53 protein-coding genes, 1 tRNA gene and 3 pseudogenes (1 of these 57 only partly in view) are annotated in these 56,649 nt (G+C 60.3%); 28 read left to right on the top strand and 29 right to left on the bottom strand.

Annotation, left to right across the window (positions count from 1 at the left end; translation table 11 throughout):
* Positions 1-104 carry the 5' portion of an efflux RND transporter periplasmic adaptor subunit gene (locus O7A60_RS22825; RefSeq protein ID WP_337108100.1) on the bottom strand. 1,009 nt of this gene lie to the left of the window's left edge, so the window shows 104 of its 1,113 coding nt (coding positions 1-104); its start codon is at positions 102-104; its stop codon lies beyond the left edge, outside the window.
* Positions 105-188: 84 nt separating this feature from the next.
* On the opposite strand from O7A60_RS22825, the gene O7A60_RS22820 reads away from it, so the two are divergent.
* Both O7A60_RS22820 and fabF read left to right on the top strand, forming a co-directional pair.
* Positions 189-764 carry a TetR family transcriptional regulator gene (locus O7A60_RS22820; RefSeq protein ID WP_337108099.1) on the top strand — a complete coding sequence of 192 codons (576 nt, stop codon included), beginning with the start codon at positions 189-191 and terminating at the stop codon, positions 762-764.
* A gap of 72 nt (positions 765-836) precedes the next feature.
* Positions 837-2,108 carry a beta-ketoacyl-ACP synthase II gene (gene fabF, locus O7A60_RS22815; RefSeq protein ID WP_337108098.1) on the top strand — a complete coding sequence of 424 codons (1,272 nt, stop codon included), beginning with the start codon at positions 837-839 and terminating at the stop codon, positions 2,106-2,108.
* Between the two features lie 31 nt (positions 2,109-2,139).
* On the opposite strand, the gene O7A60_RS22810 is transcribed toward fabF, so the two are convergent.
* On the bottom strand, positions 2,140-2,733 hold the full coding sequence (locus O7A60_RS22810) for a TetR/AcrR family transcriptional regulator (RefSeq protein ID WP_337108097.1): 594 nt from the start codon (positions 2,731-2,733) through the stop codon (positions 2,140-2,142).
* A 66-nt stretch (positions 2,734-2,799) separates the two neighbouring features.
* Between O7A60_RS22810 and O7A60_RS22805 the strand changes: the two genes are divergently transcribed.
* Positions 2,800-3,225 carry a VOC family protein gene (locus tag O7A60_RS22805; RefSeq protein ID WP_337108096.1) on the top strand — a complete coding sequence of 142 codons (426 nt, stop codon included), beginning with the start codon at positions 2,800-2,802 and terminating at the stop codon, positions 3,223-3,225.
* 9 nt (positions 3,226-3,234) lie between these two features.
* On the opposite strand, the gene O7A60_RS22800 is transcribed toward O7A60_RS22805, so the two are convergent.
* Entirely contained in the window at positions 3,235-4,185 is a 951-nt protein-coding gene (locus O7A60_RS22800; protein WP_337108095.1) for a S1C family serine protease, read from the bottom strand.
* A 225-nt stretch (positions 4,186-4,410) separates the two neighbouring features.
* Between O7A60_RS22800 and O7A60_RS22795 the strand changes: the two genes are divergently transcribed.
* The 3 genes from O7A60_RS22795 (at position 4,411) to O7A60_RS22785 (ending at position 6,923) form a co-directional block, all read left to right on the top strand.
* A complete protein-coding gene (locus tag O7A60_RS22795) occupies positions 4,411-5,283 on the top strand; it encodes a S1C family serine protease (RefSeq protein WP_337108094.1) in 873 nt (290 codons plus the stop codon).
* Positions 5,284-5,291: 8 nt separating this feature from the next.
* On the top strand, positions 5,292-5,930 hold the full coding sequence (locus tag O7A60_RS22790; protein WP_337108093.1) for a helix-turn-helix transcriptional regulator: 639 nt from the start codon (positions 5,292-5,294) through the stop codon (positions 5,928-5,930).
* A 126-nt stretch (positions 5,931-6,056) separates the two neighbouring features.
* Positions 6,057-6,923 (top strand): SDR family oxidoreductase, encoded by an 867-nt coding sequence (locus tag O7A60_RS22785; RefSeq protein WP_337108092.1) that lies wholly within the window; start codon positions 6,057-6,059, stop codon positions 6,921-6,923.
* Here O7A60_RS22785 and O7A60_RS22780 read toward each other — a convergent pair.
* From O7A60_RS22780 to O7A60_RS22765, 4 genes are all read right to left on the bottom strand, one after another.
* The gene (locus O7A60_RS22780) at positions 6,920-7,213 is read right to left on the bottom strand and encodes a type II toxin-antitoxin system RelE/ParE family toxin (protein WP_027145794.1); all 294 of its coding nucleotides are present in this window, start codon (positions 7,211-7,213) and stop codon (positions 6,920-6,922) included. The two genes, O7A60_RS22785 and O7A60_RS22780, sit on opposite strands and share 4 nt — an antisense overlap.
* A complete protein-coding gene (locus tag O7A60_RS22775; RefSeq protein ID WP_027145795.1) occupies positions 7,213-7,446 on the bottom strand; it encodes a type II toxin-antitoxin system ParD family antitoxin in 234 nt (77 codons plus the stop codon). Before O7A60_RS22775 ends, O7A60_RS22780 begins: the two co-directional genes overlap by 1 nt.
* A 1-nt stretch (position 7,447) precedes the next feature.
* Positions 7,448-7,612, bottom strand: coding sequence for a hypothetical protein (locus tag O7A60_RS22770; protein ID WP_337108091.1), 165 nt, complete (start codon positions 7,610-7,612; stop codon positions 7,448-7,450).
* 290 nt (positions 7,613-7,902) lie between these two features.
* On the bottom strand, positions 7,903-10,161 hold the full coding sequence (locus O7A60_RS22765; RefSeq protein ID WP_337108090.1) for an OmpA family protein: 2,259 nt from the start codon (positions 10,159-10,161) through the stop codon (positions 7,903-7,905).
* 196 nt (positions 10,162-10,357) lie between these two features.
* Here O7A60_RS22765 and O7A60_RS22760 point away from each other — a divergent pair, with 196 nt between their 5' ends.
* Complete coding sequence (locus O7A60_RS22760) at positions 10,358-10,804, top strand: YcgN family cysteine cluster protein (RefSeq protein ID WP_027146015.1); 447 nt, start codon at positions 10,358-10,360, stop codon at positions 10,802-10,804.
* 148 nt (positions 10,805-10,952) lie between these two features.
* Positions 10,953-11,342: a hypothetical protein gene (locus O7A60_RS22755; RefSeq protein ID WP_337108089.1), complete on the top strand. Its 390-nt coding sequence runs from the start codon at positions 10,953-10,955 to the stop codon at positions 11,340-11,342.
* A gap of 319 nt (positions 11,343-11,661) precedes the next feature.
* Here the strand turns inward: O7A60_RS22755 and O7A60_RS22750 are convergent, their stop codons facing one another.
* Positions 11,662-12,372 (bottom strand): SIMPL domain-containing protein, encoded by a 711-nt coding sequence (locus O7A60_RS22750; RefSeq protein WP_337108088.1) that lies wholly within the window; start codon positions 12,370-12,372, stop codon positions 11,662-11,664.
* A 134-nt stretch (positions 12,373-12,506) separates the two neighbouring features.
* On the opposite strand from O7A60_RS22750, the gene O7A60_RS22745 reads away from it, so the two are divergent.
* A tRNA-Ile gene (locus O7A60_RS22745) sits at positions 12,507-12,582 on the top strand.
* A gap of 191 nt (positions 12,583-12,773) precedes the next feature.
* Here O7A60_RS22745 and O7A60_RS22740 read toward each other — a convergent pair.
* Positions 12,774-13,157: pseudogene (locus O7A60_RS22740) on the bottom strand (tyrosine-type recombinase/integrase); the annotation flags it as partial.
* Here O7A60_RS22740 and O7A60_RS22735 point away from each other — a divergent pair.
* Positions 13,059-13,460, top strand: coding sequence for a hypothetical protein (locus O7A60_RS22735; RefSeq protein WP_027146012.1), 402 nt, complete (start codon positions 13,059-13,061; stop codon positions 13,458-13,460). The pseudogene O7A60_RS22740 and the gene O7A60_RS22735 overlap by 99 nt on opposite strands.
* A 318-nt stretch (positions 13,461-13,778) precedes the next feature.
* Here the strand turns inward: O7A60_RS22735 and O7A60_RS22730 are convergent, their stop codons facing one another.
* Positions 13,779-14,027, bottom strand: coding sequence for a hypothetical protein (locus tag O7A60_RS22730; protein WP_084636889.1), 249 nt, complete (start codon positions 14,025-14,027; stop codon positions 13,779-13,781).
* 484 nt (positions 14,028-14,511) lie between these two features.
* Here O7A60_RS22730 and hemN point away from each other — a divergent pair, with 484 nt between their 5' ends.
* Positions 14,512-15,846, top strand: coding sequence for an oxygen-independent coproporphyrinogen III oxidase (gene hemN / locus O7A60_RS22725; protein WP_337108087.1), 1,335 nt, complete (start codon positions 14,512-14,514; stop codon positions 15,844-15,846).
* 510 nt (positions 15,847-16,356) lie between these two features.
* Here hemN and O7A60_RS22720 read toward each other — a convergent pair.
* The 5 genes and pseudogenes from O7A60_RS22720 to O7A60_RS22700 all read right to left on the bottom strand — a co-directional run bounded on the left by O7A60_RS22720 (position 16,357) and on the right by O7A60_RS22700 (position 21,212).
* Entirely contained in the window at positions 16,357-17,046 is a 690-nt protein-coding gene (locus O7A60_RS22720) for a winged helix-turn-helix domain-containing protein (RefSeq protein WP_027146008.1), read from the bottom strand.
* 461 nt (positions 17,047-17,507) lie between these two features.
* Entirely contained in the window at positions 17,508-17,768 is a 261-nt protein-coding gene (locus O7A60_RS22715; RefSeq protein WP_245262363.1) for an exopolysaccharide production repressor protein, read from the bottom strand.
* A gap of 52 nt (positions 17,769-17,820) precedes the next feature.
* A pseudogene (locus O7A60_RS22710) lies at positions 17,821-18,129 on the bottom strand (ferredoxin family protein).
* A gap of 573 nt (positions 18,130-18,702) precedes the next feature.
* The gene (locus O7A60_RS22705; protein ID WP_337108086.1) at positions 18,703-19,170 is read right to left on the bottom strand and encodes a hypothetical protein; all 468 of its coding nucleotides are present in this window, start codon (positions 19,168-19,170) and stop codon (positions 18,703-18,705) included.
* Between the two features lie 77 nt (positions 19,171-19,247).
* Complete coding sequence (locus O7A60_RS22700; RefSeq protein ID WP_084636887.1) at positions 19,248-21,212, bottom strand: acyltransferase family protein; 1,965 nt, start codon at positions 21,210-21,212, stop codon at positions 19,248-19,250.
* A 277-nt stretch (positions 21,213-21,489) separates the two neighbouring features.
* Here O7A60_RS22700 and O7A60_RS22695 point away from each other — a divergent pair, with 277 nt between their 5' ends.
* Complete coding sequence (locus O7A60_RS22695; RefSeq protein ID WP_027146005.1) at positions 21,490-21,960, top strand: transposase; 471 nt, start codon at positions 21,490-21,492, stop codon at positions 21,958-21,960.
* Between the two features lie 319 nt (positions 21,961-22,279).
* Here O7A60_RS22695 and O7A60_RS22690 read toward each other — a convergent pair whose 3' ends face one another.
* From O7A60_RS22690 to O7A60_RS22640, 11 genes are all read right to left on the bottom strand, one after another.
* A complete protein-coding gene (locus O7A60_RS22690) occupies positions 22,280-22,876 on the bottom strand; it encodes a sugar O-acetyltransferase (protein WP_245262362.1) in 597 nt (198 codons plus the stop codon).
* Between the two features lie 343 nt (positions 22,877-23,219).
* On the bottom strand, positions 23,220-24,203 hold the full coding sequence (locus O7A60_RS22685; RefSeq protein ID WP_027146004.1) for a beta-ketoacyl-ACP synthase III: 984 nt from the start codon (positions 24,201-24,203) through the stop codon (positions 23,220-23,222).
* Positions 24,200-25,459: an adenosylmethionine--8-amino-7-oxononanoate transaminase gene (locus O7A60_RS22680; RefSeq protein WP_027146003.1), complete on the bottom strand. Its 1,260-nt coding sequence runs from the start codon at positions 25,457-25,459 to the stop codon at positions 24,200-24,202. The genes O7A60_RS22685 and O7A60_RS22680 overlap by 4 nt, the downstream gene beginning before the upstream one ends.
* Positions 25,456-26,094, bottom strand: a complete 639-nt coding sequence (bioD, locus tag O7A60_RS22675) for a dethiobiotin synthase (protein WP_027146002.1) — start codon at positions 26,092-26,094, stop codon at positions 25,456-25,458. The genes O7A60_RS22680 and bioD overlap by 4 nt, the downstream gene beginning before the upstream one ends.
* On the bottom strand, positions 26,091-27,236 hold the full coding sequence (locus O7A60_RS22670; RefSeq protein WP_337108085.1) for an 8-amino-7-oxononanoate synthase: 1,146 nt from the start codon (positions 27,234-27,236) through the stop codon (positions 26,091-26,093). Before O7A60_RS22670 ends, bioD begins: the two co-directional genes overlap by 4 nt.
* On the bottom strand, positions 27,233-28,231 hold the full coding sequence (gene bioB / locus O7A60_RS22665; RefSeq protein WP_027146000.1) for a biotin synthase BioB: 999 nt from the start codon (positions 28,229-28,231) through the stop codon (positions 27,233-27,235). Before bioB ends, O7A60_RS22670 begins: the two co-directional genes overlap by 4 nt.
* A gap of 80 nt (positions 28,232-28,311) precedes the next feature.
* Positions 28,312-28,764 carry an aspartate 1-decarboxylase gene (panD, locus tag O7A60_RS22660; RefSeq protein WP_337108084.1) on the bottom strand — a complete coding sequence of 151 codons (453 nt, stop codon included), beginning with the start codon at positions 28,762-28,764 and terminating at the stop codon, positions 28,312-28,314.
* A 57-nt stretch (positions 28,765-28,821) separates the two neighbouring features.
* Positions 28,822-29,703 carry a carboxylating nicotinate-nucleotide diphosphorylase gene (nadC, locus tag O7A60_RS22655; protein ID WP_032936148.1) on the bottom strand — a complete coding sequence of 294 codons (882 nt, stop codon included), beginning with the start codon at positions 29,701-29,703 and terminating at the stop codon, positions 28,822-28,824.
* A 1-nt stretch (position 29,704) separates the two neighbouring features.
* A complete protein-coding gene (locus tag O7A60_RS22650) occupies positions 29,705-31,246 on the bottom strand; it encodes an L-aspartate oxidase (RefSeq protein ID WP_337108083.1) in 1,542 nt (513 codons plus the stop codon).
* Positions 31,243-32,217 (bottom strand): quinolinate synthase NadA, encoded by a 975-nt coding sequence (gene nadA, locus O7A60_RS22645; RefSeq protein ID WP_027145997.1) that lies wholly within the window; start codon positions 32,215-32,217, stop codon positions 31,243-31,245. Before nadA ends, O7A60_RS22650 begins: the two co-directional genes overlap by 4 nt.
* 67 nt (positions 32,218-32,284) lie before the next feature.
* Complete coding sequence (locus O7A60_RS22640; RefSeq protein WP_027145996.1) at positions 32,285-33,244, bottom strand: NUDIX hydrolase; 960 nt, start codon at positions 33,242-33,244, stop codon at positions 32,285-32,287.
* A 976-nt stretch (positions 33,245-34,220) separates the two neighbouring features.
* Here O7A60_RS22640 and O7A60_RS22635 point away from each other — a divergent pair.
* Positions 34,221-34,325, top strand: coding sequence for a DUF982 domain-containing protein (locus O7A60_RS22635; protein WP_337108082.1), 105 nt, complete (start codon positions 34,221-34,223; stop codon positions 34,323-34,325).
* 132 nt (positions 34,326-34,457) lie between these two features.
* Here O7A60_RS22635 and O7A60_RS22630 read toward each other — a convergent pair whose 3' ends face one another.
* Positions 34,458-36,110 (bottom strand): MFS transporter, encoded by a 1,653-nt coding sequence (locus O7A60_RS22630; RefSeq protein WP_337108167.1) that lies wholly within the window; start codon positions 36,108-36,110, stop codon positions 34,458-34,460.
* A gap of 355 nt (positions 36,111-36,465) precedes the next feature.
* Positions 36,466-36,597, bottom strand: a pseudogene (locus O7A60_RS31990) (hypothetical protein); the annotation flags it as partial.
* Between the two features lie 405 nt (positions 36,598-37,002).
* On the opposite strand from O7A60_RS31990, the gene O7A60_RS22625 reads away from it, so the two are divergent.
* From O7A60_RS22625 to O7A60_RS22615, 3 genes are all read left to right on the top strand, one after another.
* A complete protein-coding gene (locus O7A60_RS22625) occupies positions 37,003-37,692 on the top strand; it encodes an OmpW/AlkL family protein (protein ID WP_337108081.1) in 690 nt (229 codons plus the stop codon).
* A 339-nt stretch (positions 37,693-38,031) separates the two neighbouring features.
* Positions 38,032-39,063, top strand: coding sequence for a LacI family DNA-binding transcriptional regulator (locus tag O7A60_RS22620; protein WP_337108080.1), 1,032 nt, complete (start codon positions 38,032-38,034; stop codon positions 39,061-39,063).
* Positions 39,064-39,413: 350 nt separating this feature from the next.
* Entirely contained in the window at positions 39,414-39,770 is a 357-nt protein-coding gene (locus O7A60_RS22615; protein ID WP_337108079.1) for a hypothetical protein, read from the top strand.
* A 253-nt stretch (positions 39,771-40,023) separates the two neighbouring features.
* Here O7A60_RS22615 and O7A60_RS22610 read toward each other — a convergent pair whose 3' ends face one another.
* The gene (locus O7A60_RS22610) at positions 40,024-40,320 is read right to left on the bottom strand and encodes a hypothetical protein (protein ID WP_156938273.1); all 297 of its coding nucleotides are present in this window, start codon (positions 40,318-40,320) and stop codon (positions 40,024-40,026) included.
* A 297-nt stretch (positions 40,321-40,617) separates the two neighbouring features.
* On the opposite strand from O7A60_RS22610, the gene O7A60_RS22605 reads away from it, so the two are divergent.
* The 12 genes from O7A60_RS22605 to O7A60_RS22550 all read left to right on the top strand — a co-directional run bounded on the left by O7A60_RS22605 (position 40,618) and on the right by O7A60_RS22550 (position 56,109).
* A complete protein-coding gene (locus O7A60_RS22605) occupies positions 40,618-40,929 on the top strand; it encodes a TrbC/VirB2 family protein (protein WP_051442809.1) in 312 nt (103 codons plus the stop codon).
* A 31-nt stretch (positions 40,930-40,960) separates the two neighbouring features.
* Complete coding sequence (locus O7A60_RS22600) at positions 40,961-41,284, top strand: VirB3 family type IV secretion system protein (RefSeq protein WP_337108166.1); 324 nt, start codon at positions 40,961-40,963, stop codon at positions 41,282-41,284.
* Positions 41,277-43,625, top strand: coding sequence for a VirB4 family type IV secretion/conjugal transfer ATPase (locus O7A60_RS22595; RefSeq protein ID WP_245262360.1), 2,349 nt, complete (start codon positions 41,277-41,279; stop codon positions 43,623-43,625). The genes O7A60_RS22600 and O7A60_RS22595 overlap by 8 nt, the downstream gene beginning before the upstream one ends.
* A 130-nt stretch (positions 43,626-43,755) precedes the next feature.
* Positions 43,756-44,574, top strand: a complete 819-nt coding sequence (locus O7A60_RS22590) for a type IV secretion system protein (protein ID WP_337108078.1) — start codon at positions 43,756-43,758, stop codon at positions 44,572-44,574.
* Between the two features lie 5 nt (positions 44,575-44,579).
* The gene (locus tag O7A60_RS22585; protein WP_051442808.1) at positions 44,580-45,755 is read left to right on the top strand and encodes a type IV secretion system protein; all 1,176 of its coding nucleotides are present in this window, start codon (positions 44,580-44,582) and stop codon (positions 45,753-45,755) included.
* A gap of 30 nt (positions 45,756-45,785) precedes the next feature.
* A complete protein-coding gene (locus tag O7A60_RS22580) occupies positions 45,786-46,460 on the top strand; it encodes a VirB8 family type IV secretion system protein (RefSeq protein ID WP_337108077.1) in 675 nt (224 codons plus the stop codon).
* 80 nt (positions 46,461-46,540) lie between these two features.
* The gene (locus O7A60_RS22575; protein ID WP_245262359.1) at positions 46,541-47,218 is read left to right on the top strand and encodes a TrbG/VirB9 family P-type conjugative transfer protein; all 678 of its coding nucleotides are present in this window, start codon (positions 46,541-46,543) and stop codon (positions 47,216-47,218) included.
* 15 nt (positions 47,219-47,233) lie between these two features.
* The gene (locus tag O7A60_RS22570; RefSeq protein ID WP_337108076.1) at positions 47,234-48,658 is read left to right on the top strand and encodes a TraB/TrbI/VirB10 family type IV secretion system protein; all 1,425 of its coding nucleotides are present in this window, start codon (positions 47,234-47,236) and stop codon (positions 48,656-48,658) included.
* The gene (virB11, locus tag O7A60_RS22565) at positions 48,655-49,650 is read left to right on the top strand and encodes a P-type DNA transfer ATPase VirB11 (RefSeq protein WP_027145983.1); all 996 of its coding nucleotides are present in this window, start codon (positions 48,655-48,657) and stop codon (positions 49,648-49,650) included. Before O7A60_RS22570 ends, virB11 begins: the two co-directional genes overlap by 4 nt.
* Before the next feature lie 1,018 nt (positions 49,651-50,668).
* Positions 50,669-52,717 (top strand): hydantoinase/oxoprolinase family protein, encoded by a 2,049-nt coding sequence (locus O7A60_RS22560; RefSeq protein WP_337108075.1) that lies wholly within the window; start codon positions 50,669-50,671, stop codon positions 52,715-52,717.
* Complete coding sequence (locus O7A60_RS22555; RefSeq protein ID WP_337108074.1) at positions 52,714-54,849, top strand: hydantoinase B/oxoprolinase family protein; 2,136 nt, start codon at positions 52,714-52,716, stop codon at positions 54,847-54,849. Before O7A60_RS22560 ends, O7A60_RS22555 begins: the two co-directional genes overlap by 4 nt.
* A gap of 645 nt (positions 54,850-55,494) precedes the next feature.
* The gene (locus O7A60_RS22550) at positions 55,495-56,109 is read left to right on the top strand and encodes a hypothetical protein (protein ID WP_337108073.1); all 615 of its coding nucleotides are present in this window, start codon (positions 55,495-55,497) and stop codon (positions 56,107-56,109) included.
* The last annotated feature ends 540 nt before the right edge of the window (positions 56,110-56,649 follow it).

Here is a 56,649-nt window from a genome sequence, read left to right as displayed (position 1 = left end):
GCTGCGGAAGCTGCCTGCGTGCGAATGGAAAGTGTGACGAAGGCCGCCACACCCAATCCCGCGACCAAAACGCTCCCCAGCCCAATAACGTGTTTCATTTTCATGCCCGTCGCCTCCTGTTAAATAGATTGCATTCACACTCTATATCTGCTATTGATTACGAATGCAATCTAAAAAAGGAGATGACGATGCGCGTAAGTCGCAGTCAGGCTGAGCAGAACCGGCAAACCGTGATCGATGTGGCAAGTCGTCTATTTCGAGAGCACGGCTTTGACGGCATCGGGCTGAAGGATCTGATGAAGGGTGCCGGGCTGACCCAAGGCGCCTTCTACAAGCAATTCGAATCCAAGGACGACTTGGCAGCGCAGGCATCGAGACGAGCGATGGAACACGCGACCCGCAGATGGTCGGCTGTTGCTGCCGGGAGCCCTGACCCCCTTGAAGCCGTTATAGGGCTCTACCTTTCAACAGGACATCGCGAAGAGAAGATGGAAGGCTGCCCATTGGCCGCGCTTGGTTCGGACGCGGCGCGTCAGAGCGAAAAGGTCAGAGGTCCATTCCAGGATGGCATTGCCGCTCACCTTGAGATTCTCGACGAGTTGATGCCTAGGGCGGAAAGCCCGGGAACCCAGCGCAAGGCGATGGCGATGCTGTCGCTCATGGTGGGTGCCGTGACGATCTCCCGTATCGTTAGAGATGAAGAGATGTCGCGGGACTTTCTCGACGCCGCCGCCGGCGAAGCCAGGCGCATCGCGACCTCGTAGGGACCCGTGGTCGCGATCGAGCGTCGGCACGGCGCCGCCGCGCGAACGGATCAAACAGAAGCTGGAGTAGACATGCGTCGTATCGTCATTACAGGCATGGGAGCAGTTAGCCCCCTCGGAGCCAACGCGGCGACTTCCTGGTCGCGGCTTCTGGCTGGCCGCTCGGGCATTCGGAGCCTGCCGGATGAAATGGTGGGAGACCTGCCGGCGAAAGTCGGCGGAATTGTTCCCTCCTTGCAGGAGGACCCCGAAGCCGGCTTCAATCCAGACACCGTCCTGGTTCCGAAGGAACAGCGCAGGGCGGACCGCTTCATTCTCTTCGCATTGGCAGCGGCGGAAGAGGCGCTGGCCCAGGCGAGGTGGAAGCCGGTCTCGGACGACGACAGGGCCCGCACCGCGACGATCATCGCTTCGGGTGTCGGAGGATTTCCCGCGATAACCGAAGCCGTGCGAACCGTCGATCAGCGCGGTGTTCGGCGTCTCTCACCGTTCACGGTGCCATCGTTCCTGGTGAACATGGCGGCGGGACAGACTTCGATCCGATATGGGTTCAAAGGCCCGCTCGGCGCTCCGGTGACGGCGTGCGCGGCCGGCATCCAGGCGATCGGCGATGCGGCGCGTCTCATCCGCTCCAATGAAGCCGACATCGCGGTATGCGGTGGAACGGAAGCCTGCATGAATGCGGTCAGCCTCGGCGGCTTTGCCGCCGCACGCTCCCTTTCGACCTCCTTCAATCACCGTCCCGATCAGGCCTCCCGTCCCTTCGACATGCTGCGTGACGGCTTCGTCATGGGCGAAGGAGCCGGAATCCTGGTCATCGAGGCATTGAGCCACGCGCTTGCGCGCGGCGCCAAGCCGCTCGCCGAGCTCGTCGGCTACGGCACGACGGCGGACGCTTATCACATCACCTCCGGCCCCGAGGATGGCGACGGTGCGCGGCGGGCCATGGAGATCGCGATCACCCAAGCCGGTATTTCGCCGCGTGAGGTCCGCCACCTCAATGCGCATGCGACCTCCACGCCGGTCGGCGACGCGGGGGAAATAGAGGCGATCAAAAGGGTCTTTGGCGCGGATTTCAGCATCGCCGTCAGCGGAACGAAGTCGGCGACCGGGCACCTGCTCGGAGCCGCCGGTGGGCTTGCGGCGATCTTCACGATCCTGGCGCTCAGGGACCAGGTCGCACCGCCGACCCTGAATTTGAGCGCCCCCGATCCGACCGGCGACGGGATCGACTTCGTCGCAAACCACGCCCGGCCAATGGAGATGGACTACGCGATTTCCAATGGCTTCGGCTTTGGAGGCGTAAACGCCAGTGCGTTGTTCCGGCGCTGGACGGACAGTTGAGTAGCGTGGGGCCACCTTTGGGCGACCTGCATCAGGCGCGGGACAGTCCGTCTATCAGCGCCGTCAGGACGGCGCGGTAGTCCTCGGCTGATGCGCCCGCCTCGATGGCGAGCGCAGCGCGGTCGAAAGCAGAACCGAGCAGCGCCGTCAGCGCCGCCGCCGGCAGCTTTGTCATCGATCGCGCCCGCATGGCCGCGACAAGGCCTTCACGCAGCGAGCGGTTGCCGTGGCGGTTATCGATGGCGTCCATGGCGGTGCGGCCGAGCACGGCCGGGCCGTCGAGCAGCAAGAGCCGCGTGCGACCGGGCGCGCGCATGGCCGTGAGATAGGCATCGGAACCGGCAATCAACGCATCGCGGGCGCTGAGCGAAGGCGGGGAGGCGCGGTCGATCTCCCGCGCCACAGCCGCCGCTTCCTGTTCAACCACGGCGGCGAAAAGTGCCTGCTTGTCGGCAAAGTGGTGATAGAGCGCGCCGCGCGTCACGCCTGCGGCGGCAACGATCTCCGGCGTGCCGGTCTCGGCATAAGATCTTTCCGTAAACAGTTTGCGCGCCGCCGCGATCAGGTCGGCGCGTGTCGCCTCGGTGCGGTCGCGGTTCGAGCGGCGCCCGGATTCCTGTTGCATACATGCAGCCTGTATGTTAATTCGATTTACATGCAAACTGTATGTTAATTGACGGAAGAAGGAAAGATGAAGACGACGAGCTACTACCCGGTGCTGATGACCGGCGAGGTCGCCGGCACGGCCGCCTTCTATGTCGAGCATTTCGGCTTCCAGCCGCTGTTTACGAGCGACTGGTACGTGCACCTCCAATCGGTGGACAACCGCAGGGTCAACCTAGGCATCGTCCAGGGCGACCACGAGACGATCCCTGAGGAGGGGCGGGGGCGGACCTCGAGCCTGCTGATCAATTTCGAGGTCCCCGATCCTGACGCAGTCTACGAACGGATCACCGCCGCCGGTTTGCCGATCCTGCGCACGCTGCGCGACGAGCCCTTCGGCCAGCGCCACTTCATCACCAAGGATCCCAACGGCGTGCTGATCGACGTCATCAAGCCGATCCCGCCCAGCGAGGAGTTCCTGGCACAGTATGCCGACGGCGCGGCGGGAGTGTGAGCGGCGGGCTCAGCTCGCCCTTGCCACCGGCGTCACCGCCACCTGGCTGACGCCGGTGCGGCGTACCACGGTGCACAGCGTCTCGCGGCCGATGCGCTCGGCGTCGAGCATGCGCACGAGATCGTCGACGCCCGTCACCGGGCGCCCGTCGATGGCGGCGATGATGTCGCCTTCCTTGAGACCTGCCTTGGCCGCCGGGCCGTCCTTCTCGACGCTGCGCAGGCGTACCGCCGTGCTGGTCGACACCTGCGACAACAGCGCCGCGCGGCGCGGCAGGTTTACGGTGTCGGCGGAGACGCCGATGAAGGCGCGGCGCACGCGGCCGAAGCGGATGATCTCGGAGATGACGAACCTGGCGGTGTTGGAGGCGACGGCGAAGGCAATGCCTTGCGCGCCGTGGATCATGGCGGTGTTGACGCCGATCACTTCACCCGCCGACGACACCAGCGGCCCACCGGAATTGCCGGGGTTGAGCGCGGCGTCGGTCTGGATGACGTCGTCGATCAGCCTGCCGGTCGAGGCGCGCATCGAGCGGCCGAGCGCCGAGACCACGCCCGAGGTGACCGTCCATTCGAAGCCCAGCGGATTGCCGATGGCAATCGCGATCTGGCCGCGCCGCAGCCGCTTGGAATCGCCGAGCGGCGCCACATCGGCGAAGCTGCCATCGGCGCGCACCAAGGCGATGTCGGTGTCGGGATCGCGGCCGAGCACGCGGCCCTCGCTGGAGGCGCCGTCCGGCATCGAGACGCGCACGGTTCTGGCGTCACCCACGACATGGAAATTGGTGACGACCAGCCCATCCGGCGCGATGACGAAGCCCGACCCATGGCCGCCCGGGCCGCCGATGCGCTCGATGCGGCAGACGGCCGGGCCGATGCGGTCGACAGCGTCCGCTACTGTTTCGGAATAGGCGTCGAGCAAGGTGTCATCGGATTGGATTTTGGGGGCGGCGAGGGCCATGAGCGGGCTCCGTGTTTTCAGGCACAACGATGCGTCTGTTACATGCGTGTCGTTGTCCCAAACCGGTGAGCACTTTTGCGCGACACGCACTATATGTGCGGAGCGGCCCGAACCGCCGCGACCTGACCAGATGGCCAGTCAAACCCGTAACTAGCCGTCAGGCGAGTACCCGCAAACGCGCCGTCGAGCGATATCTGGGACATGCAAGAAACCCAGGAGACCCTTATGAGCGACTTCAATTTGAGCGCGTTTTCAGACGCCATCGCCGATCTGGCAGCGGAAGCCGCGCCGGCGACGGCGAGCTTCGCCACCCATCACCACCGCACGGCCAGCGCCTTCCATTGGCGCGACGGCTATTTCGTCACCGCCGAGGAAGCCGTCGAGGCCGGCGAGGAAATCGAGCTGACGCTGGCCTCCGGCGCGACGGTGAAGACCGAACTCATCGGCCCCGATCCTTCGACGGGCGTCGCCCTGCTGAAGCCCGCCGATGCGGCGAACGCGCCTGTCCTTGCCAGGGCCGATGCCGTTCGGCCGGGCAACATCGCCATTGCCATCGGCAGCAGCCAGGGTTCAGCACTGGCCGTGTCCGGCTCGGTCGGCGAAGTCGGGCCGGCCTGGCGCTCGATGCGCGGCGGCACCATCGACCGGCGCATCAACCTGGCCGTCGGCGCCGGCGGCCGCTTCGAGGGCGGGCCGGTGCTCGACGCCAAGGGCGCCCTGATCGGCATGCTGTTGTTCGGGCCGCGGGGCCGTGCGCTGGTCATGCCCCACGAGACGATCGAACGCGCGGTGGCCACGCTGCGCGAAAAGGGCCATGTCGCACGCGGCTATCTCGGCGCTGGCCTGCATCCGGTGCGTGATCGCGACGCATATGGCGCAATGGTGATGAGCCTCGACGACAATGGCCCGGCCAAGGCCGCCGGCCTCTCGCTCGGCGACATCATCGTGGCGTGGAACGGCGAGGCCGTGCATGGTCCGCGCGACCTGATCCGCCGGCTCGGGCCTGACAGTGCCGGTGCTTCGGTGACGTTGGGTGTCGTGCGGGGCGGCGAACAGCGCGACGTCGTGCTGACCATCGGCGAAAAGCCGCTGAGCTGAGAGGAATGATGGAAACACTCGCCAGCGACCGGATCGGGACCGACCGTGCGGCTTCGCGGCGGCTGGTGGTGCTGATCGCGCTTGGCGATGCCGGGCGCGCCGAGCGCCTGGCCGCCTCGCTTGCCGCCAGCGACGACCTGTTGCCGGTGGTCGTTGGCGGCGGCAGGGCCGATGTCGCGATCGTCGACGACAGGAGCGGTGATGCCGTGCCGGCCTCGGTGCCACGGGTGCTGCTCTCGGTGCGCGCCGGCGGCGAGCGGCCTGCCGGCGAAGTGTCTGCCGTCATGCCCGCCGGCGCGGACGACCTGCTGATCGCCGCGGCGGCGCGGTTGGCCGCCGCTGGCTACAGCATATCGGGCAATGGCCGCGCGCCCGGACGCCGTGAGGATTTCCACGCCGGCGATGGCGAGCCGTTCGAGGATGAAGTTCTGGACGAGCACGCCGCCCGGCCGGCGCTGTCGCCACGCGAGGCGGAAGTGCTGGCGCTGCTCGCCGAAGGCGCGCCCAACAAGGTGATCGCGCGGCGGCTCAACATTTCCGTGCATACGGCGAAGTTCCACGTCGCCGCGATCCTGATCAAGCTCGGCGCCGCCAATCGTACCGACGCCATCGCCATTGCCATGCGACAGGGGCTGGTGCTGGTCTAAGCTCTGTTCCTATCGTCCCACCCCTGGCCTACGTTGCGTAAGCCTTATCCAGATGTGTCGGGTCTTGCGCTACGGTCTCGCGCCGCGCAAGGATTGCGCCGGTCACGTACGAGGGAGGCGCGGAAAATGTCGCTCAAGGGAAAGACGCTGTTCATCTCCGGCGGGTCGCGCGGCATCGGGCTGGCGATCGCGCTGCGCGCCGCGCGTGACGGCGCCAATGTGACGATCGCGGCCAAGACCGCAGAGCCGCATCCCAAGCTGCCGGGCACGATCTACAGCGCGGCGCAAGAGATCGAGCAGGCGGGCGGCAAGGCGCTGCCGGTGCTGTGCGACATCCGCGAGGAAGGGCAGGTCGCCGAGGCGGTCGCCAGAACCGTCGAAAAATTCGGCGGCATCGATATCTGCGTCAACAATGCCAGCGCCATCCAGCTCACCGGCACGCTGGAAACCGACATGAAGCGCTACGACCTGATGCATCAGATCAACACGCGCGGCACCTTCCTCGTCTCCAAAATGTGCATCCCGCACCTGAAGTTGGCTAAAAACCCTCACATCCTGAATCTGGCGCCGCCGCTCGACATGAAGGCCAAATGGTTCAAGAACCACGTCGCCTACACCATGGCCAAGTTCGGCATGTCGATGTGCACGCTGGGCATGAGCGCGGAATTCGCCAAGGACGGCATCGCCGTCAATTCGCTGTGGCCGATCTCGACCATCGACACGGCGGCGGTGCGCAATCTACTGGGTGGGGCGACGGTGGCGGCGATGAGCCGGTCGCCAGACATCATGGCCAATGCCGCGCATGCGATCTTCATGCGGCCGTCGCGCGAGGCGACGGGCAATTTCTACATCGACGAGGAGGTGCTGCGCGCCGAGGGTGTCAGCGATTTCTCGGTCTTTGCGCCAGGCGCGACCGGGCCGTTGGCGGGAGATTTCTTTGTGCCGGATGAGGTGTTTGCGAATTCGGGCACCAAGATCAGGACAGCTTTCTAAAGATGTCTTGGGTAGTCCATGCGTTGATGCAATATGCGCACGACGGTGATGGATTCGTGGCCGATCCGAAAAAACACAACATGAGACCCGGCGGCATATTTCAGTAAGCCTAGACGGACCGTCGAGGCGCTTCTCGCGATCGTCGGAAACTGGTCAACCAGATCAATCACAGCGTGAATGGTACGGACGTAGGCTTCCGCTCGCTCTGCTCCCCATTCGTTCAACGAATGGTCCCATATGTCATCCAGATCTCCCTTCGCTTTTGGCGAAAATCGGATGGTTCGCTTCATCAGCGTTTCTTAGACTCGATAAAAGCCTCAATGTCGAATGGCTCGGGATCGCCTGACATGTCTCCGTCATCGATAGCGGCTCGAAGCTGCTCGAGTTTCAACTCTTGTTCTTCCAGAAGGCGCAGCCCCGCGCGAACGGCTTCACTTGCGGAGCCGAAGCGACCGTTTACGATCTGCCTCTGGATAAACGCGTCATACTGATCGCCTAGCACGATAGACGTATTCTTTGGCATATCACTCTCCGATACCAATAGATGGTATCAATTTCCCGGAAACCTGACAAGCATCGGGAACGTTTAGAATCTCGTCTTTCTTGCCTTTGCTCAGGCCCATCAGCCGGTCCATATAGGCCGGCACCAGCGCTGAGACGACGAAGGCGAGATGGGTGGCTAGTCGCATCAACTGGTCCGTCGAACAGACCCATAGCAAGATGGATCTGAAGCAAAAAACCCCGCCGGTGAGGGCCGGCGGGGCTCATTGCGTCCCGCTGGAGTCGGGACGGGGCAGGGAACGCCCAAACAAGAATCTGGGGTGGGAAGCCCAGTGATTCAATGAGTTGGCTCTAACGGCTGTACAATTCTTGTTGACCCGGTCCTGCTGCCCAGGTTCCAGCCCATCCCGGTTGACCGGGATGGGACCTTGTTGCCGGCCTGATTCCAGAAATTACTGCAAGCCGCTGGAAAGGCCGGTCAATTGTTGCTCGCCACCGGCGCCACCAGAGGGGTGATGCGGCGGATGGCGACACGCCGATTCTCGCGGTTGGGCGCCGAGGTGTCGACCTTCAGATACTCCTCGCCATAGCCCTGTGTCGTCAGGTTCTCGGCCGGGATGCCGAAGGCATTGGTCAGCGCTTCCGCAACCGCTTCGGCACGGCGATCCGACAAGGCAAGGTTCGCCTCCGGCGTTCCGACGGCATCGGTATGGCCTTCGATCAGGAAGGTCTCCGCCGGGTTCTTCTTCAACAGCTTCTCCATGGCGTCGGCGACACCCTGGAGCTTCTGCACCTCGGTGTCGGAGATCGAAGAGGAGCCGAATTCGAAGTTCAGCGTGTCGAGGTCGATGCGCCGGGCAATGTCACGCACGCGGGCCGAACGTTTGACCTCGTTGATCGAATAGAGGCGCTGCACCTTCTCCACCGGCGGCTGTTCGAGGAAGGTATAGTAGTCGTCGTCGCTTTCGACATCCTCGGAATCGAGAATGTAATCCCGGCGCGGGATGGTCAGCCGCATGGGCGGCAGGTCATCGCCGGGATCGCGCCAGTCCTCTTCGTCCTGGTAGCTGCGCTCGTCGACATAGCTCAGCACATATTCGCGACCGTCGGGCGCGATGCGCGACCGCTGCAGGATGTCGCCGTAGCGGTTGCGGATGGTGACGATCCGGAAGCCATTGTCGCGCTCGACCGTCTCGCGCGTGCGGCCCTGCGGCAGGTCCTCGTAGTAGACATCCTTGGCGCCGCGGGTCAGGCGCGGGCGGTCATTGCTCTGGACGAACGTCTGGTTGTTGAACTGGACGATGACCCGGTCACCGATCTCCTTGAGCACGTCGACGCCCTTGGGCCGGCGGCGCTCACGGATGTCCTCGTCAGGCGCGCGCTCGAGGCGCTTGCCCTGCTCTTGCGTCACCGGCACGATCTTTTCGGGCTTGATCGCCTCCTGGGCGGCCCTGTCGTCGGTTGGGGGCGGACCCTGATCCACCGGCGCCACTACCGGCTTGCGGCCCTGGTCACCGCCCTGCTGGGCATTTTGGCCACCATTTTGCTGCCCACCATTCTGTTCTTCGCCATTCTGGTTGGCGGGCTGGTTGGCGGGCGTCCGGCCACCCTGGCCATTCTCGACGCGACCCTTGCGCCTGGCATCCTTCTGGCTGTCGAGGATAGGGGCGGCGTTCTTGTCGGCGGGTGCTTCGCCCTGAACCGGGTTTTCGCCCTGGACAGGCGCGGCTTGTCGACCGGTAGCGGGCTGCTCTCCGGTCGCCGGCTGTTCGCCGGTGGCGGGCTGTTTGCCGGTCTGCGGCTGTTCGCCGTTCGCAGGCTGCTCGCCGGTCGCAGGCTGTTCGCCAGCCGGTTTCCTGCCGTGCTTCTTCGTCTTGTCCTGGGACTGTTCGCCCTGGGCGGGAGGCTGCTCGCCGGCCGGGGCCGGTTCAACCTTCGGCGTCGCTTCGCCGGCAGGAGCCTGCTTCGGTGTCGGGGCGGTCTCCGGCACGGCGGCCGGTGCCTCTTTCTGCTGATCCTGCTTGGGTTTCCTGCCGGGCTTGGTCGGCTGGTTGTCGTTGGCAGGGGCCGCCTCGCCGGCGGGAGCCTGCTCGGTCTGCTGCTGCTGGTCGCGCTTTTTCCTGCGCGGCTGCTGCTCGTCGGTGGCGGGCGCTGCCTGGCCAGCCGGAGCCTGCTCGGTCTGCTGCTGCTGGCCGCGCTTTTTCCTGCGCGGCTGCTGCTCGTCGGTGGCGGGTGCAGCCTGGCCAGCCGGAGCCTGCTCGGTCTGCTGCTGCTGCTGGTCGCGCTTTTTCCTGCGCGGCTGCTGCTCGTCGGTGGCGGGTGCAGCCTGGCCGGCGGGAGCCTGCTCGGTCTGCTGCTGCTGCTGGTCGCGCTTCTTCCTGCGCGGCTGCTGCTCGTCGGTGGCGGGCGCCGCCTCGCCGGCGGGAGCCTGCTCGGTCTGCTGCTGGTCGCGCTTCTTCCTGCGTGGCTGCTGATCCTCGGCCGCGGGAGCGGACTGCTGGGCGGCCGGGGCGGATTCCGTCTGCTGTTTCTGCTCGCGCTTCTTCTTGCGGAGCTGTTCCTCGTCGCTCTGCCCCTGGTCAGTGGGCGTGTCCTGCGCCAGGATGATCAGCGGTGTCCCCCCGCTTTGCATGGGGCCGAACGCGGCTGTCCCCTGAAGCGGGGACGCGCCTAACGGCGCGGATGCCATCAACAGGCCAAGGGCTGTGCCTGCCAGAATCCGTGGTTGGCGTTTCATCGAAATTCTCCTTGTGGGGTCCCATCCTTGCCGAAACCGCTTTTGACGAAATTGGTTCCAGTTGCCCATGGTTAGGGGGCGTACAGGGCTATTGGCCGGCCTTTTAAAGGCAACTTCATGTCATTCGGCCGGGTTCCGCCCTATTCCGGCTGTTGTCGCGCTTGACCTTGGCAGCGGCTGGGGCCACATGCCGGAAATGGAAACGCCGTTCTGGAAGACCAAGACGCTGGAAGCGATGAGCCCCACGGAGTGGGAATCGCTCTGCGACGGCTGCGGCAAGTGCTGTCTGTCGAAGCTCGAGGACGAGGACACCGGCGAAATCTACTGGACCAGCGTCGGCTGCCGGCTGTTCGACGCAGAAAGCTGCCGCTGTGCCGACTATGCCAACCGGCTGGCGCGTGTTCCCGATTGCGTCGGCCTGACGCCGCAGAATGTGCGCACCATCAGTTGGCTGCCGAGCACCTGCGCCTACCGGTTGGTGGCCGAGGGCCACGACCTTTACTGGTGGCACCGGTTGGTCTCGGGCAGTGCCGAAACCGTGCATGAGGCCGGCATCTCGATGCGCGGCCGGGTCAAGGCGAGCGAGACCGACCTTGCCGAACCGGAAGACTATTTCGACTACATGCTCGACGACGAACCCTGACGCGCGCAGAGGGGCCGGCGCTTTGCCCGCCGCATCACATGAACCGCGGATGAACAGCGAGTTCGTAAATAGTTCAGACAGGCCAGTGCATTCTCCCGCCATCGGTTTCACGAGGCCGGGCGCGAGCCCGCAACAAGGAGAGAGAACCATGTACACCACCATCAAGACGGCAGCGCTTTCGGCTCTGGTCGGCCTCGGCACGCTGGCGGCCATCCCCGCCCACGCCGACAGCCTCTATCTCGGTTTCGGCAACAACAACGACCCGCGCTTCGGCGTCTATACCGGCGATGATGACGGCTATCGCCACCGCCGGGACGAGCGCCGCGACGACGAGCGCCGTGATGATTGGCGCCGCGACGATTGGCGCCGCGGCTGCTCGCCGGACCGCGCCCTCGACAAGGCCGAGCGCATGGGGCTGCATCGTGTCCGCATCGTCGATGTCAACCGCCGCGTGGTCAAGGTGATGGGCCGTCAGTACGGCGACCGCATCGTCGTCGTGTTCGCCAACGAACGTGGCTGCCCGGTCATCTATCGCTGAAGACATGATCTTCCGCAGATTGGTAGCGGCATAATCCTCTGCGAGGATTAGCAGCGGCATAATCCTCTGCGAGGATTAGCCGGGAGACCCTCTAGATGGTCGGTCTGGACACGCCATCTGCGATGGTCGGTCTGGACACGCCATCTGCGATGGTCGGTCTGGGGTATGATCTTCTGCGAAGATCAGCCTGGAGTAGCAGGTCCCCTGTCTATCGGACGGGTGCGGCTCGACAAAACCTCGCGGGAGCGATCCCGCGGGGTTTTTCGTGCGTGCCAAGGGGTGACCGATGGCCGGCAGGACCGGCCATCGACTCAGCCGGTTACTTCAGTTCGAAGGTAACGGTGACCTGGACATTGTAGGAATTCTCGCCGGTCTGCACCGGCGTCGCGCCGGCCGCCGCGTCGAACGCCTTGGCGTTGATCGGCATCGGCGCCGGCCTGATGTTCTGATCCGTGATCTCAAGCACCCGGCCGAGACTGACACCCGCCGCCTGGGCCAGCGTCTTGGCCTTGGCCTCGGCGTCGGCGACCGCCTTCTTGCGCGCCTCGGTGACGGTGGCCACCGGATTGTCATTGGTGAAGGCAATGCCGCCGCCCTGGTTGACGCCGAGCGACACCGCCTTGTCGAGGATCTCGCCTGTCTTGTCGACGTCTCGCACCCGCACCGAGAGCGTGTTGGTCACCTGGTAGGCGACGAGTTCGGCGTCCTGGTTGCCGTCCGGCTTGTTGGTGTAGTTGTAGCGGGGGTTAATCTGGATGCCCGCTGTCTGCAGGTCGCGATCCTTGATGCCGGCGGCCTTCATCGCGGCGATCACGGCGGCCATGGCGTCATTGTTGGCGTCGAGTGCGGCGCGCGCCGTCTTGGCTTCGCGCATGACGCTGAGCGTCAGGATCGCCAGATCGGGCGCCACGGTTGCTTCGCCTTCGCCGGACACGATGATGCGGGGCGGCGTCGGCAGATCGGTGGCTCCAGCCATCGCCGGAAAAGCGATTGCAGCGGCGAGCGCGAAGGGCAAAAGATGTCTGGTCATGAAAATCTCCTTGGTCTGCGATCAGGTCGCAGGGGTCGCGTAGAGCGCGATTATGGGTTGATTTGGGCGATCTGCGAAAGCCCGCCGGTAAAGCCTTGTGCCGCGATGCGAAAAACATTAATCCAGCCCGCGTGGGGCCTGTAGCTCAATGGTTAGAGCCGGCGGCTCATAACCGCTTGGTTGGGGGTTCGAGTCCCTCCGGGCCCACCATTATCGTTATTTATCAATGACTTACAGGTAGGTTCGCCAACAGGTTCGCCAAAAGGTTCGCCAAGTAGTGGTTTGCGGGTCACGAGACGCACGACTCGATCCATCCCCTGGACCGCCAGCCGTACCTGCGATGCCTCGCGCGAATAGAGCTCCGCATGATCGATATCGTCGTGCCCTAGTACGTCCATGAGCTGTCTGGTTGAGGCCTCGGCCTCCGCCAGATAAACACCGAGCGACTTCCTCAGACCATGTAGGGTCAGACCCTTCGGAAGACCGGCAAGCTTGCACCAATGCGCCATCATCCCAGTCAGTGATTTGGCGGAGAAGGGCTCACCATAGCCGTTGACCAGAACGGTCTCGCCGCGCCTGTCGGCTGCATCAAGGATCTCAGACAGCATCGGTGTGATCGGCACGAAAAGCCGTTTGCCACCTGTTCGTCCCTTGTTCTTGGCCTGAACGATATCAAACCCGTCGAGATGACGCTCGACACCATCGATCAAGACACTGCGGGTGACCCGCTGATCCCAGCGCAGGCCCGCGACGTCGCCGCGGCGGTTGCCGAGCCAAAGCGCCAAACCGTAGCAAGTGCGTGCTGCGGTGCCGAGCTGCCAACGGTTTTCGAATTGCGCCATCGCTTCGCGCGACCAGGCTTTCCAACCGGCATAGGCGGGCCGCCATTCGACCGCCGCAGTCGGATCGATTTCGATCCAATCTTGCCGCAGGGCGACATAGACCAGCTTGCGTATGCCCACCAGCAGGTGCTTGGCCTTATGGGGCGTGGCGATGAAGCGGCCAAGAAGCTCTTCAATATGGATACGTCTAAGGTTCTTAACCGCTACATCCCGCCACATGAGCGGGTGATCAGGGACCACTCGTAGTTCTAGAAATTCTTCGATCAGCCGCGTGTTCTTGCCCTTGCTGGCTTCGTCAAGCGCCAACCACTTGACTGAGATCTTCAACCGTTGAAAGGCCGCTCCGAATGTGTAGGGCAGGGCCGCTCCGGGCAGAAGGACGACAGGAGCCTTGGGAATCTTCCGGCCTTCGACCGCTGCTTGGTAGGCCTCCTTGAATCCCGGCTGATTGGGAGCTGGCAGACTAACCACACGCTCCTTCGTGCGATAGCGCCAGCGAACTTTGCCATGTCGGTCGGTGTAGGAGGAGAGGCCGGGATATTTGTCGGTCATGGTAGAATGAATCTATTCCCTGCGATGATTCCCTTGCAACAGGAAGTCGACGATATTCTCTTCATCGTCTCCCGGCAGATCGCCAAAGGCCGCTTCGAGTTTGAGCCGATCCCAAATCACGCGGCCGTCAACTTTCTTCGGCTTCGGCATGCGGCGATCAGCAACCATTTGGTCGAATTTGGTTATGCCCACGCCAACATATCGGGCGGCTTCTTCGCGTGAGAGACCGCGAGGAGGATAGGAGAGGGTGTCGCTTTTCATGACCTCTGCCCCGGTATGTGTCCACCTGTGGGCGGATTTCCGTTCCGAGATCAGGATCTAGATTGTATTAATCACCGTCGAAAGGGTGCCGATCAAGCTGTGCGGTAAATTGCGGTCAGGACGTATAAATAGGATGGTCGTGTGAGTTCGGGGGTTCGAGTCGAGAGAGCGCTACCGCCTTTCCCCCCATCCAACGACTTGCCAGTTCAGGATTCGTTGCTGCGGTTGAGCAGAGCCGTCTGCTGGTAATCAGTCCCGGCTCGCTCAATTGGCTCCGTTGTGACTGGCTGAGGTCTTGTCGACTAAGGCTTCACCTCGGCTTCGGCCAAGGCAGCAAACGGCGGTTTGCGGCCTGCGAAGAGGACTGCCACGGAGGCACCGAGATCGCCTTCAGTCCGGCTAAGCCAAACCCATTGACATAGCGCAAAGACGTCGGAGGGCCCAGCTGCCACGATAATGCTATCTGAGGAAGGAACAGCGACCGTTGCAGAGCTCAATTGTGGCAAAATACGCCGAGGCTGGCCCGCCCTGGTACACCATCTATCCCGCTGCTCCGCATTTCTCAGCATCGGTCGGCGCCAAGGCTTGTGAGGAATGGCTGAGGCGCCTGCCGGCTAAAGAGCCCGTGTCGCTCTATCTCCATATTCCGTTCTGCCGATCGCTTTGCTGGTATTGCGGCTTCCCTACCACGGCCACTCGCCGGGATGCGCCGATCCTCGACTATCTGACGGTTTTGCGGGAAGAGATCCGTTTGGTCGCGGAGCAAGCGCCACAGGCGCTACCCGTCAGCGACGTGCACTTCGGCGGCGGAACGCCGACCCTGATCGGACCTGCGGGATTCCTGGCCCTGATGGAACTCCTGCGCCATCGTTTCGCGTTCAGGAAAACGGCTACGATCGCCATCGAGATCGACCCGCGCACATTCACGGGGGAAATGGCGGAAGCCTTAGGGACAGCCGGCGTGACCCGGGCGAGCCTCGGCGTGCAGAGCTTCGATCCCCTTGTTCAAAATGCGATTAATCGGGTCCAAACTGAAGCGCAGACGAAAGCTACGCTAGAGAGCCTGCGCCAGCACGGCATAAACTGCGTTAATGTCGACCTTGTCTATGGTCTCCCCAATCAGACCGTGCAGTCCTGTGTGCAGACCGCAGCCGCGGCGGTCGCCCTGCGCCCCGACCGACTTGCGGTGTTCGGCTACGCGCATGTCCCGATCTCCAGAAAAAACCAGCGCCTGATCGAAGAGGCCGCGCTGCCGGACATCGCTGCGCGCGCCGAACAAGCCGCGGCTGTGGCCGAGACATTGGTTACAGCCGGCTACCGCCAGATCGGACTTGACCACTTCGCCTTGCCGGACGACCAGCTCACGCTGGTGCAGCAAGCCGGTCGCTTGCGGCGTAACTCGCTGGGTTACTCAGCCGACACCCCCGAAACCGTGATCGGCTTCGGTGCGTCGGCCATTGGCCGTCTCGGAGATGGTTATGTCCAGAATGAAGTTGCAACCCGAACCTATAGCCGCAACATCAGAGCTGGCAGCCTGGCGACAGCAAAGGGCTGCCGACTCACCGGCGAAGACCGTGTCCGGGCCGCCATCATCGAGAGGCTGATGTGTGATCTGGAGGCCGATGTGCCAGCAATCTGTGCCGCCCACGGGTTTGACCCGATCCCTCTTCTCAATTCAGCTGAAGGGCTGGCCATGCTCGCCAAGGACGGAATAGTGGATATCAAAAGGGGGTGCATCCGCGTCAGGCAGGAGCACCGCTTTGTGACTCGGGCTGTTGCCGCCGCATTCGACACTTATCGACATCGCCCACCCTGTTAGACCGGTCAAGGTGGGGAGCAGCCACAAGGGCATCACAGCTTGTCCTGATTGATACAGATCACCACTGGGAGGTAGCTAGACTAAGTGTGAGCTCATCCAGCCGACGAGAAATTGACCCTCTTTGCGCGTCGAAGAACACGATGGTATGGCGGGTGGAAGAGCGGGCGAGATCGTCATTCAGTCGCCATTGAGAATCTCGATGGGCGCCTACGCAGGACTCCCACCCCAATTTTGCACCGGTTCACATGCTTTGTTGGAGATCTGTATCTGATCAAATTTCATCCGCCGCAGCAGAGGGTGGCACAGCTGCGGCCGCTGCAGGTTGTCTCTGGCTGCGGCGACATCAACGTTCACAAGCCGGCGATCGCGGAGGGCGCTTCCGCGTGGCGAGCCATTCGAGAGGTTTCGGCTGGTTTTGCCAAACCGGTTTCCCGGCGCAGCTGACAGGCGTCCAGCGCCTCCTTTCTGATCCTAATGCTGATCTCGGCCTGTCAGACGCGAGCTTACCAACTACGGTTTCGGCGCCCTCTCATTCAGTTCAAGAGCATAACCGATGCCCCGTACCGTCCTGATAAGTAGCGTCGCACCGGACGCGCCTAAAAGCGCGCGTAAGCGATAGATTCCGACGTCAAGTGCATTGCTCGTCACTTCGTCGTCGAAGGCATAGAGACTGCCCAGCAGGAGCTCGCGCTGTGAAGTGCGACCAGCGCGGGTGAGCAGATGCTCAAGAATGCACAGTTCGCGTCGCGGGATCTTTAGAGGCTGACCACCGACCGAGACCTGGCGGCCGATTGGATCGAATGTGAGATTGCCAAACGTAACGTCGGAGTCGGCCTCCTGCCTTGATCGCCGCAGAACGGCTCGTATTCGGGCAATGAGCTCATCAGTCGAGACAGGCTTAGGCAAGAAATCGTCCGCGCCCCCGTTAAAGATCGCTATACGCGTATCTCGATCATCGAGGCTGCTCATGATGATGGCGGGAATAGAATGCCCTTCGCGCCTCAACCGCTTCAACCAGCCTAACGCACATCCGTCCGGCAGGGCTAACTCTAGCAGGAGAAATTCATAGCGCGCAAAACCAAATGCTACTGACGCCTCCTCGAGAGTAGGCACCACATCAACGGTGAAACCGTAGTCCAAGAGCGCTGCTTGCATCACCTGAGCAAGCTTTGCATGATGATCAACGAGTAGCGTTCGCATTTCGCATCCTATCGAAGAGGCTTGGCACGGATAGCGCTGTTGGCGCTGTTGAGGTGTGGAGCATTTTGTGAACTGGAGGTGCGCAATGTCCGCCTATCCTTCCAACGCATTGGCCGGCGTTGCAGAGCCTCCGGCCACCCTCTTGGTGGATTTCGGGCATGGCTCGGCCTGCTGCGGGCTTCGCTTGGGATAGAGGATGGATGATACCCGCCGATTGTAGCCACAGGCCGCGAGCACGCACTTTCTTCCGTTGGCGGCTGCGAATGCAGGCGGCAGGAGCGTCCCTTTAACTCGGCAAAGGCCCCTCGACCGGCGATGAGGACGAAGCGAAAGGCGAGCTGCTGACGTTGGAACTCTCGTAGCATGTTCTCTCCGGCTGTGCGTGGCTGAGCTGAAACTGCTATCCACAAGTGTTCAAAGGGTCGTGTTCCAAAGGGAACCCGCCATCATCTTCTTGGCCGTCACGTGGCAAATCGCACGCCGATGCTGTGAAGAGGAAGGTTCAGTGCTCGCTGGCGCCGAACTTGTTGGCAGCCATCGAAATGATTAGCGTTTTGGGCAGCGCTCCCAAGCCAGCCAGACCGCCAGATCAGAAAGAGCACGCTTGCGAAATATCCTGCCTCGAAAAGCGGCGCGCAGGTTAGCGTCTTGACGATTGCCGCTCGGATGGAATGCGAGACGAGGTAAACAATGAGAGCGTTGGCGGGCAGGACCAACGCCATAACGTGGCAAAACATTCTCATGGGCACTGACGTTCTCCTGGATTTCCGTCAGTCATGCTGCGCGGTGTTCGGCCGCAACATGGGTCTGGCAATTCTTCGCACAGACGTCGAGCCCAGGCTCCGCAGCCGATGCGGCGGCCGGCATGGTCGATGACCGTGATCATGCGATTGAGCTCGCCTTCGAAGTCCTCGTCGTCACAAATGCCGAGGATTTCACCCGCGTCATCGACGCCATAAAAAGGCATGACTCCGCGAGCAGGCCGCGAGCATCGGCCGCGGCGATGCAGATCGTGCCATCGAAAGCGGTCGGATAATCGGACATCCATCTGGAGCCGTCGCGGGCAACAAACGGGCTGGTCATCGTAAATTCTCCACGCAGCGAGGTTCTCTCTTTTGGAGCCCCTGCCAACTCAGCAAAACGTCGAACGTTTTCCCGGTGACAGCCCTTATCTTGCGCCAGCCGACCGCGGAGGTCCTCGGCAAGGCCGTGCAAGTCTTCAAGGGACGCCGAAAAATAGCCACGTCTGCGATCTCAGTCGCATCGGCTGCGTTCAGATCCACGGCTTCAATAGGCCAGCGCCCCGTCTTGGGCACATTGTCTAGGGCGGCTAGCTTTCGAGAAGCTGACGAATATCAAAGGAATCGCGGTAAACGGGGGCGCCCCGAGAAACGACCTGAAAGGCGCTCACATGCGAAGAGCCAACACTGCTTGCCTGTCAGGGGATTCTTTCATTCCGGGTTCACGGTGTTCATAGCCTCGAACGCATGACGCGGGTCGATCTGCGAGCCGGATCCAACTTACATACGGGCGCTGTTCTCAGCACCGACATTCCGCTTGCGACGAACAACGCCCACGCGGCTACGGCCCGCAGCCGGCGACCGCCTGGCCGAACAGAGCCCCTTGTTCCGGTTGACATGGCTATCTACGTTTGCATCAACACGTTGCGCTTCCGTGAGCCCGGCCGTCGCCCGCCTCTACCGGCGTGGGCGCATGGACAATCGCAAATTCGAGTGGCTTACCTGGCTTATAGGTCAGCAACACGCGCAACCGCGCCTCACCGTAGATCCAGTCGGTCTTCGCCCGTTCGCCGACGGGAGGTGGCGGATCGACGACATGGCTTTCGATCCTCTCGGTTAGCACTCCGTGCTCCCAAAAGCCGTCGAGTCGGCTTCTGGAGACGGTGAGCCCCATCCGGTTCCGGTCCGCGCCTCGACCGCTCAGCTCGGCAAATCGCGCCAGCACGCTTGCGATGTGGCGAGCCGCCGCAACGTGGTTCGCCATCTTCGCGCCGCCACCGGGCGACAGCCAAGTGATCAGCCATTTTCGCGCGTGACAGGTCCATGACACGAAAATTGCACCAAGATCGGACCGGATAGCCGATCGGTGTGCTGCAACAGGCATGTTCGGCCTCCATCGTACGATCTGATTTCCGACTCGCTTTGCCACAGCGCAGATCGCTGTCACTCCTGATATAGTCCCTAACGAGCAGCCCCGATCACCCTCTCAGCAAGTCTTGTCTGGCGAGCGATAATTTCTGAACCTTCATAGGAAAGGTGACCGCTGTCTCGGTAGAGGAATTTGCCATCTATTTCAGTTCTGCATGTTGTGTCGTCGCAGAGGAAGTCGTGGTAAGAGATAACTGATACGTCAGCCTTGGACGCCACTTGGTTCAGGAACTCGAGAGTGAGACCTCGGAACCGGCGGTATTCGCTGAGATCTATATTGCAGCCACTATGGCGCCCGAACAGGACACTGCCCCGGGCCTTTCGTTCAAGGCATTCGCCGATATCGAAGGTTCCGACTGGGGGTGGAGCAACAACAACAACTCGCTTTCCCAAGCCGCGGACGGCTTCGACGAGAGCCTTAATGCCCTCAACGGCTACAGCTAAAGAAGTTTCACGCTCCGTGGGCGTATCCGTCTTTAGATAGGCAGCGATGTCAAACGAGCTTGAGATGGCAACGGTCTTTATCTCCGGCCGAGTTTTCAAAATGCCCAAAACACTTTCATTGAATTGACTGCAGTCTTCGGCCGCGCGTGCATAGGGAGACGGTACGAGCCCTTTGATGAAGCTAGCCACTCCGATGGCTGGGGGGCACGCGCTCATCGTGAGCTGAGCCAGTCCGGCTCCCCCGACTGTTTTGGCCAAGCCGGGTACCAGCGCCATGGCAAATGAATCGCCCCAAACCAGCAATTCGGGCCTGTCTGTCGTCTGGCAGTCCTTGGGGATTTCCTGAGGAGGCAATCCGGGCCTGAAATCACATGCTCTTCCCAAACCATAATTGATCTGCCGGATCTTGTCGAAATCAACGTTGCTCTTGATTGCGACTGAGGGCCAGATGCCGAGGAGTAACGATGCTGCAACGAGCCCGGAGGTCAGTCGTAGACATGAGGTGTGGAATCCCCGCCTGAACGGCTCCTCCACGTATCGGTGAAGAGCCCAGCTCGCAACAAATGACGAACAAAGTCCCGCATAGATCGCAAGAGCAGGAGGCTCGCCCAGCCAAGCTGTGCGCACATAGACAAGAACGGGCCAATGGATCAGATAGAGCGAGTACGACACGTCCCCTATTTTTGCCATGCCTCGAACCACCACGTTGTCCGCGCTGGGCGCAAGCAGGAGGATCAAGGTTGCCCAGCAAACCAAGGCCGTATCCACGACCGGGTGCTGGTAACCGATAGGCAGGCTGGGAATAAAGAGGAGAAGTGTCAGCGCCGGGAGACGCAGTTTCGGAAGCTGGGCAGCCACGATAGGGATTGTGGGTAGCAAAGCCCCCAATGAACCGATGGCGAGTTCCCAAAATCGGGTCGGCAGAAGATAAAACGCAGCCGATGGATCGCGCGAGGCCAGATAGAGACATAGAGCCCAGCTTGCAACGAGGAGCGAACTAACTCCTCCCAGCCACCACTTCTTGGGAATCAAAACCAGGAAGGCAGGTAACAGCAGATAATACTGCTCTTCGACAGCAAGCGACCAAACATGAAGGAGAGGCTTGGTTTCGGCTGCCCCGGCGAAATAACCTGACTGAAGCCAGAGAGCGATATTGGCGGTAAATGTTAGCGCCCCGAGAACCTGGCTGCGGAACTCCCGCAGGCCCACCTCGGACAGGAAGAAAGGGGCAGCAATTGTCGTCAGCGCAATCACGGCATAGGCTGCCGGCAACAGGCGCTTGGCACGCCGATAATAGAATTCCCAGAAACTAAACCGCGATTGCTCAAGCTGCGTCCTGATGAGGCCGGTGATCAGGAAGCCCGAAATCACGAAGAAAACGTCAACGCCAAGATAGCCCGCGGCGAACGGTCCAAGCCGCGCATGATAGAAGACGACCAGCAAGACAGCAAGAGCCCGCAAGGCCTGGATATCCGTTCGGAAATATTGTTGCGTAGAGGATGGACTAGTTATTGATCTATCTTGAGTAACTGGCGGCTGCTGTATGGTATACATCTGGCTTCCTGGAAATGAAGATCGGAATATCGCGTCCCGATCATCCGTTGGACTTGACTGTCAGAGACAGACCATTCATTGGCAAAACAATGACAAGGAGCCCAACATTGGGCGCGGGCGGCTGCTTAAGTGCATGTGGTGGTGAGGCGCTTGGCCACTCTTCGTGGCATCACGTTCGGTGTAGGTGGTTAGACTCTCCGTCATTCCTGCGCCGCCCGACCGGCACCAGATTGTGAATTAGCGAAGCGGTAGGTAATTTGAAAAATTGTTTGTTTGGATGAAAAACATCCACACGGTGGATGGATCGGACATGCGGCAAGCTTTGCGGCGCTCTGATGCCGGTGCCGATCAGATCCGGCCGAAGGTGCCAAAGCTGGCCCCATCATGCATGAGGCGGATTTCTGTGCTCGCCTACAGGAGCTTCGCCGATTCGCATCGCGTCAAACTCTACAGCATGAAAACCGTCGAGCGGCTCGATGCCGAGATCAACTGGGGCACGGGCTTCGTCGGCAATTTTCCCAACGACCACGCAATCATCCGCCTGGTCGCGCCTTGCTACTCGAAGAATTTGAATGGTCGTGCGGAGGGCTCGCTATACGACGCTTGGTACATCAGTCAGCTTGGTACATCAGTCAGATGCGTGCGCTCGTCAGTTTACCGGCAGTGGCACGCTGATGTTTCCGGTACCTTTCGCGGAAGCGATGGCTCAGTAAGTCCCGGACGTGTTTCGAAAAGGACCAGGACTTAAGATGCAAGCTCAACGTTTGGCGTGGCCGCAGTGCGGGTGGGCATCACAAGAACGTCGCTCTCGAGATCCGCTGCCGTATCGAGGGTTCATATGCCCTGAGGGGTCGCGCTTTTGGCGGTTAGAAGGATGGCGCTGAAGCAACCACGAAAAGAAGCCTAGTCACATTGGTTTCCTTCCGACGAAGACAACCCAGCAGGGCTTCAACCTCCATCAGGAGTGAAGGCTAACTGATCCAATTGCCTACTCCTTTAAAAACTTACTTCACCCTTACACGATGCGCACTGACCCGTGCCGGAAAAGAAGAGTGTGACTGGTCAGCTTAGCCGCTGGCTGACGAGTAGGCTTCGCGCTCATCCGCAGAGATTTCTCGGATCACGCGACAAGGGTTACCAGCTGCAAACACTCCGGCTGGAATGTCACGTGTTACGATACTGCCTGCACCGATCACAGTGCCTGGTCCGATCGTCACGCCAGGCAGGATAATTGCCCCGGCCCCCACCCACACGTCTGATCCAATCTCAACTGGTTTTCCGTACAGTTGTTTCCGGCGAAGGGCAGCATCAAGTGGATGCATCGGCGTCAGGATTTGGACGCTTGGGCCGAAGAGCGCGTAATCACCTATACGAACTCGACAAGCATCGAGTACTATGCAGTTAAAATTGAAAAACACTTGCACACCTAGCTCTATGTTGGAACCGTAATCGCAGAAAAATGGTGGCTGTATCGACACAGTGTCTCCGCCTTTGCCGAAAATATGTTTACAAAGCGTCCGACGCAGGTCTTGGTCCGTATCACTGGAAGAGTTCATTTGCTGGCACAAAGCTCTTACCCTGTACCTCTCTGCAACGAGAGAAGGATCGAGAACATCGTAGGTCTCTCCAGCCAGCATTTTTTCAGTTTCGGTGCGCAGGGTCATTGAAGATCTCCTGGTGTAGAGGTTGTCGTCCAGCTTCTGACAGCGGGCTCATTTTTAGCTAGAAAACTAAGAGAAGGGGCATGGCAGGCCAGTTCCAGCTTATAGTCCCGCCGAGCCTACTGCGCACTTCAGTGCTACGGCGACTCCACACTGCTTTTCCTAATGTGTGTTTCCCAAAAATTGCAAATCGATTGCTATGATGGCGTCCATCGACGCCGTGAATGGCCGAGAGCCGCTCCCAGTTGGTCGGTCGTTCGATCAGGCACGGCGCGCCTCCAGCGATCTCGCGCCACGCGGCCAAGAAGGTCTATGCTCGTCAATGGCCCATCAGAGCACGGTCGGGCTAAACGCCAACCACCAGTGCCCCGCCGGCAAAGCCGGCACCAGCCGCCGCCAGCAGCAGTTTCTCGCCCGGATGAATGCGATTGGCGCCGTGAGCGATTGACAGCGACAGCGGTATCGTTGCGGCTGACGAATTGCCATGATCGGTGATGGTTTTGACGATGCGCGAGTCTTCGATGCCGAGCGACTTGCCCACCGCGTCGCAGATACGGGCATTTGCCTGGTGAGGCACAAAGCGGGCTACGTCTGCCGACGATAGGCCGGCCGCCCCCAGCGCTTGCCTGGAACAGCGGCTGATCATCTCCACAGCTTTGATGAAGACTTCGCGGCCGTTGGCGACGGTCATACGAGTTTCTGCAACGTCGATCTCGTCAGAAAACGGACGGTTGCTGCCGCCCGCCGGAATTTGGATCAGGCCATAAGCGGAGCCGTCCGAGGCGAGCGAGGAGCCGAGTATGCCGTGACCTGGGTCCCTCGAAGGAGCGAGCACCACCGCACCTGCGGCATCGGCAAAAAGGACGGCGCTTGCCCGCTCAGTCGGATTGATTCTGCGGCTCAATATATTGGCCGCGATGACGATGGCAGGCTTCTTGTTCAAGCCGACGAACCCGTCGGCAAAAGTCATGGCATAGATGAACCCCGCGCAGGCTCCGGCAAGGTCGACGGCGCCGGCGTGTTCGAGGCCGAGCATGTGCGCCACCAGCGGCGCACTCGGCGGGAGCAGATGATCAGGCGTCGAAGTGGCGAGCAGAAGCAGGCCGATCTCCTTGCGATCAACGCCTGCTGCCTCGAGCGCCTTGTCGCCTGCTTTTGTCGCCAGTCCAGAGAGGGTGTCCTGCGGTTCTGCCCAGAAGCGCGAGCGAATGCCGGTGCGCCGCTCGATCCAGCCGGGTTCCAGTCCTAGGCTCGCCTCGATCTCGGCATTGTTCACCTTGCGTGCCGGCACATGGTGGCCAAGCCCTACAATACGCGTCCTGTGATTCATGCGTTCGCAAGCTCGGTTGCCTCGTCTATTGTCGCGTAGAGCCGGTCGAGTTCGCCCGCCGTGACGCAATAAGGCGGCAGCACATAGATGATGTTGCCGAGCGGTCTGACCAGCAATCCGCGCTCGAGGAAAAAGGCGCGCAGCCTTGGGCCGACTTCGGCTAGATAGCCTGCGGTAGGGACGCGCAGGTCGAGCGCGGCAATCGTCCCGGTCGTGCGCACATTCTCAAAACGCGGATCCTGGCTGAAGCGCGCAATCATCTGCACCTGCATCCGCGACAGGGTGGCCACGCGCTGCGCCACAGGCTCATCCTTCCAGATGCCGACATTGGCGAGTGCTGCCGCGCAAGCAATCGGATTCGCGGTGAAAGAACTAGAATGAAAGAATGTCTTGGCCCGATCCCTGGAGAAATGCGCACGGAAGATCGCATCGCTGGCAAGCGTCGCTGCAAGCGGCATCGAGCCGCCGGTCAGCCCCTTCGAGGTGCACAATATATCGGGCGCGATCCCGGCCGCTTCGCAAGCGAACATGGTTCCGGTCCGACCCCAACCAGTCATCACTTCGTCGGCGATGAAAAGCGTTTCACAACGCTCGGCGATGCGCTTCAGTTCGGTGAGAACCCAGGCGGGATACATGAGCATGCCGCCCGCGCCGAGCACCAGCGGCTCGACGATGAGCGCGGCAACGCCGCGGTCGCACGTCAGCTGTTCGAAGGCATCGAGTGTTTTCTGCTCCTGGCCCGCGGCGGGGAAGGGGATGGTGTCTACCGCAAACAGCAGGGGCTCGTATGCTGCATTGAAGACACCGCGCGCGCCGACGCTCATGGCGCCGATCGTATCGCCGTGATAGCTGTGTTCCATGACGACGACGCGCGAACGCGGAGTGCCGTTGTTACAGTAGAAGCCGAGCGCCATTTTGAGTGCCACCTCAACACTTGTCGAGCCGCTGTCCGAATAGAAGACCCAGTCGAGCCCCGCGGGCGTCATGTCGATGAGTGCCGAGGCCAATTGCTCGGCCGGCTCGTGGCTGAGGCCGGCAAAGATCACCTGGTCGAGTGTCTCGGTCGCGTCCCGGATCGCCGCCATGATCTTCGGGTGACGATGGCCGTGGGTAACGACCCACCAGGAGGAGATCGCATCGAAAATGCGCCCTCCGTCCGATGTTTCCAGATAAGCGCCACCGGTCCGCGCGATCAGCGGCATGGCCGGTTCGACCGCGTGCTGGGTGAAGGGGTGCCAGACAGCTGAGCGGTTCATGCCGCGACCCCATTGAAAGCGGCCATGTCGAAATGTGTGGTGATGGCGACGCGGAGGGTGTCGGGTGTCAGCGGGTCGAGCAGGGGCAAGCGGCCAAGCACGCGCACCTGGCCTATGCCGGCGATCGTGCACTCGGTGTCGGGCCTCGCTTCACCGACAAAGGCAACACCAAGCAAAGGTATGTCACGGTGGCGCAGCGCCTCGATCGAGAGAAGCGTATGGTTGATCGTGCCAAGCGCGGTGCGCGCGCACAGCACGACCGAAGCTTGCCACCGGGCGAAAACGTCGATGAACAGGGTCTTGCGTGTGAGCGGTACCAGCAGGCCGCCGGCGCCCTCGACGACCAGCGGGCACTCGAGCTCCGGCAGGGTGAGGCGGTCAGGTTCAATCGTCACTCCCTCTAACTCCGCGGCGCGGTGCGGCGACAGCGGCTTCGACAGACGGTAGGCTTCCGGCACGATCCGCTCCGGTGGCAGCGCTGCCAGGCGGGCGGCGGCCTCGCTGTCGGTCCCGCCGTCCAGCCCTGACTGAACGGGCTTCCAGTAGGCGGCGCCAAGCGCTCCAGCCAGGCCGGCGCAAACGACTGTTTTGCCGATCCCGGTGTCGGTACCGGTGATGACAAAGATCCTGCTCATATCGATATGTGCTCCCGTTCTTCGGCAAGTGCATTAAACAGCGCCGCAACATCGCACTCGTTCACGTTCAGTGTCATTGAGATCCGCAGCCGTGCCGTGCCTTCTGGCACGGTTGGCGGTCGAATGCCGCGCACGTCGAACCCGCGCATCTGCAGCGCCTCGGCCAGCGCCATCGCACGCGCGTTGTCGCCGATAATGACGGGCAGGATTGGCGAGCCGCTCGCGGGCAAACCCAGCATCTGAATTTTCTGGCCGGCAAGAGCCACCAACTTGGCCAGGCGCTCGCGCCGCTCGGGCTCGTCGGCGAGGATGTCAAGTGCGGTTGCAGCCGCTACTGCCATCAGCGGCGAGGACGCTGTGGCATAAATGAACGGCCGGCAGCGGTTGATGAGATAATCGCACAGCACCGCGGGCGCGGTGACGAGGGCGCCCGACGCTCCCAGCGCCTTGCCGCAGGTGTGAAGCACCAGGACATTATCGCGCCCCTCGAGATCTTGAGCGAGACCGCGGCCGCCCGGACCATAAACGCCAGTGGCGTGCGCCTCATCGATATAGAGGAATGCATCGTGACGGTCTGCGATCTCGATCAGTTGGCGCAGCGGCGCCCGGTCGCCATCCATGCTATAGAGGCTCTCGACCACGATCCAGGCGCGGCCCGCGCCGCCGGCCGCGCGCCAGGACTGGATTGCGTCTTTCACCGCATTCGGATCGTTATGCGCGGCAATCTTGACCTCGGCACGACCGGCTTGCGCCCCCTCATGCGCGCTGACATGGACGAGTTCATCCAGCACGACCAGATCGCCCTTCTGGGGCAAGGTCGTCAGCACCGCGAAATTGGTGACATAGCCGCTGCCGAAAAACAGCGCGCGCTCGGCGCCGAAAAAATCAGCTGCCTTGGCCTCCAGCGCCTCGTGCTCGGGCGTGTTGCCGCGCAACAGCCGCGAGCCGGTCGCACCGACAGGCGTACCGGCAGCAAGCGCTTCCGTAAGCGCCCGCGCAATGCGCTTCGAACGCGCCAGGCCGAGATAGTCGTTGGAGGCGAAGTCGAGCCCTGAGCGGGCGGTCAGGCTGCGCAACCGGTTCTTGCGGGCGAGCCCGCGCAGGCTGGCCTCGTAGCGGTCGAGCAAGGTTCGCCCGTTCACAGGGCTTCGCGCGCAACCGGCTTGATGCCGAGCCGGTGCAACAGGGCGCTGTCCTTGTCTTCTCCGGGATTCTCGGCGGTGAGCAAGGTGTCGCCAACGAAGATGGAGTTGGCGCCGGCGAAGAAGCACAGGGCCTGCATCTCGTCGCTCATCGCCGTGCGGCCGGCAGATAGGCGCACATCGGATTTTGGCATGAGGATGCGGGCGAGTGCGATGGCCCGCACGAATTCGATCGGTTCGATCGGATCGGCCTCTGCCAACGGCGTGCCGGCGATCGGGATCAGCATGTTGATCGGCACGCTCTCGGGCGGCGACGGCAGGTTGGCGAGTGTAACCAGCATGTCGATGCGGTCAGCCTTCTCTTCGCCCATCCCGACAATGCCGCCGCAGCAGACATTGATGCCGGCCTCGCGGACATTGGCGAGCGTGTCCAGCCGGTCCGCAAAGGTCCGCGTCTTGATCACCTCGCCATAGTAGCGTTCCGACGTGTCGATGTTGTGATTATAGTAATCGAGGCCGGCCTGTTTGAGCCGGTGCGCCTGGTCGAGGTCCAGCATGCCGAGTGTCATGCAGGTCTCCATGCCGAGACCCTTCACACCCTCGATCATGGCGAGCAAGGCGTCCATATCGCGGGCTTTTGGGCTGCGCCAGGCGGCTCCCATGCAGTAGCGTGTGGCGCCTGCGTCCCGCGCCTTCCTGGCCTCGGCGATGACGCTTTGAACCTCCATTAGCTTCGAGGCCTCGAGGCCCGATTCATGGTGCGCGGATTGGCTGCAATAGTTGCAATCTTCCGGGCAGCCGCCAGTCTTGATGCTAAGCAGGCGCGACAGCTGCACCTGGTTTCGCTCGAAATTCTGGCGATGGATCGTCTGCGCCAGGAACAACAGGTCATTGAAGGGCAGGTCGTGGATAGCTTCGGCCGCCTCCCGGGTCCATTGCGGGGGCATTCCGTCGAATGAGCTCGCCGCAGCGTTCGGGTACAATTCGCTGTTCATTCCACCTCCATTTTCCGAAAAAGCGTTGGCTGTAAGTCCCGTTCAGAGGAGACCGCTTGGGCCTCGGTCGGCCTGGTCCGTCATGATCTGCCCACCAGCGCTGGTACGGGCAGGGTATTGCAGGCCTCATCGAGAATGCAAAAGGTGTAGCCTCCATCACCGTTGCGCCCGACCGAGTAGCTCAGTCGATCAACAATGCGATTATCCTCATCGAAGGTCAGCACACGCGGCTTCAGCGCGATCAACTCAGCCTCCTGGATATAGACCGAGTTGCAGATGATGACTTGATCGCCAGGCTGGCAGGTGCGCGCCGCGGCCCCGTTGAGGACACAGCAGCGCGATCCGCGATGGCCAAGGATCACATAGGTGGAGATCCGTGCTCCCGAATTCTTGTTCCAAATATCCACGAACTCCATCGGCACGATGCCTGCTTCCTCGCAATGGTCGGGGTCGAGCGTGATTGAGCCATGGTAGTTGAGGTTGGCTTCGGTGACGTAGATGCCGTGGAGCTTGCCGGCGACGATCTTACGCATTCGTTATTCCTCCTACACGAACTGCCGTTTTTATAGGGGCGTTGCACCCAGGGTCCTTCAGTTCAGGCGTCTGTTGCAGTTGCCATCAATCGACGCATCAAGTCCGATGTCGAGGATCGGAGCACTGTGTGTGAGCCAGCCGACCGAGATGAGGTCGACGCCCGTCGCGGCAATCGCCCGAGCCGTTCTCGGCGTCACTCGGCCGGAAGCCTCGGTGATGGCCCGGCCGCCGACCATTGCCACCGCGCGGGCAAGATCATCGAGCGCCATATTGTCGAGTAGAACCGCGTCTATCCCCAGCGCGAGCACGGTTTCGAGCTGTTCAAGCGTTTCGACCTCGACCTCAATCTTTACCATGTGGCCTGCGGCAGCACGCGCCCGCTCTATCGCCGTGCGAATGTCCCCAGCGATGGCGATATGGTTGTCCTTGATGAGCACGGCGTGGTCCAGCCCGAAGCGGTGATTGGCGCCGCCGCCGACGCGCACGGCGTATTTCTCCAGCGCGCGCAGCCCGGGTGTCGTTTTGCGCGTGCACGCGATCTTGGCTTTGTGGCCGTGCACGGCCTCGACCAGCGCCGCAGTGGCGGTCGCAATGCCGCTCAAGCGGCAGAGGAAATTAAGCGCCGTGCGCTCGGCCGCCAGCAGACCGCGCGCTGGTCCGCACAGCTGCGCGATTGTCTCGCCGGCCGCGACATCGCTGCCGTCCGGGCGCCAGATACGCATGTCGATTGTCGGGTCCATGAGCATGAAAGCGAACGCTGCCAGGTCGAGCCCGGCAACAACGCCGACGTCCCGCGCCTTGAGCTCAAGCTTGGCTTCGCGATCGTGAGGGATGATCGCATCACTCGTGAGGTCGCCAGCTTGGCCTAAATCCTCCAGAAGCGCATTGCGAACGATCGGTTCGATGACGATTGAAGGAAGAGGCGAGAACGACACCATATCAGGAGCTCCCTGCCGACGCGAGCCATCTGTGCGCAACCGCAGTCTCGAATGCCGTGCAGAGCGTCAGCCGCGACGGGCGGGCGGCAGCTTCGCGCCCGGGGAAATCCGACCGGCAATGCGAACCGCGGCTCTCCTCGCGACGAAGTCCCGCGATAGCGATCAACATCGCGACCAACGCCGGATCGGCCGCAGCATGACCGCCAACGGCGATCGGCAGCAATGTCGTGATGGCTTCGCGCAGCTTGTTGCCGTTGCGGACAATCCCAAGCGCATTGGAGGCCAGCCGTCGAATAGACGAAGGGTCCGGCCGCAGGGGCGCGATCGTCGGAAGCCTGGACCACTGCCAGCCAGCGCCAGTGCCTGCTACGCTTTCAGCCACCCACACGGCCGTGGCGATCGCTTCGGCCAGCGAATTGCTGGCGAGCCGATTGGCGCCGTGCAGCCCGGTACATGCGACCTCGCCGCACGCCCACAAGCCGGCAACGGAGCTGCGGCCTTCAGCATTCACGGCGACACCGCCCATGTGGTAGTGCGCCGCCGGGCGCACCGGGATCGGCTCGACGGCAGGATCGATGCCGGCCTGGCGGCATGCCGCCTCGATGGCCGGGAAGCGTTTTGCGAATTTCGGGCCGAGGCATTGCCGGGCATCGAGGAACACACGATTTCCCGCCTCGAGCTGAGCGAAGACCGCCCGCGCGACCACATCACGCGATGCAAGCTCGCCGCCAGGCACGCCGGAGAGGAAGCGTCGGCCGTGCTCGTCGACGAGTATCGCGCCTTCGCCGCGCACCGCTTCGCTGACCAGCGGCATCGGCCGGTGTGCAGTTTCGAGCGCGGTCGGATGGAACTGCACGAACTCGAGATCGGCAAGTTCTGCCCCGGCACAGGCAGCGAGCGCCAGGCCCTGCCCGAACGAGGTAAGCGGGTTGGTCGTATCGCAAAACAAACCGCCGACACCGCCGGTCGCGAGCACGACGCGGCGCGTGGGTAATGCGACCACACCGTCGTGTCGGGCCGCCACTACACCTACGATTCCACCGGCCGAGACGATCAGGCGTAGCACATCTATGCCTTCCAGGACCGTGATCGACCGTGTCCGCCGCACCGCGGGGACCAGCACACGGAGCAACTCGCGGCCCGTGGCGTGGCCGGCCGCGTGCACGATGCGGCGGCGCGAATGCGCAGCCTCGAGCCCTAACAGCAAGGCTCCATCTAGGGTGCGGTCGAAGGAAGCGCCTAGACTGATGATGCCGTCGATCGCGCGAGGTATGGCCTCGACAACCCGCCTCACCATCGCTTCGTCACAAAGCCCATCGCCGGCGGCAAGTGTGTCGGCGAGGTGCAGTTCGGGGCTGTCGTCGGCGCCGAGGCTCGCCGCTATCCCGCCCTGCGCAAGGGTGCTGGAGGCTTCGGTTCCCATCGGCGTTCTGCAGAGAAGGACGACCGGTTGCGGCGCCAGGTGAAGCGCCGTCATAAGTCCCGCAACGCCAGCGCCGATAACGACTGGCGCGCCGCCGATGTCGTGCAAGTCGGCGGTCATATGGCGAGCATACGCTCGACCGACTGTCGAGCCCGATCCGCGATCTGCGGGTCGATCGTCACGACATGACGGTTCTGCTCGAGCGCGGTGCGGATGTTGGCCAGCGTGATGCGTTTCATGTGCGGACAGAGATTGCAAGGGCGGATGAATTCGACCTCTGGATGCTCAACAGCAACGTTGTCGCTCATCGAGCATTCGGTCATCAGCACGACCCGGCTGGGCTTGTTGCGCCCAACATAGTCCGACATCGCCGCCGTCGAGCCTGCAAAATCCGCCTCGGCGACAACGTTCGGCGGGCATTCGGGGTGGGCGAGCACGGTAATTCCCGGATGCGCCTCGCGCAATTCGCGGATGTCTGCCGGCGTGAAGCGCTCATGCACCTCGCAATGGCCCTTCCAGGCGATGATCTCAACGTCCGTTTGAGCGGCGACGTTCTTCGCCAGATATTCGTCCGGGATCATGATCACGCACGGCACGCCAAGCGACTCGACCACAGCCCGCGCATTGCCCGAAGTGCAACAGATGTCCGCTTCTGCTTTCACAGAGGCGCAGGTATTGACATAGGTGACGACTGGCACGCCGGGGTAACGCTCCCGCAGCAGCCGCACATCTGCGGGCGTGATCGAGTCGGCCAGCGAACAGCCGGCGCTGACATCCGGGAGGAGCACGGTCTTGGCCGGATTAAGGAGCTTCGTAGTCTCGGCCATGAAATGCACACCGGCGAGCACGATGACATCGGCGTCGACCGTCATTGCCTCCCGGGCGAGCGCCAGACTGTCGCCGACAATGTCTGCTACGCAGTGGAAGATCTCGGGCGTCTGATAGTTGTGAGCGAGGATCACGGCGTTGCGCTCGCGCTTGAGCGCCAGAATGGCGTCGATGTCGTCGGAAAACGCGGACCACTCGATCCGCGGAATCACGCGCTGGACGCGGTCGTACAAGGATGCGCTCGATGGCAACGCGGTGGTCATCGACACCTCCGGTTATACTCGACCTGAATATAAGACGCATATTCTTGCGGTGAGTATAAGAGGATTGTCAAGCCCGCGTGAGCGGCAATTTTGTCCCGGCAACGGCCCTCTCGTCGAGAACCGCATGGCGAAAGCGATAAAGCTTAGCTGGTCGACCGCCCGTATCGGCGGTGGTCTCGCCGGTTTGCTCGACCAACTCCTGCTGCTCGATCAGCCGACGAAAGTTCGGCTTGTGGAGGAGCCTGCCCGCCAGGGCTTCCACGGTTCGCTGCAACTGTAGAAGGCTGAAGACCGGCGGCATCAGTTCGAAAACCACGGGCCGGTACTTGATCTTGGAGCGCAGCCGCGCAATCCCCGTAGCCAGAATCCGGCGATGATCGGCGATCATCGATTCACCTGCAACCGACCGAGCGGCCGAAGACTGCCCGCCGGTCGCCTCTCCCACCATGGCTGCTTCGTAGAGCAGCTCATAACGCTGGAGCGTCAGTTCCTCATTCCATGTCCCGTCGTCGAAGCCGAAGGCAACCGCCGACCGCTGCCGGCGCTCTCGGCGTGTCTCATTGTCACCTGCGCTATCCGCCCACTTGAGCAGGCGCGGCCGCAAAACCTTCGACAGTATCGATGGAGTACCGGAGCGGTGGTCCTCCCAGGGAAAATAGTCGTACCATCTCTCCCAACGGCGCCTATCCGACTGCGTTGCCTCTTCTTCTCGAGTAAGTGCGAGATAGCTGATCGATATCACACGCTGGCCGGTGCCGACCCGGTCGCGATCGGCGAAGGTGTAGAGCTGCTCTATGTAGCCCAGCGGCTGCCCGGTCTGTTCTTCCACCCACGACCTGAGGCCCGACTGAAGGGAACGATGGCCGAGTTCGAATGGACCGGAGGGCAGCGCGTTTGCTCGGCCGATTGTGAGAACGCGAGGCTCATGATCGTTCACCGCGACAACAACGGCGATCAGGTCCGCTTTGATGTCGTTGGCGTTGCTCACCCCTGTGCCTTTCCTGATTCCTTTTGCGTGGTCGTCCATGTTCCCTGTTTTGTTGGAGCCGCTGCGAAAAACGAAGCGTTCTATAATCGATTTAATAGAGCCTGTACCAAGCCTGTCGGCACGTCAACAGCGCAGCCATGCCCCACCGAATTGCCCCCGATCAGCTTGGTCTTCGCAAAGGAGATTGCCGGCTGCTTCAGCCGCCCTTCCGGCCGCTCGCTCCTGCGCTGCTGAGGCGCGCCCGCGAGCGGCTTCGCCACCCCGGAGCTGCCCCAACAAACGCCATCAAAACGCCGCCGAGTTCGAAGACTGAGGTTGTCTTAAGGCTTGACGCCCCCTGACCGGCGAGGCGCTCCGTCGCAATAGTCTCACGACGGAAATCCAAACAGATTCGCCCTGTGAAGGGGGCTTCGGCTCGCTTTGGATCAGGTCCCGGGCGTCCGTGTCGGATGTCAAAATACCCCAGACGCTGGTGCGTCACGGCGGCTGGAAAGCTGTCGATTGCCCTCGTAGAGCAGCGCCGTTGGCTCCAGCGAAATTGCCGGGCAGCGCGCGCCTGCAGCACAGGAAGTGGGCGCAACAAACGGGTGTGAGGCGCATGCGGCGCAAGTGGCAGACACAGCGGATATAATCTCGTCACGAACAGATATGAGCCAAGCCGCCGCGTGCAGCACCTCGCGGCGTTGCAACCGACAGGGCGCTGGTGCATGGATATAGACGCGACAAAGTGGATCTTGGCTGTGTCATGCGTTCTGCACCGGACCGGCCTCCCGAGGGCACAGGCGAGCATGGGCGGCTAGTCTCTGGGTGGCCAACTGTGCGGGTTGCGAGGACCGAGCCTTATTTGCCGAGTGGCTCGGTGGAGGAGGGGTAAGATGACCGGCTCGAGATTTGCGAGGCCAATCGTCGTTCAGATTGGCCGTCGTGGTGCAGAGCGAATCGTGTTCGATGTCAACGACGTAGCCACAATCTTGCTGCGGGATTTCAATCGCAAACCGAGAAACGGAAGATAGCAATGGACGCCTGTCTGCAAGTGTTGCGAGGTGAGGCCCATCCAGCTGTCGCTCGGCGTGCTTTCGTGGCCGCGGCGCTCGAAGCGCAAATTCTGCGTTGCGACTGAGGCATCAGGGCTTACTCACCGCTTTGCACTGCAAATTGAGACAAATCATTTGCCTCAACAGTCAGCGACTCCGCTATGTGGCTGGATAAAATGCGCCCGCCGCTGGTTTGTCGCCATTTGCGCGTAAGGCGCTCAAGGGCGGGAGAAAAACGGTGTCGGTTGATGCCGTTTACGAGCCTGGCCCGTCGGTCGCTCGATTGAAAGCTTTGTTTGAGGTGCAAGCTCTTTGGCACTCAATTCGAGCAGACGCTCGTCCAGTTCCTTATCCGCAGCGGTAAGTCGATGATTTAGACGTAGATAGTCCGTCCAGGTCGGCGTACGAAAAGTCTCTGTCCAACGGCAAGGTTCTTGAAGGTCGCGCTGCAGGGTCCAGTGCCGAGCACCGACACGACTTTGAACCCGTCGCCGTTCACGCATGTGCTCCAGGAAAGCCTCGACATGTTTTTCCGGTATCAAGTAGTCGATCTTAACGACGATCGGGCCGCTTCTTGGCTTCAGATCGAGGGCAACCGCAGGCGCATCGAATCCCTGAGGGTCTTGGTCTGATTCTCTCCATTCGCGGATGGGCAACAGGAACCCGGTTGCAGCGGCCAGCAACAGAGCTCCAGCGGAACTTTCAAGTGCCCAGCTCAGGGAATAAGTCTGAGCAACCGTGCCCCACAGCCAACTGCCGACTGCGATGCCGCCGGAGCAAAACGCATAATAGATCGACAGGGTGCGACCTACGACCCAGCGCGGGCTCGCCAATTGCACACTGACGTCAAGTCCAGTCCAAGTGACCACCCAACCCGCGCCGCCGAGCGTGAGCGCGATAGCGGCCACTGCAAGCGATGGCGTCAGAGCAAGTGAGAGCGCACACGCCGCGCAGGCAATGCAGGCGAGCGTGATCAGTCGCTCCTGAGAGAGCGTTCGTCGCAGGACGTTGTTGCAGATACCGGCGGCGAAGGCGCCGGTGCCGAAGCCGGCCATCAGGATGCCATACGCGATTGGCCCTGCGCTCAACTGATCGCGAGCAACCAGAGGAAGCAACGCCAGTATCGCGATGCTGGCCAACCCAAAAAGGGTCCCGCGTGCGATTGCCGCCTTGATCTCTGAAGACATCGCCGTAAAGCGCACCCCGTCATGGATGGCCGTGGCCATTGACTCGCGCGGGAGAGGTGAGGAGGGGACCTTCCATTTGCAGCGCTGTATGGTCCACAGCAGGGCCAGGTAGCTCAGCGTCGCCAGGGCGAAAGCGCTCAGAGGCCCAAAAGAGGCAACGACGAAGCCGCCAAGCGCCGGGCCGATACTGCGAACAGCATTATATCCGACCGATATTAGCGTAACGGCAGCTGGAACATCGCTCTTGCGCAGAACATCGCCAACCGAGGCATGCCAAGCGGGGTCGGTGAACGCCACGCCGCATCCCGCTAAAAAGCTCAATCCAAGGACAATCCAAGGGTCGACAAGTTCCAGCGACACCAGGCAGGCCAGCAACGCTGATGCCAGCGCTATCACGCACCAGCCAGCGAACATGACTTTGCGGCGGCTGAAGTTGTCGGCGATAGCGCCGGCAAACACAGACAGAAAAAAAGCGGGCAGCGTCGTTGACGCTTGTACCAGCGCCACGTTCAGATCGGACTTCGAGATCGTTGCCATCAGCCAACTAATCGCAACAGTCTGCATCAGCCAGCCAAGGCTGGAAACCTGAGTGGCCAGCCAAATCGATCTAAATGTCAGATTCTTGAGCGGCGCAAACGTTGTTGGAGATACTCCATCCGCATCTGCGCACGACGGCTTGCTCATCTTCTCCGAACCTTTGACCGTTTGCTGGTCCTGTTGACGCGCGTCCCCGCTTCGCGAATTGCCGTCGCCCAGGAGCTGGATGAGGTGCATTTCCTCCTCCACGGCGCAAGATGTTTTCGCCCGAACCGCTCTCGTGGTCGAAACGAATGTTTCTTGTGGAGGAATGATCGGACCGGAGTTCTGCAAAAATAGGCGTCCATCTCCTGGGGCTGCAGCACCCGAGGTCTTTGAAGCCGATTGGCACGGTTGTAGAGAATTCGGTCCTAGCCTGCAGGACAGATTGGAGCGTCGCTGGCCGTGACGTGCGCTGCGGTCGCGGCCAGCGAGCACGATGCCTGGGCAGCAAAGAGGTCGGTCACGTTGGCCGCCGCCACTCGCCGCAGACCGCCGGGATTGGCGTGCCCGGCGCAGCTGACATTTGACCCAGCAACCAAGGCAGCCGATCCGCCAAACGCTTCTCGGGCAGGGCTGTCGCAGACAGCTTTTCTTCCTGCCAAGCGGCTGCTGAGGGTCATGTCTCACCTGCGTGATTTGGTCAGGGAATCACGGCAGATTCATACCCCAGGCCCGTCGACGATCTGGGCGTTGTAGACCGCACGGAGCGGGTGATGCTGCTCACAGTCAAAGGAGCGGCATCGGATTGGGTTCGGCCGTGCCACGACCAGATCGCGGCAAGTCTGCGCACCTTGCGACTGCTTGCCGCGCAACAGGGCCATTCGATCTTTTTGGCCTATGCGTCGCCTTGCTGCCGGCGTCCGCGATCACATGACAGTTTTGTTAAGAAATGCGTCAGTTCAATCAATTTCGTTCCACTATGATCTAGATCAACCGAGCGTCTGGTCACGGCTGACATTGCTGCTGCGCACGAATTTCGGATTTCAAGGAGAGCATGATGAGAGACTGGATAAGGCCGGGACACGGAATTACACTAGGCATCGCCCTTGTCCTGACAGGGCTGCAGCAGGCCGTGGCAGCGGATGTAGAAGTGGAGTGTGTGATTCAGAACACGGTCGACGTGGTCGAACCTAGCCCTTGGCAAGTTCGCTTGCGTGCGCTTGGGGTGATCACGGACGATAAGGGTAACGTCAACGGAATTCCCGGCTCCGGCCTCTCTTATTCGGATACGGTGATTCCGGAATTGGACTTTACTTACTACTTCACCGACAATCTCGCCGCTGAACTCGTACTCGGCACTACCTCCGCCAATATCTACGGTGAGGGAACGATCGGTAAGCTGAGCAAGATCGGCAAGACTTGGGTGCTGCCGCCGACCCTCACGCTGCAATACCACTTCACCCAATTCGGCGCTTTCAAGCCCTACGTCGGCGCGGGGGTAAACTACACGGTCTTTTATAACCAGGTGACCGGCAGTGCCGACGCTCTCGACGTCAAGAACACATTCGGCGGCGCTGTGCAGGTCGGCTTCGACTACACAGTGGATCAGCATTGGGGCGTCAATTTCGACGTCAAGAAGCTCTTTCTCGAGCCGAAATTTGACGCAGTGGTCGACGGCACGAACGTGACGGGGAGGGCCAAGCTCAATCCTTGGCTGATCGGCACAGGCGTCACCTACCGCTTCTGACAATTCAATCCAAGGCGGCGCCACGTCCCCAAATGGTGCCGCCAAGCCCTTCTTGATCGCCTGATGCGCACGCACCGGCGTTCGCGATGAGCCCACCGAGCCGCCTCGTGCGCGACGGCGAGCAGCGTACAGCCGTCTCTCACGCTCATGGCAATGCTCGCAAATTTCATCCGCACAAACGCTCATCCTGCAGTTTCGAAAAACGGACTCTCGGCGCAGCGCCCGATTTCGGAAAGACGCAAGATTCTCGGATCGCGGCATCAATGTAAGCGCGAAAGGATTTTATTAAGCTTCATCATCGACGTATCCTCCTCCTTGAAATTCTGCTGACTCGGATTCATGGCCAAGCGACCAACGATTGTGGATCTCGCCCGCGAAGCCGGAGTCAGCGTGGCGACCGTTGACCGGGTTTTGAACGCCCGCCATCCAGTCCGGAAGCAGACTGCGCTGCGGGTCTACGAAGCGGCCAATGCAATTGGCTATCACGCGGCCGGCCGTGTCGAGCGGCGTGCGAACCCGGATCAGCCGCGCTATCAGCTTGGCTTTGTCCTCAGAAAACCGGCACAGCATTTCTACCAAGACTTCGCGCGCGAAATCGAAGCGGCAGTCAATGCGTCAGAGGCCTTCCACGGCACCTCGCTTATCGAATTCGTGCCATCGCATGTGCCAGGCGACCTGATCACACGCCTCCAGGAGCTTGGGAGCCACTGCCACGCGATCGCCATGGTGGCGCCGGACCATCCGACGATCACGGCGGCCGTCGAAGAACTCAAAGCGAAGGGCATCCCAGTTTTTTCGCTGCTTTCCGATTTCGCCGCCGGCGTCCGCGAGGGTTACGTCGGCCTGAACAACCGCAAGGTCGGGCGGACAGCCGCCTGGATGTTCTCCAAAGCCGCAAAACGGCAGGGCAAAGTGGCGGTCTTTGTGGTCAGTGAGCGCTACCAGGCTAACGAGCTTCGGGAAATCGGCTTTCGCTCTTATTTTCGTGAGAGCGCGCCGATGTTCGACGTGTTTGACATACCCATGAGCCTCGAGACACGACGGATCACCTACGAGGCAACACTGGATGTGATCCAGAGTGAGCCCGAGCTCGTCGGCTTCTATGTCGCCGGCGGCGGCATGGAGGGCGCAATCTCGGCGATCAGAGAAGAAGGCAAAGACAGGGACATTGTCGCCATCGTCAACGAGATCACGCCGGAGTCACGGGCCGCTCTCGCCGATGGCGTCATCACGATGGCGCTCGCCACGCCATTGCGTCGGCTTTGCCGGGAGCTGATGACGCTGATGGCCCAGGCCATCGAAACCGGTTGCGCGACCACTCCGGGGCAGACATTTCTTCCGTTCGACATCTATCTCCCTGAAAATATATGAAGATGATACGATCTTGCCGACGTTGCGGTCGTGGTATCGCCAGCGCATCTGGGTTCCAAGCATGCAGTTACGAGTCTTCCAGCCCAGCCCATTTTCTATGCGGCCGCAGCCCCGACAAACAGGAAGAGGGGTCTCGTGCAGCCCCGTTTCGGCTGTTGATGACGGCTCCGCGTAAGCCACTTCCGTCTGTCGGGCCGCTTCGCGACGATGTCCGGCTCTGACGCAGCCGGTGCAATCTACCCAGCTTTCCACTGGCGCATTTCTCTTGTATTTCACAAGCCGGTACCCATCTGGGGCGACATTAGTTCGGCCGGCGAATGATCCGGTTGATTGCGGTAATGGAGGATAGCTTGGACGAGCAGGATCCGAAGGAAGAGCCGATCGAGACAATGTTCCGCAATGGCACCATCACCGTCGTCGGCATCCTGCTCGCATTCTCGTTGGGCTTCGTCACGCACTGGGCGGCGAACCCGGTGCCGTGGCAACTGCATGATCTTTTCGCCGTCGTACCGATCCTGGGCGGCATCGCGCTGCAGATGCGGGCGCTTTCCATACTGCTCGACGTCGGTTCGCTACGCCGGCCGGTTTTCGACCGCGCTAACCGCATCTTCATGTTCGGCCTCGTCCTCACCGCATGCGGCGTCGGACTGGCAATCCTGCTCGACGTGTTCGAAATGTCCGTTAGAAGCACACTGCCAGCACGCTAAGAGGTTAAGCCTCCGATAGCGTCAGTCCGGATCCCTAGTCCGCGCAAAGCATCTGATAATGCGATCCTGGCGTAAGGCTAAGCTCTTTCCCAGCTATACCCGTTCATTTGTCCTCACCTGATTTCGATAGGTGCCGTGAACTCTCCAACCCCACTGCTAACTAGGGCCTGGCCGACCTCGCACCACACGGCGCACCAATCCGGCCATGCGCACAACACCAGGCTCGCTGGCCGCGCCGGCTGCCGGCGCGACCTCACCAAACGGCCGAGACGCCCAACAAATCGGCACCGGCGAGGCGAGGCTCAAGGGAAGACGAACAGCCGGTGAGCTCGGTTATCAGTTCAGAATCGGTCGTGCGCGGCTGCCGGCCGAAGCATTTCGTGATCTGAGGCAATTGGTGCGGGAGCTTCAGCGATACCAGCAAGGCCCGCTCGTCGTCGCGTATACAGATGGTCTTGGGAATCTGACGCGGCTGGGTCACATCCGATTTAGATGCATGGCAAACGACCGGGCCATGGGCCGGGTGCTGTCCTGAACGATCGTCGAGCAAGGGGCAAGCCCCCCAAGTTCTCCAGGCCTTCGGGCTTTCATGATGGCGCGCATTCCCCGCAAGGATGGAGATCATCTCTTCTTTGTTACGAATGAAATATGCTCGGCGCTACAAATGAAACCCATTTCCCTTAGACAGCTGCACAGATGAATGGCAAATGTACCAACGAATGCGGAGAGAATAGGGCGCCAGATGCCGCGATCTCTTGAGGATTTTAGAAGAGGTCGCTGGGCCGAAGACAAATGTCGGTTTGTGATTTGTCCAAAGTCTCTGGAAAGACATCCGGAAGAGGAAAAAATGAATAAGTTATTCACCAAGCTTGACTGCGGAAAAGTCTGCTCGATTGCCTGCACTGCGGCGTTCGTGACTCTAATTTTCGCCACGCCAAGCGCCGCTCAGGATTTCAACGGTGTGACGTCATTTCTTGACGCGATTGTGGCAGCGATCACCGGACCGATTGGCGTTGCGATCTCTGCCCTGGCTGTCATCGCCGTCGGCTTTTCATTCATGACCGGCCGGATGGACTGGACGTTCGCGGTGTCCGTTATCGTTGGCATCGCGATTGTCTTTGGCGGCGCTAGTTTTGTCCATGGCCTGAGCCCAAAATAATCTCGATCCGGCGCCGTCGCCTGCTCATTTTCTGGAAGGCCGCGGGCTGCCTCGCGGTCCCAATGGAGTACAGACCATTCAACGTACAACGCTTTTCATAGGCCTGACGCGAGAGGTCGCCTTTGCGGGGTTGCCGATCACATATCTGGTCGTTCTCATATGTGCCGTCATGCTGGGCTTCCTCATCACCCAATCATTCATCTACCTGGCGGTGGTGGGTAGTATTGGTTACGGCGCGCTGCGTGCCCTTGCCGCCCATGATCCAAAAATAATCGATGTCTTCATCGCAACCGTGCAAAGCACGCGGATGAGCGCGGCACTGTTGAAAGGCGAAGGACTGGTCTACCGTGCTTGAGGCATCTCCCCGTCGGGCGATGCCACAAGGCGATCCCAAAACCGACCAACTTGCCAGCCAACTACCATATCTGAGCAGCGTGGACGACGTCACCCTGATGTTGCGGGACGGCGATCTAATGGGCGCTTTTGTCGTCGAAGGCGTCAATGCCGACACAATCGACAGCCGGCAGACAGCGGAGCTGAGTAACGCGTTTTCTCGCTTCATTGCCCAACAGCGCGGGAATGTTGGGTATTACGTTCACCGCATATCCGTTGCCGCTCGGCCCAACTTGCGGGCGATCGAAGGAGATGCGTTCAATGAGGAGATCGACCGGCGCTGGCGGCATTATCTCGAGAACATCGGGCTACGCGATCGCATCACGATGATCACCATGGTGATCCGGCCACCGAAAAAACTAACCAAACTTGTCAATTTGTTTGCCAACAAGGATAGCTACAGTCGTGACGAGGTCGCCGCGCGCGCGGTCCGCCTCGATCAGATGATCACAACCTGCATGGTCAGTCTAAGTGAGGCAAAGCCTCGTCGCCTCACGGTATTGGATGGCCGATGGCTCGGCATGTTGCGCACGCTGACCGACGGATCAAGTGGGCGTCTGATTCCGGGCAAGAGGTTTGTCCCGGTCGCTGATCTCCTGGCAACCTCGACAGTCACGTTCCGCGGCAGGGTCTTCGAGTGTGACCATCCGAACCCCGGCATCAAACGCTACGGCACCCTCGTATCCCTAAAGGATTATCCGACCGAGACCTTTCCCGGAATCCTCGACAGGCTCAACCTACCTTACGATACCGTGGTCTCACAGAGCTTTACTCCAATCGATAACATTGCCGCCCAAGGTAAGATCGCTCGTGTGCGCAAACAGATGAGGGCGGCAGAGGATGCGGCCGTCTCCCTGATGGCTCAACTCGAAATGGCCGAAGACGACGTTGCATCGGGTCGCGTCGTCTTTGGCGACCATCATTGCAGTATTGCGGTGTTCTGCGAAACTCGCGAGGAACTTGAGGAGGCCATGGCGTATGTCACACGCGCCATGCAGGAAGCGGGTGCTGCAATCGTGCGCGAGAGCTTCTCTGCCCGGGCCGTCTATTTCGCCCAGCACCCTGGCAACTTCAGCTACCGCACCCGTGCGGCTATGATCTCCTCTCAGAATTTCGCAGAATTTTGCGCCATGCACGGCTTGCCGAAAGGCAACCCACCGGAGCGATGTCCTTGGGGCGACTGCGTGACAATCTTCCCGACATCGAGCGGCGAAACGTTCCGTTTCAACTTCCACTTACCAGGCAAACCGGGTCAGCGCACGGTCGCTCACACGCTCGTGCTTGGCCAAACGGGGTCCGGCAAGACGCTCGGTGTCGCGTTTCTGCTTAGCCAGGCCCAACGGCTTGGCGCTCGCATGATAATCTTCGACAAGGATAATGGTTTCGAGATGGCGGTCCGCGCCATGGGGGGAACGTATTCCTCCGTGCGTATGGGCCAGGAAACAGGCTTCAACCCTATGCGGGCGGAGGCAGACAACCGCGGCACAGCGTGGCTGTCGGATTGGCTTATGGCATTGGCCAGCAATGAAGGAGGACAACTAAATCCGGTACAGGTTCAGGCCCTGAATGATGCCGTTCAGGCCAACGCGACAGCCGACCCTCGCCTCCAGAATTTCGAACAGTTCCGTAGCCAGCTGCGTGCGACGGACGACGATGGCGATCTCCATAACCGGCTTGGCCGGTGGGACGAAACCGGCCAGTTCGGCTGGCTGTTCGGCGGCAAGGAGGTCGATACGCTCGCTTTCGACAGTCGGATCACCGCATTTGACCTTACCGAAATTTTCGATAATGACGGCGTCCGCACAGCGTGGCTGAGCTATATCTTCCGGCGCGTGGAACGGCTGGTAGAAGACGAAGTTCCAACCCTGCTCGTCCTTGATGAAGCCTGGAAACTGCTGGACGATCCGTATTTCGAGCTGCGCCTCAAGGACTGGATGCTAACGATGCGCAAGAAAAACGTTGCGGTCGTTCTCCTGACCCAGCGCGTGTCACACCTCATCAACAGCGCCGCCGGCGACGCCATATTGGAGAGCGCCGCCACGCGTCTGATCTACCCCAGCTCCTACAATACCGAAGCCGAGCTCGCACCGCTCAACCTGACGCCCACGGAGAGCGCGTTCCTTCAGACAAGTAACGTTGGAAACCATCTCGTGCTGTTGAAATCGGGTGGTGACAGCGTCGTTCTCGACTTCGCGCTTGGGGCGATCGGTAGGGGGATCGATGTTCTGGGAGGCGGACGCGGGCAAAACGCGCCTGCCGAATGGCGCAATGTGCCTAATTTTCAAATGGAGATGCTGAAATGAGGAGGTCCCTGATCTGTCTCACATTGATACTCGTCCCCCTTACCGCCTGCCAATCGGTCCCGCCGATGCGGGAGAACAATTGCGTCTGCACCTGGGAAACCCTTGACCGTCAAGCGGAAGGAGCCGTGACATGAAACAACCTTTCAAGGCTGTGGCTGGCCTTCTGCTCGGGGCCGGTCTGCTGCTTCACGAGGCTTACGCCCAAGAAACCGCGATCGCGCCTGTGCCGCTGCCTCCCATCGCAACGCTGCCTGCGGCGCCCGACGGCGCGCAGGCAAGCTACGACCAGAACGCTGTCGAGTTGCTGACATATATGGTTGAGCTGTCCCGGCTGATGGGCGGGGGCACCACGCAATTGCTCACGTCGGCGCACGTAGCTGAAAAGCTGCTAAGCGGGATCCAGGATGCGGCTCAAGCGCAGCTTGCTGCCATATCTGGCCCAAAGCCGTTCCCGCAGAGCAACAGCGAGGCAGACGTCGCGGCCCGCAAGGCAGGGCAAGGGCCTTGGGAAATGGCGAACGCTGCCTTGAACGGAGAGACGGTTGGCTCCGATGGAATTCAGGCAGCGCTGATCAAAATTCGCAAGCTATACCGCTTGGACGACGCATTTGCCTTACGCAACGACAAGCTCCTCAGCAACGTCATGGTCGCTCATTCAGCGGCTCAAGGCGCTGTCGCTGCGTCTGCCGCGGAGGACTCCTACAGGCGCGCCAACGACAGCATGGGCAGGATCAATGATTATGTCACAGCGCTCAGCACCAGCAGTGACTTGAAAACCAGCGTCGACATCAACACACGCGTGATGATCGAAGTCGCCCAGCAGCTGAACGAAACGCTTCGCACCCAAGCGGCGATCGCCTCGGTGGCAGGAACCTACCTCATGTCGGTCGGCGCCGAAGCCGCCGAACCGGACACGGTCAAAAACCTGTTTGGCGACTTTAACCGGTAATTATCATGGGTATCATTTCGACAGTTGCCCACACGATTGACGGCGCCCTCGTTGATTATGCGGAGACAATTTTCGTTGGAGTTGCTGACCCAATCAGAACGCTGCTTGCCGCCGTAGCTCTGATCGCGCTGTTGTTCATCGCGGTGAATCACATAACGCAATTCAAACCCGTGAACTATTCGATATACCTGCTGTGGGGGCTACGTTATATACTGATATATTCTTTCGCGACCATGTGGGTGAATTTCCATGGCATTTATACTGTCCTGGTGGATGTGCCCAGCGACTACACTGCCATTATGCTACGCGGAGCGGCAAAGCAAATCCCGACAAAGAATAAGAATGTCCTCGATCCTGAGCGGATAACCGACACGTATTCTGCAATGGACGAGTTCGCCCACGCGATTTTCGAAATCAGCGGACACTACCTTTCGAATATTCCGGTCTTCAAGGTCGGCAAGGCACTCCGAAACGTCTTTATGGGTGTGCTCATTCTGATCGTTGGCGCGTTTTTTACCGCCGCATGCGCTATTATTGTCCTCATCGCAAAAGTAGGCTTCGCAGTGTCGATCAGCTTGGCGCCTCTGGCCATTATCATGCTGATGATGCCTCAAACTAGGCAACATTTCGAGAGCTGGACGCGCTTTACAATGGGCTTCGTGATTGTCCCGTTGCTCACCAGCGCACTGATGACTGTTGTTCTGTATGTCGCCGCCCAAATCCTGGCGAACGACGAGGGCGGATTCGAGTTCCCGACAATCATGATCGCCGTGACGGTTCTCCTGTTCATGGTCCCGACGATGGCAAGCACCCTAGCTTCTGCATCGGTCTCGGCCGTCGGCGCCGGGGCAGTGGGGGCCGTAGCTGGCATGGCTAAGAGTGCTCACAATAGCCTTCGCGCCTCAAACCGGTGGTTGGCAGATGGCGCAATGGCGGCAAGCACCGCGCGGGGCGCTGGCGCTTCGGTGGGCGGAGCGACGATGTCGGCGGTAAGATCGATGCACCAAAGCGCACACGTCCGCAGGCAGCGTTGGGATGATTTTCTTGCTCGCGGCATGATCGGACATTCCTCGCCGAAACCGGGTGGCAGGGGGGCCGCTGCCGACAGTTCTTCCGGTGGCGCCTCCCGCTCAGACGGCAACGGGGCCCTGTCCCCTGAGCAGGCCAATCTCTACCGCTGAAACGCACGCACACCAGAATAGGAGGGACGCGTGGCTGAACATGCAACACAGCATGCATTCGAAGACGAGCTTTTCTTCAACCTTCGCGATCAGCGCAACAATTGGGCAAGAATTGCAGTTTGTGCCACCTCCGCAAGCCTTTTGTCGCTGGTAGCTCTCGTCATCGTACTGCCGCTCAAAGAAACCAAGCCGTATGTGGTGATGGTCGATAAAACCACCGGCGAGGCTGAAAAGATCGTCCAGGTCCGGCCTGCCTCACTCGAACAGCAGGAGGCTGTCCTTCAGGCAGAACTTGTTTCCTATGTTGTCGACCGCGAGACTTACGATCCAGCCGATAACAGGACTCGAATTCCAGACGTCATGGAGCGTTCATCGGACAACGCCGCGCAAACTCTCGCCCAGACCTGGCGCTCGGATTCGCCTCAATATCCGCCCAAAATCTACGGCAATGAGGTTCGGGTGCGTGTTGTGGTCAAATCTATCTCCTTGACCCCTTCGGACCGCCGCAACGTGACGGATCTCGCTCGTGTGCGCGTCATCAAGCATCGAGAAGAAAAGGGGCACGACACGGTCGAGCGCAGTTATGTGGTCACCGTGGGCTATCAGTTCAAACCAAAGGTAAATGCCACTTTGGAGTCTGTGTGGAAAAACCCGCTTGGCTTCAATGTTGTGGCCTACCGGATCGACGCGGAAACCGCTAATTAAACATGCAATTTACCGAGGTAAAAATGCTAAAGACCTTATCATTGTCACTTCTTATCAGCGCAGGACTTATGACAGCCGTCATGGCCGAGCAATCGCCTGTTGGATTTGCGGCCGATGCACGGATAAAGCGTTATGTGTACGACGAGCACAACGTATACAAGCTTAGCCTATATTTGAAATCGGTCACAGCGATCCAATTTGACGCCGGGGAGAAAGTAGAGTCGATCCTCATCGGAGACAGCGCGTCTTGGCAAGTGATCAAGCTGAAGATGGGCAACGTGGTCAGCCTGAAGCCCATTATCGACCAAGCCCTGACAAATATGACCATCTACACTGACCAGCGCGTTTATACGTTCGAGCTACGATCAGTCGGCGAGATAAAGGCGGGCATGAAGGCGGGTGCCGCGCAAGCGTTCCGGATCGTCTTCACCTATCCAGAGCAGTCCAGGGCGCCGGACAAGAGCCTTGCCCGTGGCGGACCGGTAAATCACAACTACATGGTCTCGGGCCATGCCCGGTTCCGTCCTCTCGCCGTAACAGACAATACACTGCAGACAACTTTCGTGCTGCCCAAGGGCGCACCCCGGCCCGCAATCTTCAGTGTCGGCAATCATCGCGAGGAAAAGCTGGTCAATTCGCGCACTGACGATGACCGTGTCATCGTCGACGGGACCAGCGACTATTGGGTGATGAGAATCGGCGATGACGCTGTCTGTGTCGGCAAGACAGACGCTGTGCAATCGCAAAAAAACAAGTGAGGAAAGGATTGGGACGTGCCGGATAGGTCGAGCGATATTGACACTCGACAAGATCGCCCTGCCGCTGACACAGTAGCTGATGCCTCTGTTGATGTGGACCGCGATAAACGCGTTGAAGAACGCCGAGCTCGCCACATTGCGCAATCTGAGCGTCAAAGTGTCGGCTGGGTTATGCTGGCCGGCATGTTGCTGTTTGGTATCGCCGCTGCTTGTGCCATTGCTGTTGGACCAACTCGAGCGCTGAACGCAGTTGGGTTTGGCGGCGAGGATGAGCAGAAGACCTCCCAGATCAATTTGGAAGTGGACCGCGCGATCCCGAACGAACAGCGGCTTGATATTCCAGCTGCCGAGGCGCCTGCGGGAACTGATCCAAGGCCCAGTCCCAACGCCGAGACGAACAAGCAGCTCGAAGAACTGCGCAAGGAAATCATTGCCGAAGCGAGGGCCAACAAAGGCTCAGACATTTCGCTTGCTGAGGTCCAGAAACTGCTCGAGCGGTACAACAAAGAGATAACGCAGAGGCTCCAGGACGAGCGCGAGAAGCGGAACCTGGAAGACGCACGACTCCGTGCCGAGGCGTCGCGTTTGGAAGAAGAGCGCGCACGTTCCGAGGAGGCCGCCAAGCTCGACGTCGAGAGGCGCCGTCAACTGGACGAGATTGCGACCAAGCAACGGGAATCGACAGGCGTTGTCGTCGATGAATCTGGAGCGGGCGTGGCTTTAGCCGAAGATGCGCGACAAGGGTCCCAAGACCTGAGCGCAAACGATCGTTTTCTAGCCTCTGCCGCCGGCTCGGAGGTAAAAACGTCGGTGTCTCGTGCTCTCCCTGCTCCTTCACATACGGTCGTGCAGGGCACCATAATCTCTGCGGTGCTTGAAACGGCAATTGATACTGAACTGCCGGGAAATATCCGCGCCCAAGTGATCGAGCCGGTCTTCTCCTTTGACGGTTCTCGCATTCTGCTGCCGGCGGGGACCAGCCTGATCGGCACCTTCAGTAATCGGGTGGATGTTGAGCAAAAGCGCGTGCTCATCGCCTGGAACCGAGCAGTCACTCCCGATGGCCAATCAATTGCCCTGGGCTCTACAGGGGCGGACCTGCTTGGTCGCGCGGGCACCGAAGGTAACGTGGACAACCGCTATGTAAAGAAAATAGGTGCAGCTGTCCTCATCAGCGCGATCACCGCTCTGCCCTCGATCATTCCCGGACTGACCAGCAGCAACAAGTCCTCCAGAGAAGGTGGTGCGACCATCAATATTGGGGGTGCCGGATCAGGAAATAGCGATGCTGGTGGCCAGACCGCATCTAAGATCGCTGGGGCACTCAGCGATCAAGGTGAGGATATCTTGAACAAATATCTCTCCCTCCCTCCCATCGTTCGTGTCCCTCAGGGCGAGGAAATTCGAGTCTTTGTCAATCAGGATCTCATTATCCGATGAATGACCACCAGCCCAGCCGCGATATCTCATATGTGGAGCAGTACCTGGGCCCGCTTCGAGACTACCTGGTCAATGACAATATCAATGAATTGGCGATCAATCCGAACGGGTCCATTTTCGTGGAGGCGGCCGGAGCGCTACACATGCAGGAGATCGACGTGGCCTTGCCGCCTCGTGCCATCAAGCGGCTTGGAGCACAGCTGGCAGGAGAGACCCGCAACGTCCTTGGGCCCGATCATCCGATCGTCTCCGGTCGAGTCGTGGTTTGGGGGAATTCGTTGCGTGTGCAGCTCGTAGTCGAACCTGCCGTCGAAATGGGCGTGTCCCTGACCATCCGTAAATATCTGAAGCGGACTTTGGACTGTGCCAAGATAGACTTCATCGACGGCGGCCAGATCACAGTGGATGCCAACCGCCGCGAGCGACACCGGGCAATTATGGAAATGGCCAGCGTCGGCAATTTGCATCATCTGTTTCGACAGGCCATCGATGAGAGATTCAACATTCTCATTTCGGGCGGCACCTCCTCCGGCAAGACCACAGTCGCGCGTGCCTTGCTGGCCATGTCAGACCCTGCCGAGCGGATCATCACCATCGAAGACGCACAGGAGCTTAACCCGCCTCACAAGAACCAAGTGGGGCTAATCGCAGATCGTAACGAGAGTTCCGCTCGCCGCCCATCGAGACTCTTGGAAAGCTGCCTGCGAATGCGCCCTGACCGCATCATCCTTGGCGAAATCCGCGGCATTGAGGCTTATGATTTTCTTGAGGCGATCAACACCGGCCACCCAGGTTCGATATCGACTATCCACGCAGACAGTCCCGAACTTGCTTTCGACAGGCTCGCACTCATGGTGATGCGCTCTGGCGTGCAGATGTCCCATTCGGACGTTGCCAACTATGCGAAAAAGACGATTGACCTGGTCATTCAGGTCGGCCGCCGGCAGGGCAGGCGCGGCGTACTGGAAATTCACCTGCCCTCGCAGAATTAGACTAGGCGTGAATCGCCCAAATGGGGATGGCCAGATCAGGATCTGCGTGCCAACGTCAACTGCCGTCCAGGGGTCGATCAGATCCTTGGAGCTTGGCGACTTTCGTCGTGGTTCGATCTTGGGGGCACGAAGGTGCAAGCGCCTGAACAGCAACGCTTGCCTGACGATCGGATGCCGCCTAGCCATCCAAAAATCAAAACCGCCGGCGGCGGTGCCAGCCACGCTCAGCGGTTTTTTTCTGCGTGCTCAATCGCCGATCCGCCCTACGGGTGTGTGCATATGCAGACGTGCTAAGTAGCTCATCCATGTCAAAAGGCCCCGGTGCAGACCAAAGCGCCAGGGCTTTCCTTGTGGGCTAGCTCGAGGACGTTGTTTAGGCTGTTCGCGGCGTAGCTTCGATCGAACTGCTGCTCGCCCATCGCGAGGGTCGACGCTCCGGAGCTTTCTCTTTGACGCGACCGGTCGGCGGCTCGCCCGACCATTACTCAGGAAGACCGGCGTTGGGCAACCGTTTCGGTCGTCGCTTATACAGCCGGCGACTGTCCGCACAACGAAAGCTGGGATGGTGGCCCGCCTACGAGTTACGGTTTCGAATGAAGGGAAGCGGCGACATTGGTGTCGTGTCAGCACGCACGGTCTGGCACCCATCTTGCACGACCATTTCATCTTGGGAGAAGATGGAATGGTGTTTATCCAATTGCCTGCTCGACAGAGATTTGACGTTTCAGCGTCGCCACAGCCAAGCTGTTCAGGAAGGGCTCCTGGGTCAAGTCCGTCACGACATTCACATGTCGGTACGGTGAAAACGACCGGCTCTCTTTGCTTGTGATCTTCAGGCTGGGCCTCCAGCTGATTGGAGTCGAGCACCGTTCCAGAAACCGCTCGGCGATCATCTGGTTAGGTTTACAGTGCAAGCCGCTGGCGCCTCCAAACAGGGCCGACGAATCCCAGAATGCCCTGAGAACACTGCGTACCCGATATAGTCGTTTGCGCAGAAAGCTAATGAAGGACTTGAAACGTGACGCTCAGAATTGGTGTAGATATTGGCGGCTCATTCGCTGATTTCGCAGTATTGGACAGCCAAACGCGCAGCGTTCGTACACTCAAGGTTTTCTCTCGGCCCGATAGCCCGGGCACCGAGGTCCTCGACGGCATGCGAATGCTGGAGGACCGCTATAGCATCCGCCCCGAGGACGTGGATTATTTTACGCACGGGACCACAGTTGGCGTGAACGCCGTCGTGCAACGCAAGGGACTGCGCCTGGGATTGATCACAACCGAGAACTTTGAGGACGTGCTGGACCTGGCACGACTGAAGAGCCCCGATATGTACCACCTCTTGTCAACCAGGCCGCAGCCACTCGTGCCTCGCGATCGCGTATTTGGTGTCGTCGAACGGCTGAATTTCGATGGGACGATTGAGATCGCAGTCGATGAAGCAAGCGTGCTCAAGGCACTCAAATCAATCGAGGCCGCACAATGCGAGGGAGTTGTCGTGTCGCTCCTGCATGCCTACCGCAACCCTGTGCATGAGCAAGCTGTCAAGGCGATCCTGCTCCACGCGCGCCCCGATCTGTTTGTCACCTGCTCGCACGAAGTCTGGCCCATTATCCGCGAGTACGAGCGAACGTTGACGAGCGTGATTGGCGGTTACGTTCAGCCACGCGTCTCTCACTACCTTACTTGTCTGCAGGACGCTTTGACAAAGACAGGCGTCTCAGCGGAGCTGAAGGTAACGAAATCCAATGGCGGCATCATGAGCGCCGAGCACGGCAAATCGAACTGCGTGCAGATGATCCTGTCGGGAACCGCCTCCGGAGTGATCGGCGCTGCCTATGTTGCACAGCAATGCGGTATCGAGAACTGTATGAGCCTGGACATAGGCGGTACTACAGCCGATGTCGCTCTGATCGTCGATGGCCAGCCACAGTTCGCCGCAGGTGAGTACATTGGCGATTTCCAGATCCACATCCCGTCTGTGTCAGTCACCTCCATCGGCGACGGCGGTGGTTCGGTGGCTTGGGTTGACGAATTCGGTGTCCTCAAAGTTGGACCGGACAGCGCCGGCTCAAACCCGGGACCGGTCTGTTATGGGCGCGGTGGAACACGTGCGACAATCACGGACGCATTCGCGGCGCTCGGGATCCTTGGCCAGTCCGAGCTCGCCTACAATACGGTGACGCTGGACCGCGAAGCGGCAACTCGGGCGATCGAGAAACTCGGTGCCAGCATCGGGCAAGACGGGTACCAGACAGCCGAGGCGATTATCAAGGTTGCAGTCTCAGGTATGTACGCCGGGGTAAGCCGGCTTGTGTCGCGCTTTGGTATTGATCCACAAGTGTTCTCGCTGTTGCCCTTTGGTGGAGCTGGGCCGATGCTCGCCTGCTATTTGGCGCGCACGCTCAACATGAAAGAAATAGTCGTACCCATAATACCCGGCGTTTTGAGTGCTCTTGGCGGACTTATCGCCGACACAAAGAACGATTTTATCAAGACCACTTACTGCACGCTCGATACTGAAGCGTTGAGTCGGCTCGACAAGGATCGGCTGGCACTTGAGCGGCAGGCTCGTGAATGGCTTTGCGAAGAGATCGGTACCGACGAGAGCGCGCGGATTAGCTTGTCGGCCGACATGCGCTACCGCGGTCAATCGTTTGAAATCGACACTCCCCTGTCCGGCTTGTCGTTTGTTGAACAGGGTGCTGAATCGGTTCGGAATGCCTTTCACGAAGCCTACCATAAGCTGTACGGCCATCGAGACGACAAGGGCGTCGTTCAGGTTATCGCTCTGCGACTGGTAATCAGCGCCCCAACACCAAAACCGGACATGCCCAAGATAGTAGAAGACACATCCCAGCCTCGACCTGCACAAACGATGTGCTGTTATATGGACGGCGAAATCCGGACCGTCCCGGTCTTTGAAAGAACGTCGCTCCGGGGGAAGCAGTGTTTCAATGGGCCTGCCATAGTCGTTCAGGATGACACAACGACCTGCGTGTTGCCCGACTTCATGGTTGCGGTCGACATGTTCGGAAATCTTATCATAAAAGCAGGAGCCCTGAAATGAAGGGTGTCGCTCAACTACGGGATCCATCGGCGAAAGAAGTAAACTGTCCGCCCAGTGACGGAGCGGAGGAGCAAATCCAGCAGTTCGACAAGGCGGAACTGCAAATGTTTGCAAATTACTGCGTGGCCGCCGCCGAGAGCATGGCTTTCGCGCTTATGCGCACGGCGCACTCGACATTCGTTAAGGAGACCGAGGATTTCTCCTGCTCCATAATGACACCTTCGGGCCTAACATTCGCATCGCCTCGAACGCTCGGTGCCACTTGGTATGCGGGACTTGACTATGGTCCATTGCTTGCACTCGTCCAGGAATACAGAGCTGGCGATATCTGGCTCACGAACGACGCTTATAGTGGCTACATCGCCACGCATACACCGGATATCGTAGTCTGGCGACCTGTATTCTATGGCGACAAACTGGTCTGCTTTGTTGGTGGACATATTCATAATACCGACATGGGGGGAGCGGTGCCGGCCTCCCTATCGAGAACTTTGACGGAAATTCACCAGGAAGGGATTCGGTTTCCACCCACTCGAATTGTTCGCGGTGGCGTGATCAATGAGGAGGTATTGGCGCTGATGGCGACAAACGTTCGAGCGCCCGAGCAGAATCGCGGGGACCTCAGCGCGCAATTGGCAAGCCTTGTTATTGGCGAGCGCAAGATCGTTGAAATCGTCGATAGGCTTGGTGCGGACCGTTTCGAGGCAGGAACAAAAGCCCTGCTGGCATATTCCGAACAGCAAGCGCGCGCCGTCGCCAGAACGATCCCTGATGGGGAGTATTTCTTCGACGACTACGCGGATGAAGATTCTGCTGTCAACGGCAAACCCATGCGTGTTGCCCTCACGCTTCGCATCAAAGATGGGCTTCTTGAATTCGACTTCACGGGCAGCGACCCGCAGCTTTCTTCGTCGTTGAATGTTCCTACCGGAGGCCATGAGCGCCACGCACTTGCTCTGGTCGGTTTGAATTACGTGCTCTATTCCCTCAATCCCGACCTGCTTCTAAACGCCGGTATGCTGCGTATCGCGCGCTGTATCCTGCCGGAAGGTACAGTTTTGAACCCTCACCCCCCCGCAGCCGTTGGGATGCGCAGCTTGACCTGCATGGTGCTCCAAGTCGTCGTGTTCGGTGCGTTCGCTCGTGCTGCTCCGGACCGGCTGCCTGCCTGCCCATCATCTGGCATGTCGCTCTTGAACGTGCGCACCATGGGCCATGATGGCCGCACGGTAATGGCGTCCATCGGACCGATTGGAGGCGGTGCAGGTGGGTCGATGTATGCAGATGGTTCCGATGGATCAGGGGCCAATTTCGCCTTCCTGCGAAATACACCCGTCGAAATCAACGAAGCCGAAGTCCCCATCAAGATCCGGCGTTATGGCTTGGTCCGCAACAGCGGTGGTGCTGGGCGCTATCGCGGCGGGTTGGGCACAGTGATGGAATTCCAGGTATTCGCTCCTGATACAATGATTACGGCGCGAAACCGCGATCGCTCATACTTCAGCGCTTGGGGATTGAACGGCGGCCTAGCGGGACGCACTTCCACTTTCACGCGTAATCCTGGCACCCCGCAGGAGGAAGATTTGGGGAACGCCGACCTGGTCTCCTGCATGCCGGGCGATGTGATCCGATGTGCGGGTGCAGGCGGTGGAGGGTACGGCGATCCTAGGACACGGGATCCGGATCGCGTGTTGGCCGATATGCGGTGTGGCTATTTAACGTTAGAAGATGCACGTGAACTTTATGCTGTCGCCGTATCTGAAGGTAAATTAGACAAAGAGAAAACACAGAAGCTGCGTGCACTGAAGGACGTTTCCATCGGCCGGGAACTATTCGACTTTGGAGTTTATCGTCGTGCACACGAACAACGATGGACAAGAGAACGTTATGCAGTGTTAACCGAGCGATTGATCCGGGTTCCAGTGGAATGGCGCTTCTTCCTAAAGCGTCGCGTGTTCGAGATGCTTGATCAACGTATCGCAGACGGAACGGCGACAGATGGCGCCAAGATGATCGATATCCTGTTCGACGAGTTGATAAGCCTCTATCCGCAGGTTGAGGACCATTGCACATGCCTGGTGCGCAACTGCACCGAGACTTGCGTGCGAGCGGGGTCATGCCCACCGCGCTAGGGGAGCCCCCGAGTGCAAGGGTCCCACTGAAGGGGCCGGCGCTCATCGCGTAGGGGCCGCGGCACCGATGGACTTTCGGGGATCTAGCCCCAAGCCGCCGCGACTGGTCTTTTCGCTACGCGACCATGGCTGCGTCGCGCCGCCAATGGGGCGATCGTTCCGCGGAGAGGTCATCAGCCAGGCCGCCTTGGCTGCCCGTTGCCTGTACTAGGGAGGGAGGCAGGCAGTGCCGAACCCACATCTTTTCCTGCTGCGGCCAACGCGGCGCGCTGCTTGGAAGCTCAATTTCCCGCAGTCGCTAGGTTGCAAAAGTAACGCGAAATCAGTTCAGCAGGCCGTTCCTGGGTGATAGCCTCAAGTAGTAGAGAAACCACGTAAGGACTCTGAGCGATGGAACGCCGTACCCGTAGAAATAGACCTGAAAGTTCAACCCGGGGTGAGGGTGCAGACACGCAATTCTCTGATATGCCGAGTGGCGTACTGGGGGACGTGGGGAGGAGTGCAGCCACCGACGACCCGGTTGAAACGTCGAACAACCTTTACGGTCTTCGGTCGGTGAGCGCGTCAGTCGGCGGCGAGTTCGCGAGAAGCAATGCGGGACAATTTCACACACGGATCAACCGGCTAGGCGATTCAGCTGAGCGCATGTTTACAGCGGCAATACCGCCAAACAATCATGTTCCGGTGTCCCAGCCCTTTCACGAACGCTATTGCCCCGTCGGCCCCATAACCAAGTTTCAAACCGCAACGAGGAAATCAGCTGCGGTCGACAAAGTTCTCGGCATGAATAGCGCGTTGGGTCAGTCTCTGGCGCTTTCAAACATAGCAGGCCACATAGGTGACTTTGGCCAGGCAGATAGGGAGCGTCTTCTTGATAGATCGATCGAACTTGCTGAAACTTTCGGCAATGGACAAGCGGAAGCTCTGATAAATTCATGCGCGGCCCTTAAAAAAGGACGCGATTATTTGAGCGAACAGCAATCAGATCGAGTAGACGCGATGCTTGCACAGAGTGATTATATTCGGACTCTCTACGAGTCGTTTCCGGAGGCCTCCGGCCATGCCATGCAGCAGCCGCAAAACCCTGATTTGGATAGGAGCATCGAAGCAATTTACGCTCGATCCCGGCAGTTGCAACCAGATTGGACGTATCAGCAAGCGGAGACGATTGGTGAGACCGGGGAACTTATCAACCAAGCCTACAATAGCGCGCGAGCGGAACTCATGGGCACCGACAGAACCAGAGACTTGACACGATGAGGTTCATGGACGTGACGTAGGTCAACTGCGTAAGCCTTATCGGGCCGAGGTCGTCTTCGCGGTCGACCTCGGTGGGGGCCACGGTGGACCTCGCAGAGGAGCCTTCAACGTGGACCGCGCACCTTGCCGCGCCAGCGGCGCAATCCCCTTAGCGCAACTGCTCAGCGGTTGTCCGGCAGTCCACAGCACTTGTGAGTTTATGCGTATTGTGTAGGGGCATGGAAAGCGGTGAGATCAAATTTCTGACGGGAGGTTAGGGGGACTGGCCATGAGGTGTATGTCGGCGAAGCCGAGAGCGTTCGAGCCGATTTGCGAATTCGCCGACCTCCGGGATCTGATGGCCGGCCTGCGAGCCGTTACCTAGAGAGCCAGATCCGCCCATCCGCGGTGTTGAGCCTGGTTATGGTGGTACGATATTCAATATGACTGTCCGGTCGGCGACCGCGCTCCGCCCAGGAGCGTCCGTTACACCGGACGAAATGCAATGTGACTTTCGCGGCAGGCCGGCCACCCCTAAATAGCGCTGGTTTTCCATGGGCA

Origin of the sequence: Mesorhizobium salmacidum (SeqCode), from assembly GCF_037179605.1 — a bacterium.
GTDB lineage: Bacteria > Pseudomonadota > Alphaproteobacteria > Rhizobiales > Rhizobiaceae > Mesorhizobium > Mesorhizobium salmacidum.
This window is presented reverse-complemented; position numbering and strand designations above follow the sequence as displayed.

Coding starts and splice junctions, on each gene's coding strand:
- O7A60_RS22820 (WP_337108099.1), top strand. CDS start 189: ATGCGCGTAAGTCGCAGTCAGGCTGAGCAGAACCGGCAAACCGTGATC.
- fabF (WP_337108098.1), top strand. CDS start 837: ATGCGTCGTATCGTCATTACAGGCATGGGAGCAGTTAGCCCCCTCGGA.
- O7A60_RS22810 (WP_337108097.1), bottom strand. CDS start 2,733: ATGCAACAGGAATCCGGGCGCCGCTCGAACCGCGACCGCACCGAGGCG.
- O7A60_RS22805 (WP_337108096.1), top strand. CDS start 2,800: ATGAAGACGACGAGCTACTACCCGGTGCTGATGACCGGCGAGGTCGCC.
- O7A60_RS22800 (WP_337108095.1), bottom strand. CDS start 4,185: ATGGCCCTCGCCGCCCCCAAAATCCAATCCGATGACACCTTGCTCGAC.
- O7A60_RS22795 (WP_337108094.1), top strand. CDS start 4,411: ATGAGCGACTTCAATTTGAGCGCGTTTTCAGACGCCATCGCCGATCTG.
- O7A60_RS22790 (WP_337108093.1), top strand. CDS start 5,292: ATGGAAACACTCGCCAGCGACCGGATCGGGACCGACCGTGCGGCTTCG.
- O7A60_RS22785 (WP_337108092.1), top strand. CDS start 6,057: ATGTCGCTCAAGGGAAAGACGCTGTTCATCTCCGGCGGGTCGCGCGGC.
- O7A60_RS22780 (WP_027145794.1), bottom strand. CDS start 7,213: ATGAAGCGAACCATCCGATTTTCGCCAAAAGCGAAGGGAGATCTGGAT.
- O7A60_RS22775 (WP_027145795.1), bottom strand. CDS start 7,446: ATGCCAAAGAATACGTCTATCGTGCTAGGCGATCAGTATGACGCGTTT.
- O7A60_RS22770 (WP_337108091.1), bottom strand. CDS start 7,612: ATGCGACTAGCCACCCATCTCGCCTTCGTCGTCTCAGCGCTGGTGCCG.
- O7A60_RS22765 (WP_337108090.1), bottom strand. CDS start 10,161: ATGAAACGCCAACCACGGATTCTGGCAGGCACAGCCCTTGGCCTGTTG.
- O7A60_RS22760 (WP_027146015.1), top strand. CDS start 10,358: ATGGAAACGCCGTTCTGGAAGACCAAGACGCTGGAAGCGATGAGCCCC.
- O7A60_RS22755 (WP_337108089.1), top strand. CDS start 10,953: ATGTACACCACCATCAAGACGGCAGCGCTTTCGGCTCTGGTCGGCCTC.
- O7A60_RS22750 (WP_337108088.1), bottom strand. CDS start 12,372: ATGACCAGACATCTTTTGCCCTTCGCGCTCGCCGCTGCAATCGCTTTT.
- O7A60_RS22735 (WP_027146012.1), top strand. CDS start 13,059: ATGACGCTCGACACCATCGATCAAGACACTGCGGGTGACCCGCTGATC.
- O7A60_RS22730 (WP_084636889.1), bottom strand. CDS start 14,027: ATGAAAAGCGACACCCTCTCCTATCCTCCTCGCGGTCTCTCACGCGAA.
- O7A60_RS22720 (WP_027146008.1), bottom strand. CDS start 17,046: ATGCGAACGCTACTCGTTGATCATCATGCAAAGCTTGCTCAGGTGATG.
- O7A60_RS22715 (WP_245262363.1), bottom strand. CDS start 17,768: ATGGCGTTGGTCCTGCCCGCCAACGCTCTCATTGTTTACCTCGTCTCG.
- O7A60_RS22705 (WP_337108086.1), bottom strand. CDS start 19,170: ATGCCTGTTGCAGCACACCGATCGGCTATCCGGTCCGATCTTGGTGCA.
- O7A60_RS22700 (WP_084636887.1), bottom strand. CDS start 21,212: ATGTATACCATACAGCAGCCGCCAGTTACTCAAGATAGATCAATAACT.
- O7A60_RS22695 (WP_027146005.1), top strand. CDS start 21,490: ATGAAAAACATCCACACGGTGGATGGATCGGACATGCGGCAAGCTTTG.
- O7A60_RS22690 (WP_245262362.1), bottom strand. CDS start 22,876: ATGACCCTGCGCACCGAAACTGAAAAAATGCTGGCTGGAGAGACCTAC.
- O7A60_RS22685 (WP_027146004.1), bottom strand. CDS start 24,203: ATGAATCACAGGACGCGTATTGTAGGGCTTGGCCACCATGTGCCGGCA.
- O7A60_RS22680 (WP_027146003.1), bottom strand. CDS start 25,459: ATGAACCGCTCAGCTGTCTGGCACCCCTTCACCCAGCACGCGGTCGAA.
- bioD (WP_027146002.1), bottom strand. CDS start 26,094: ATGAGCAGGATCTTTGTCATCACCGGTACCGACACCGGGATCGGCAAA.
- bioB (WP_027146000.1), bottom strand. CDS start 28,231: ATGAACAGCGAATTGTACCCGAACGCTGCGGCGAGCTCATTCGACGGA.
- panD (WP_337108084.1), bottom strand. CDS start 28,764: ATGCGTAAGATCGTCGCCGGCAAGCTCCACGGCATCTACGTCACCGAA.
- nadC (WP_032936148.1), bottom strand. CDS start 29,703: ATGGTGTCGTTCTCGCCTCTTCCTTCAATCGTCATCGAACCGATCGTT.
- O7A60_RS22650 (WP_337108083.1), bottom strand. CDS start 31,246: ATGACCGCCGACTTGCACGACATCGGCGGCGCGCCAGTCGTTATCGGC.
- nadA (WP_027145997.1), bottom strand. CDS start 32,217: ATGACCACCGCGTTGCCATCGAGCGCATCCTTGTACGACCGCGTCCAG.
- O7A60_RS22640 (WP_027145996.1), bottom strand. CDS start 33,244: ATGGACGACCACGCAAAAGGAATCAGGAAAGGCACAGGGGTGAGCAAC.
- O7A60_RS22635 (WP_337108082.1), top strand. CDS start 34,221: ATGGACGCCTGTCTGCAAGTGTTGCGAGGTGAGGCCCATCCAGCTGTC.
- O7A60_RS22630 (WP_337108167.1), bottom strand. CDS start 36,110: ATGAGCAAGCCGTCGTGCGCAGATGCGGATGGAGTATCTCCAACAACG.
- O7A60_RS22625 (WP_337108081.1), top strand. CDS start 37,003: ATGAGAGACTGGATAAGGCCGGGACACGGAATTACACTAGGCATCGCC.
- O7A60_RS22620 (WP_337108080.1), top strand. CDS start 38,032: ATGGCCAAGCGACCAACGATTGTGGATCTCGCCCGCGAAGCCGGAGTC.
- O7A60_RS22605 (WP_051442809.1), top strand. CDS start 40,618: ATGAATAAGTTATTCACCAAGCTTGACTGCGGAAAAGTCTGCTCGATT.
- O7A60_RS22590 (WP_337108078.1), top strand. CDS start 43,756: ATGAAACAACCTTTCAAGGCTGTGGCTGGCCTTCTGCTCGGGGCCGGT.
- O7A60_RS22585 (WP_051442808.1), top strand. CDS start 44,580: ATGGGTATCATTTCGACAGTTGCCCACACGATTGACGGCGCCCTCGTT.
- O7A60_RS22575 (WP_245262359.1), top strand. CDS start 46,541: ATGGCCGAGCAATCGCCTGTTGGATTTGCGGCCGATGCACGGATAAAG.
- virB11 (WP_027145983.1), top strand. CDS start 48,655: ATGAATGACCACCAGCCCAGCCGCGATATCTCATATGTGGAGCAGTAC.
- O7A60_RS22555 (WP_337108074.1), top strand. CDS start 52,714: ATGAAGGGTGTCGCTCAACTACGGGATCCATCGGCGAAAGAAGTAAAC.
- O7A60_RS22550 (WP_337108073.1), top strand. CDS start 55,495: ATGTTTACAGCGGCAATACCGCCAAACAATCATGTTCCGGTGTCCCAG.